The organism is Rhodococcus sp. IEGM 1409, from assembly GCF_030056735.1.
In the GTDB taxonomy this organism is placed as follows: domain Bacteria; phylum Actinomycetota; class Actinomycetes; order Mycobacteriales; family Mycobacteriaceae; genus Rhodococcus_F.
In genome coordinates, this window is record NZ_JASHKN010000003.1 from 344,441 (window position 1) to 399,103 (window position 54,663).

68 protein-coding genes and 3 pseudogenes (2 of these 71 only partly in view) are annotated in these 54,663 nt (G+C 61.0%); 17 read left to right on the top strand and 54 right to left on the bottom strand.

The features are described 5' to 3' along the window. Nucleotides 1-607: the 5' portion of a helix-turn-helix domain-containing protein gene (locus QM716_RS11520; protein ID WP_283304257.1), read on the bottom strand. It extends 173 nt beyond the left edge of the window; the window shows 607 of its 780 coding nt (coding positions 1-607); it begins with the start codon at nt 605-607; its stop codon lies beyond the left edge, outside the window. A gap of 56 nt (nt 608-663) precedes the next feature. Here QM716_RS11520 and QM716_RS11525 point away from each other — a divergent pair, with 56 nt between their 5' ends. Continuing rightward, the gene (locus tag QM716_RS11525) at nt 664-1,056 is read left to right on the top strand and encodes a VOC family protein (protein WP_283304258.1); all 393 of its coding nucleotides are present in this window, start codon (nt 664-666) and stop codon (nt 1,054-1,056) included. A gap of 439 nt (nt 1,057-1,495) precedes the next feature. Continuing rightward, nucleotides 1,496-1,645: a hypothetical protein gene (locus QM716_RS11530; protein ID WP_283304259.1), complete on the top strand. Its 150-nt coding sequence runs from the start codon at nt 1,496-1,498 to the stop codon at nt 1,643-1,645. Nucleotides 1,646-1,950: 305 nt separating this feature from the next. On the opposite strand, the gene QM716_RS11535 is transcribed toward QM716_RS11530, so the two are convergent. The 6 genes from QM716_RS11535 to QM716_RS11560 all read right to left on the bottom strand — a co-directional run bounded on the left by QM716_RS11535 (nt 1,951) and on the right by QM716_RS11560 (nt 5,750). Continuing rightward, a complete protein-coding gene (locus QM716_RS11535; protein WP_283304260.1) occupies nt 1,951-2,337 on the bottom strand; it encodes a nuclear transport factor 2 family protein in 387 nt (128 codons plus the stop codon). Between the two features lie 185 nt (nt 2,338-2,522). Then, nucleotides 2,523-3,215 carry an SDR family oxidoreductase gene (locus tag QM716_RS11540; RefSeq protein WP_283304261.1) on the bottom strand — a complete coding sequence of 231 codons (693 nt, stop codon included), beginning with the start codon at nt 3,213-3,215 and terminating at the stop codon, nt 2,523-2,525. A 12-nt stretch (nt 3,216-3,227) separates the two neighbouring features. Further along, nucleotides 3,228-3,350: an SDR family NAD(P)-dependent oxidoreductase gene (locus tag QM716_RS11545; protein ID WP_283304262.1), complete on the bottom strand. Its 123-nt coding sequence runs from the start codon at nt 3,348-3,350 to the stop codon at nt 3,228-3,230. A gap of 82 nt (nt 3,351-3,432) precedes the next feature. Beyond that, nucleotides 3,433-4,542 (bottom strand): NADH:flavin oxidoreductase/NADH oxidase, encoded by a 1,110-nt coding sequence (locus tag QM716_RS11550; protein WP_283304263.1) that lies wholly within the window; start codon nt 4,540-4,542, stop codon nt 3,433-3,435. A gap of 69 nt (nt 4,543-4,611) precedes the next feature. Then, nucleotides 4,612-5,265 carry an NAD(P)H-binding protein gene (locus QM716_RS11555; protein WP_283304264.1) on the bottom strand — a complete coding sequence of 218 codons (654 nt, stop codon included), beginning with the start codon at nt 5,263-5,265 and terminating at the stop codon, nt 4,612-4,614. Nucleotides 5,266-5,318: 53 nt separating this feature from the next. Continuing rightward, nucleotides 5,319-5,750, bottom strand: coding sequence for a VOC family protein (locus QM716_RS11560; protein WP_283304265.1), 432 nt, complete (start codon nt 5,748-5,750; stop codon nt 5,319-5,321). A 125-nt stretch (nt 5,751-5,875) separates the two neighbouring features. On the opposite strand from QM716_RS11560, the gene QM716_RS11565 reads away from it, so the two are divergent. After that, entirely contained in the window at nt 5,876-6,544 is a 669-nt protein-coding gene (locus QM716_RS11565) for a GntR family transcriptional regulator (RefSeq protein ID WP_283304266.1), read from the top strand. A gap of 188 nt (nt 6,545-6,732) precedes the next feature. Here QM716_RS11565 and QM716_RS11570 read toward each other — a convergent pair whose 3' ends face one another. Continuing rightward, nucleotides 6,733-7,353 (bottom strand): TetR/AcrR family transcriptional regulator, encoded by a 621-nt coding sequence (locus QM716_RS11570; RefSeq protein ID WP_283304267.1) that lies wholly within the window; start codon nt 7,351-7,353, stop codon nt 6,733-6,735. 97 nt (nt 7,354-7,450) lie between these two features. Between QM716_RS11570 and QM716_RS11575 the strand changes: the two genes are divergently transcribed. Beyond that, nucleotides 7,451-7,837, top strand: a complete 387-nt coding sequence (locus QM716_RS11575) for a nuclear transport factor 2 family protein (RefSeq protein WP_283304268.1) — start codon at nt 7,451-7,453, stop codon at nt 7,835-7,837. A gap of 182 nt (nt 7,838-8,019) precedes the next feature. Next, nucleotides 8,020-9,099, top strand: a complete 1,080-nt coding sequence (namA, locus tag QM716_RS11580; RefSeq protein ID WP_283304269.1) for an NADPH dehydrogenase NamA — start codon at nt 8,020-8,022, stop codon at nt 9,097-9,099. 23 nt (nt 9,100-9,122) lie between these two features. On the opposite strand, the pseudogene QM716_RS11585 reads toward namA, so the two are convergent. The 6 genes and pseudogenes from QM716_RS11585 to QM716_RS11610 form a co-directional block, all read right to left on the bottom strand. Next, nucleotides 9,123-9,313 (bottom strand): annotated as a pseudogene (locus QM716_RS11585) (IS21-like element helper ATPase IstB); the annotation flags it as partial. An 88-nt stretch (nt 9,314-9,401) separates the two neighbouring features. Continuing rightward, nucleotides 9,402-10,430, bottom strand: a complete 1,029-nt coding sequence (locus tag QM716_RS11590) for an alpha/beta hydrolase (protein WP_283304270.1) — start codon at nt 10,428-10,430, stop codon at nt 9,402-9,404. Nucleotides 10,431-10,580: 150 nt separating this feature from the next. Further along, nucleotides 10,581-10,919, bottom strand: a complete 339-nt coding sequence (locus QM716_RS11595) for a DUF3349 domain-containing protein (RefSeq protein WP_283304271.1) — start codon at nt 10,917-10,919, stop codon at nt 10,581-10,583. A gap of 11 nt (nt 10,920-10,930) precedes the next feature. Then, on the bottom strand, nt 10,931-11,257 hold the full coding sequence (locus QM716_RS11600; protein ID WP_283304272.1) for a DUF3349 domain-containing protein: 327 nt from the start codon (nt 11,255-11,257) through the stop codon (nt 10,931-10,933). Between the two features lie 47 nt (nt 11,258-11,304). Then, nucleotides 11,305-11,586 carry a hypothetical protein gene (locus QM716_RS11605; RefSeq protein WP_003941641.1) on the bottom strand — a complete coding sequence of 94 codons (282 nt, stop codon included), beginning with the start codon at nt 11,584-11,586 and terminating at the stop codon, nt 11,305-11,307. A gap of 14 nt (nt 11,587-11,600) precedes the next feature. Then, entirely contained in the window at nt 11,601-12,788 is a 1,188-nt protein-coding gene (locus QM716_RS11610) for an inorganic phosphate transporter (RefSeq protein WP_283304273.1), read from the bottom strand. A gap of 187 nt (nt 12,789-12,975) precedes the next feature. Here QM716_RS11610 and QM716_RS11615 point away from each other — a divergent pair, with 187 nt between their 5' ends. Further along, nucleotides 12,976-13,371 carry a PPOX class F420-dependent oxidoreductase gene (locus QM716_RS11615; protein WP_283304274.1) on the top strand — a complete coding sequence of 132 codons (396 nt, stop codon included), beginning with the start codon at nt 12,976-12,978 and terminating at the stop codon, nt 13,369-13,371. 96 nt (nt 13,372-13,467) lie between these two features. Then, nucleotides 13,468-13,926 (top strand): DUF5994 family protein, encoded by a 459-nt coding sequence (locus QM716_RS11620; RefSeq protein ID WP_283304275.1) that lies wholly within the window; start codon nt 13,468-13,470, stop codon nt 13,924-13,926. 747 nt (nt 13,927-14,673) lie between these two features. On the opposite strand, the gene QM716_RS11625 is transcribed toward QM716_RS11620, so the two are convergent. From QM716_RS11625 to QM716_RS11670, 10 genes are all read right to left on the bottom strand, one after another. Continuing rightward, nucleotides 14,674-15,762 (bottom strand): hypothetical protein, encoded by a 1,089-nt coding sequence (locus QM716_RS11625; protein WP_283304276.1) that lies wholly within the window; start codon nt 15,760-15,762, stop codon nt 14,674-14,676. Between the two features lie 421 nt (nt 15,763-16,183). Continuing rightward, a complete protein-coding gene (locus tag QM716_RS11630) occupies nt 16,184-17,134 on the bottom strand; it encodes a polyprenyl synthetase family protein (protein WP_283304277.1) in 951 nt (316 codons plus the stop codon). Next, on the bottom strand, nt 17,131-17,724 hold the full coding sequence (gene idi, locus QM716_RS11635; protein WP_283304278.1) for an isopentenyl-diphosphate Delta-isomerase: 594 nt from the start codon (nt 17,722-17,724) through the stop codon (nt 17,131-17,133). Before idi ends, QM716_RS11630 begins: the two co-directional genes overlap by 4 nt. Then, nucleotides 17,714-19,198 carry an MFS transporter gene (locus QM716_RS11640; protein ID WP_283304279.1) on the bottom strand — a complete coding sequence of 495 codons (1,485 nt, stop codon included), beginning with the start codon at nt 19,196-19,198 and terminating at the stop codon, nt 17,714-17,716. The genes idi and QM716_RS11640 overlap by 11 nt, the downstream gene beginning before the upstream one ends. After that, complete coding sequence (locus QM716_RS11645; protein WP_283304280.1) at nt 19,195-21,318, bottom strand: AMP-binding protein; 2,124 nt, start codon at nt 21,316-21,318, stop codon at nt 19,195-19,197. Before QM716_RS11645 ends, QM716_RS11640 begins: the two co-directional genes overlap by 4 nt. A 43-nt stretch (nt 21,319-21,361) precedes the next feature. Continuing rightward, nucleotides 21,362-21,892 (bottom strand): hypothetical protein, encoded by a 531-nt coding sequence (locus tag QM716_RS11650; protein ID WP_283304281.1) that lies wholly within the window; start codon nt 21,890-21,892, stop codon nt 21,362-21,364. After that, nucleotides 21,889-22,971 (bottom strand): beta-ketoacyl synthase N-terminal-like domain-containing protein, encoded by a 1,083-nt coding sequence (locus QM716_RS11655; RefSeq protein ID WP_283304282.1) that lies wholly within the window; start codon nt 22,969-22,971, stop codon nt 21,889-21,891. Before QM716_RS11655 ends, QM716_RS11650 begins: the two co-directional genes overlap by 4 nt. 74 nt (nt 22,972-23,045) lie before the next feature. Continuing rightward, a complete protein-coding gene (locus QM716_RS11660; protein WP_283304283.1) occupies nt 23,046-23,294 on the bottom strand; it encodes an acyl carrier protein in 249 nt (82 codons plus the stop codon). 13 nt (nt 23,295-23,307) lie between these two features. Beyond that, entirely contained in the window at nt 23,308-24,369 is a 1,062-nt protein-coding gene (locus QM716_RS11665) for a UbiA family prenyltransferase (protein WP_283304284.1), read from the bottom strand. Between the two features lie 2 nt (nt 24,370-24,371). Next, entirely contained in the window at nt 24,372-25,607 is a 1,236-nt protein-coding gene (locus tag QM716_RS11670; RefSeq protein WP_283304285.1) for a cytochrome P450, read from the bottom strand. Nucleotides 25,608-25,968: 361 nt separating this feature from the next. Here QM716_RS11670 and QM716_RS11675 point away from each other — a divergent pair, with 361 nt between their 5' ends. From QM716_RS11675 to QM716_RS11685, 4 genes are all read left to right on the top strand, one after another. Beyond that, the gene (locus tag QM716_RS11675; protein ID WP_283304286.1) at nt 25,969-26,508 is read left to right on the top strand and encodes a TetR/AcrR family transcriptional regulator; all 540 of its coding nucleotides are present in this window, start codon (nt 25,969-25,971) and stop codon (nt 26,506-26,508) included. A 273-nt stretch (nt 26,509-26,781) separates the two neighbouring features. Continuing rightward, nucleotides 26,782-27,411, top strand: a complete 630-nt coding sequence (locus QM716_RS29370) for a helix-turn-helix domain-containing protein (protein WP_502942017.1) — start codon at nt 26,782-26,784, stop codon at nt 27,409-27,411. Nucleotides 27,412-27,661: 250 nt separating this feature from the next. Next, on the top strand, nt 27,662-27,820 hold the full coding sequence (locus QM716_RS11680) for a hypothetical protein (RefSeq protein WP_283304287.1): 159 nt from the start codon (nt 27,662-27,664) through the stop codon (nt 27,818-27,820). A 61-nt stretch (nt 27,821-27,881) separates the two neighbouring features. Beyond that, on the top strand, nt 27,882-28,229 hold the full coding sequence (locus QM716_RS11685) for a hypothetical protein (protein ID WP_283304288.1): 348 nt from the start codon (nt 27,882-27,884) through the stop codon (nt 28,227-28,229). 33 nt (nt 28,230-28,262) lie between these two features. Here the strand turns inward: QM716_RS11685 and istB are convergent. After that, a pseudogene (istB, locus tag QM716_RS11690) lies at nt 28,263-29,004 on the bottom strand (IS21-like element helper ATPase IstB). Nucleotides 29,005-29,068: 64 nt separating this feature from the next. Continuing rightward, nucleotides 29,069-30,383, bottom strand: a pseudogene (istA, locus tag QM716_RS11695) (IS21 family transposase). Nucleotides 30,384-31,358: 975 nt separating this feature from the next. On the opposite strand from istA, the gene QM716_RS11700 reads away from it, so the two are divergent. Then, the gene (locus QM716_RS11700; RefSeq protein ID WP_283304289.1) at nt 31,359-31,550 is read left to right on the top strand and encodes a hypothetical protein; all 192 of its coding nucleotides are present in this window, start codon (nt 31,359-31,361) and stop codon (nt 31,548-31,550) included. A 661-nt stretch (nt 31,551-32,211) separates the two neighbouring features. Here the strand turns inward: QM716_RS11700 and QM716_RS11705 are convergent. Further along, nucleotides 32,212-32,640, bottom strand: coding sequence for a hypothetical protein (locus QM716_RS11705; RefSeq protein ID WP_283304290.1), 429 nt, complete (start codon nt 32,638-32,640; stop codon nt 32,212-32,214). A 240-nt stretch (nt 32,641-32,880) separates the two neighbouring features. Between QM716_RS11705 and lpqV the strand changes: the two genes are divergently transcribed. From lpqV to QM716_RS11730, 5 genes are all read left to right on the top strand, one after another. Continuing rightward, nucleotides 32,881-33,216: a lipoprotein LpqV gene (lpqV, locus tag QM716_RS11710; protein WP_283304469.1), complete on the top strand. Its 336-nt coding sequence runs from the start codon at nt 32,881-32,883 to the stop codon at nt 33,214-33,216. A 396-nt stretch (nt 33,217-33,612) separates the two neighbouring features. Beyond that, a complete protein-coding gene (locus tag QM716_RS11715; protein ID WP_214887882.1) occupies nt 33,613-33,789 on the top strand; it encodes a hypothetical protein in 177 nt (58 codons plus the stop codon). Between the two features lies 1 nt (nt 33,790). Further along, nucleotides 33,791-34,009 carry a helix-turn-helix transcriptional regulator gene (locus QM716_RS11720; protein WP_283304291.1) on the top strand — a complete coding sequence of 73 codons (219 nt, stop codon included), beginning with the start codon at nt 33,791-33,793 and terminating at the stop codon, nt 34,007-34,009. 295 nt (nt 34,010-34,304) lie between these two features. Further along, nucleotides 34,305-34,478, top strand: coding sequence for a hypothetical protein (locus QM716_RS11725; protein WP_283304292.1), 174 nt, complete (start codon nt 34,305-34,307; stop codon nt 34,476-34,478). After that, the gene (locus tag QM716_RS11730) at nt 34,465-34,704 is read left to right on the top strand and encodes a helix-turn-helix domain-containing protein (protein ID WP_283304293.1); all 240 of its coding nucleotides are present in this window, start codon (nt 34,465-34,467) and stop codon (nt 34,702-34,704) included. The genes QM716_RS11725 and QM716_RS11730 overlap by 14 nt, the downstream gene beginning before the upstream one ends. A gap of 52 nt (nt 34,705-34,756) precedes the next feature. Here the strand turns inward: QM716_RS11730 and QM716_RS11735 are convergent, their stop codons facing one another. The 27 genes from QM716_RS11735 to QM716_RS11865 form a co-directional block, all read right to left on the bottom strand. Further along, on the bottom strand, nt 34,757-35,629 hold the full coding sequence (locus QM716_RS11735; protein WP_283304294.1) for a hypothetical protein: 873 nt from the start codon (nt 35,627-35,629) through the stop codon (nt 34,757-34,759). A 129-nt stretch (nt 35,630-35,758) separates the two neighbouring features. Further along, nucleotides 35,759-36,109, bottom strand: coding sequence for a phage tail fiber protein (locus QM716_RS11740; RefSeq protein WP_283304295.1), 351 nt, complete (start codon nt 36,107-36,109; stop codon nt 35,759-35,761). Between the two features lies 1 nt (nt 36,110). Further along, entirely contained in the window at nt 36,111-36,428 is a 318-nt protein-coding gene (locus QM716_RS11745) for an LtfC-like domain-containing protein (protein WP_283304296.1), read from the bottom strand. Beyond that, nucleotides 36,425-36,712: a hypothetical protein gene (locus QM716_RS11750; protein WP_283304297.1), complete on the bottom strand. Its 288-nt coding sequence runs from the start codon at nt 36,710-36,712 to the stop codon at nt 36,425-36,427. Before QM716_RS11750 ends, QM716_RS11745 begins: the two co-directional genes overlap by 4 nt. Nucleotides 36,713-36,721: 9 nt before the next feature. Further along, on the bottom strand, nt 36,722-37,369 hold the full coding sequence (locus QM716_RS11755) for a hypothetical protein (RefSeq protein WP_283304298.1): 648 nt from the start codon (nt 37,367-37,369) through the stop codon (nt 36,722-36,724). Beyond that, nucleotides 37,366-37,740, bottom strand: a complete 375-nt coding sequence (locus tag QM716_RS11760) for a hypothetical protein (RefSeq protein ID WP_283304299.1) — start codon at nt 37,738-37,740, stop codon at nt 37,366-37,368. The genes QM716_RS11755 and QM716_RS11760 overlap by 4 nt, the downstream gene beginning before the upstream one ends. A gap of 4 nt (nt 37,741-37,744) precedes the next feature. Continuing rightward, on the bottom strand, nt 37,745-37,972 hold the full coding sequence (locus tag QM716_RS11765; RefSeq protein ID WP_054831581.1) for a holin: 228 nt from the start codon (nt 37,970-37,972) through the stop codon (nt 37,745-37,747). A gap of 1 nt (nt 37,973) precedes the next feature. Next, entirely contained in the window at nt 37,974-38,102 is a 129-nt protein-coding gene (locus QM716_RS11770) for a hypothetical protein (protein ID WP_283304300.1), read from the bottom strand. After that, nucleotides 38,099-38,872, bottom strand: a complete 774-nt coding sequence (locus QM716_RS11775) for a peptidoglycan-binding protein (protein ID WP_283304301.1) — start codon at nt 38,870-38,872, stop codon at nt 38,099-38,101. Before QM716_RS11775 ends, QM716_RS11770 begins: the two co-directional genes overlap by 4 nt. Beyond that, nucleotides 38,869-39,291: a phage gene 29 protein family protein gene (locus QM716_RS11780; protein ID WP_283304302.1), complete on the bottom strand. Its 423-nt coding sequence runs from the start codon at nt 39,289-39,291 to the stop codon at nt 38,869-38,871. Before QM716_RS11780 ends, QM716_RS11775 begins: the two co-directional genes overlap by 4 nt. After that, nucleotides 39,291-40,976, bottom strand: coding sequence for a Gp37-like protein (locus tag QM716_RS11785; protein WP_283304303.1), 1,686 nt, complete (start codon nt 40,974-40,976; stop codon nt 39,291-39,293). The genes QM716_RS11780 and QM716_RS11785 overlap by 1 nt, the downstream gene beginning before the upstream one ends. Further along, entirely contained in the window at nt 40,973-41,896 is a 924-nt protein-coding gene (locus tag QM716_RS11790) for a hypothetical protein (protein WP_283304304.1), read from the bottom strand. Before QM716_RS11790 ends, QM716_RS11785 begins: the two co-directional genes overlap by 4 nt. Before the next feature lie 2 nt (nt 41,897-41,898). Beyond that, nucleotides 41,899-46,266 (bottom strand): phage tail tape measure protein, encoded by a 4,368-nt coding sequence (locus QM716_RS11795; RefSeq protein WP_283304305.1) that lies wholly within the window; start codon nt 46,264-46,266, stop codon nt 41,899-41,901. Between the two features lie 2 nt (nt 46,267-46,268). After that, nucleotides 46,269-46,649: a hypothetical protein gene (locus QM716_RS11800; protein ID WP_283304306.1), complete on the bottom strand. Its 381-nt coding sequence runs from the start codon at nt 46,647-46,649 to the stop codon at nt 46,269-46,271. Nucleotides 46,650-46,669: 20 nt separating this feature from the next. After that, complete coding sequence (locus QM716_RS11805; protein WP_283304307.1) at nt 46,670-47,245, bottom strand: hypothetical protein; 576 nt, start codon at nt 47,243-47,245, stop codon at nt 46,670-46,672. Further along, entirely contained in the window at nt 47,232-47,555 is a 324-nt protein-coding gene (locus tag QM716_RS11810; protein ID WP_283304308.1) for a hypothetical protein, read from the bottom strand. Before QM716_RS11810 ends, QM716_RS11805 begins: the two co-directional genes overlap by 14 nt. A gap of 173 nt (nt 47,556-47,728) precedes the next feature. Beyond that, a complete protein-coding gene (locus QM716_RS11815) occupies nt 47,729-48,529 on the bottom strand; it encodes a hypothetical protein (RefSeq protein ID WP_283304309.1) in 801 nt (266 codons plus the stop codon). A gap of 46 nt (nt 48,530-48,575) precedes the next feature. Then, nucleotides 48,576-48,989 (bottom strand): hypothetical protein, encoded by a 414-nt coding sequence (locus QM716_RS11820; RefSeq protein WP_283304310.1) that lies wholly within the window; start codon nt 48,987-48,989, stop codon nt 48,576-48,578. After that, complete coding sequence (locus QM716_RS11825; protein ID WP_054831592.1) at nt 48,986-49,264, bottom strand: hypothetical protein; 279 nt, start codon at nt 49,262-49,264, stop codon at nt 48,986-48,988. The genes QM716_RS11820 and QM716_RS11825 overlap by 4 nt, the downstream gene beginning before the upstream one ends. Before the next feature lie 2 nt (nt 49,265-49,266). Continuing rightward, a complete protein-coding gene (locus QM716_RS11830; RefSeq protein ID WP_283304311.1) occupies nt 49,267-49,587 on the bottom strand; it encodes a hypothetical protein in 321 nt (106 codons plus the stop codon). Beyond that, the gene (locus QM716_RS11835; protein WP_283304312.1) at nt 49,584-50,087 is read right to left on the bottom strand and encodes a hypothetical protein; all 504 of its coding nucleotides are present in this window, start codon (nt 50,085-50,087) and stop codon (nt 49,584-49,586) included. The genes QM716_RS11830 and QM716_RS11835 overlap by 4 nt, the downstream gene beginning before the upstream one ends. 1 nt (nt 50,088) lies before the next feature. Further along, nucleotides 50,089-50,247 carry a hypothetical protein gene (locus tag QM716_RS11840; protein WP_214887932.1) on the bottom strand — a complete coding sequence of 53 codons (159 nt, stop codon included), beginning with the start codon at nt 50,245-50,247 and terminating at the stop codon, nt 50,089-50,091. Nucleotides 50,248-50,311: 64 nt separating this feature from the next. Next, nucleotides 50,312-51,622, bottom strand: a complete 1,311-nt coding sequence (locus QM716_RS11845) for a phage major capsid protein (protein ID WP_283304313.1) — start codon at nt 51,620-51,622, stop codon at nt 50,312-50,314. Nucleotides 51,623-51,644: 22 nt separating this feature from the next. Beyond that, nucleotides 51,645-52,328 (bottom strand): HK97 family phage prohead protease, encoded by a 684-nt coding sequence (locus tag QM716_RS11850; RefSeq protein ID WP_283304314.1) that lies wholly within the window; start codon nt 52,326-52,328, stop codon nt 51,645-51,647. Next, nucleotides 52,325-53,608, bottom strand: a complete 1,284-nt coding sequence (locus QM716_RS11855; RefSeq protein WP_283304315.1) for a phage portal protein — start codon at nt 53,606-53,608, stop codon at nt 52,325-52,327. The genes QM716_RS11850 and QM716_RS11855 overlap by 4 nt, the downstream gene beginning before the upstream one ends. Before the next feature lie 11 nt (nt 53,609-53,619). Beyond that, complete coding sequence (locus tag QM716_RS11860; RefSeq protein ID WP_054825703.1) at nt 53,620-53,826, bottom strand: hypothetical protein; 207 nt, start codon at nt 53,824-53,826, stop codon at nt 53,620-53,622. 7 nt (nt 53,827-53,833) lie between these two features. Next, nucleotides 53,834-54,663: the 3' portion of a terminase large subunit domain-containing protein gene (locus tag QM716_RS11865; protein WP_283304316.1), read on the bottom strand. Its footprint extends 685 nt past the window's final position; 830 of the gene's 1,515 nt are visible here — the last part of the coding sequence; the start codon falls outside the window, past its right edge — the gene reads right to left on this strand; it ends in the stop codon at nt 53,834-53,836.

The window sequence follows — 54,663 nt, forward strand, 5'->3', positions numbered from 1 at the left end:
GCTTGGGGGACAGCCCGACCGCGGACGTGATCGAGCGTCGAAAATGACGTTCGGAAACACCGAGGTCTGCGGCGATGTCCTGTACCGCGGTAGTGGGTGAGGAGATGAGCGCGGAGTAACCACGTTCGATTCCGTGGTCGGGTTCCAGTCCACGCCACAACTGGCCCAGTAGGCGAGCGTCGACTGCTTCGTGGCGAAGGGCGTCGGCAAGTACCCGCGCTTGTCGGGAAGTGAGGATGTCGTCGAAGGCGATTTTCGAATCCTGCACCGCATCGGCCGCTGCGCCGAGCAGGCTCCGCAGAGCGGGTGGATTGATGCGGATGCCCCACATGGTTGTACCGGCGGCGACCGAAACCAGGTCTGCAGTGGTGGCTGGTCCGACGAGCCACGACTTTCCGGCGCTGTTGACGATGAAGTCGGCGCAGAGATCGGGAAGAATTCGCTTTGCCTGCGTGGACGTGTCGGATTCGGTAGTGCTTTTCCACGTGCAACTGAAGAGGCCGGCCGAACCGGTGATCCGAGTCTCGACATAGGTGTGGCCGTTTTGTTCAAGACTCGACGTTACCGTCCGACTACCGTCAAGAGCGAGGGTGTCAGTGCCGGTCATCAGATCATCGTCACACACTCGCCGATCACTTCTCGACCCGAAACAGGAGAAATACCGTGTCCGTCTCTCCGAGACTCGATCTCGTCGGAATCGTCACCAACGATCTCGCTCGTTCCCTCGCGTTCTACCGAACCCTCGGGCTCGACATTCCGGAAACACCGGCTGATGCTCCGCACGTGGAGTTCACTTTTGACAGCGGGCTTCGGCTGGCGTGGGACGCGCTGTCCACCATTGCGAGCTTCGATCCTGACTTCGTTGTCGGGGAAGGTCGACACCCCGTCGCGTTGGCCTTCGATTTCGGGACACCCGCCGCAGTCGACCGGGCGTATCAGCGCATCACAGCCGACTTCCCCGGACACAAGGCGCCGTTCGATGCCGTGTGGGGCCAGCGCTACGCCGTTCTTCTCGATCCTGATGGCAATACCGTGGATCTCTTTGCCGCGCTCTGATTTCGAACGACGCCGGCCTCGACCGAATGTCGGTCGAGGCAGCCGTACAACGTCTTCGCCGAACTCGACGCACCGTTCGACGAGGAAACCGTCGAGCAGCTGATCGACCCCATCGCCGACTACGGCGGAGGAGTAGGACGCTCCGAACTCGGCCGCACCGAAATCGTGTTCACCCTGCCCGCAGACTCCGTCCGCCAGGCCAACACCACCGCATTGGCGATCCTCGACCATTCTCGGCGGCGACAACCGCCGCCTGAACCCAAGTAGTCGATGCCAGTTGATCGGGGGTAATGGCATGTCCTCCTCGCGTGTGGCTGCGGTACTGACCGCGGCGGTGTAGTGCTGTTCGGTGTCGTTGCCGGCGCGGCGGGGGCTGCTCATCGCGTCGCGGCCCGCGACGAGCAGGGCGGTCAGCGCGTGGCCGCATACGGGATCGTCGGTGACTGTCATGGAGACATCGCGAATTCGGGGGGTGCGGAAGCGGATCGACATGGAAGACGCCGCCGACGGCACCGATTTCCACACGCGCATCAAGCAGGACGGTCAGTGGAAGGTCATCGCCAAGGGTTTCCATCAGTACGGCATCTGACGACCACATTCTCGGTCGGGCAGCACACACAACATCCGCGCTGCCCGACCGATGCCGACGGAGTGTGAACCTCTGATGCACTCCCGGTTACGCTCGCTCTCGGCAGTTTTCGCCCAGGCTGGGGTCCATCACTTTTGAGGAAACCGAGTTCTTCCACAAACTATCAATCATTGTGCGCTCACGATATTTTCGCCGGGGTAGCACCGTGCGGGGTGAGACGTCACGGACCAGCCCGATCACATCGCGTGGCCGGGCGTACTCGAGATACTGAAGACGAGGGATCATGAGCACGCCCGACGAGATTGTCAGCCTTCGTACTGGTGATAGACCTTGGCGATGATTTTCCACTGACCGTCTTGCTTGAGGAGAGTGTGGAAATCGGTGTAGTCGGCGCCGATCGCGTCGTTTTCCATATCGACCTTCACTACGGCCGTGGTGGGTGTGATCCCGATGATGTCGACTCGGGTGGCGATTTCCGGAGCGGTGCCGTTGTCGTTGACGAAGTCGTAGAGGTTGGAGATCGGGCCTGCCATGGGCACTCCGTCGGTGAATCCGTACATCACGGCATCGTCGCTGAAGGCTTGTGCCAGTTCGTCTGCCTTGCCGGTCCGAAGGCCGTCGATGTAGGCCTGAACCGTGGCGATGACGGCGTCGTACTCGGCGGTCGGAATGATCTTGATGTTCGTTGTCATGGGTTCTCCTGATGTGTTGGGCGATCTGTTATGTCGGCGTTCGTGCCGACGAGCGCTGAGGGGTGTGGGGTGTGGGGTTTTGCGTCGTCTTCATCGATGTTGCTGGCCAGGATGCCGTTCAGGCACTCCTCGGACAGGCTGGATGTCAGGCCGGTAATTCGAGCGCGGAGTCAAAAAGAAGAAGGTCAACTAGGCCTCGGCAATCTGGAGGTGTGGTGGCGGGCCCGCTGAAGGCCATTCGCCACACATGCCCTGATCAGAGCCCAATTCCTACCAGTTCTGGCGGGTGGGGGAGATGACCAGGTCGTTGACTGTGACGTCGGCGGGTTGATCGAGTGCGTAGACGAGGGCGTCGGAGATGGACTCGGGGCTATAGCCATGGCGTTGAGCTCCTGTGCGGCTTGCCGTCCGGCAGGGTCGGTCACCTGGTCGGCCCAGCCGGTGTCGATGACGCCGGGGCTGATCGTGGATGCCTTGATGCCCGCGTGGACGCTGAGTTCTTTGCGCATGGATTCGGTCATGGCCTGCACGAAGAACTTCGTCGCGCTGTAGACACCGGCACCGGCACCGACCTGGTGCCCGGCAACCGAGTCCATGTTCAAGATGTGGCCGGACTTCTGGCGGAGCATGACGGGCAGGACGGCGTGGACGCCGGTGAGATAGCCGCGGATATTCACGTCTAACATCCGGTTCCAATCGTCGAGCGCGAGGTCCTTCCGGTACGAGAACAGCATCAGGCCCGCGTTGTTGACGAGGACGTCGATACGCCCGTAGGCGTCGACGGTGAAGTCAGCCAGCGATTGCATGTCTGCGGCATCGGTGACGTCGGCGAGCCTGGCGACGGCGGTGCCGCCGGCGTTCTCGATGTCGGCGACCAACTGGTCCAGGTCTTACTGTCCGCGGGCGGCGGCGACAACTTTGGCGCCGCGCGCGGCGAGGGCCTTCGCGCTGACAGCGCCGATACCGGACGATGCGCCGGTGATGACGACGACCTTGTCCAGAAGATGGTTCATTGGGGGATCTCCTCGCGTGCTGGTTGAGTGCGTCTTCCCTGGCGAGGGCTGCGTGGCAAAAGTTGCCTGGAGAGGCGCGAGGTCAGTGCTTGCGGCGCTTGACGACGTAGGCGTACTGGTCGGGCCAGCGAGGCTCGGCGTCGAGTTCGAGCGCGGCATGCTGAGCCCAATAGGGGTTGCGGAGCAATTCACGGCCGAGGAAAACCGCGTCGGATTGTTCAGCGGCGATGATCTCCTCTGCCTGCCGCGGCTCGGTGATGATGCCGACGGACGCCGTGGGGATGTCGGTGGACTGGCGAACTTGGGCAGCGAAAGGCACCTGATAGCTCGGTCCGGGGGCGATCTTGGCGTCGCGGACCATGCCTCCGGTGGACACGTCGAGCAGGTCTACACCGCGGGCCTGGAGTTCCTTGGCGAGGCGGACGGTGTCATCCCCCGTCCATCCTTCGCGCTCGTCCTCGGAATTTTCCGTCAGCCAGTCGGTGGCCGAGGTGCGGAAGAAGACCGGCAAGTCCTCGGGCCACACGGCACGGACGGCTTCAACGACCTCGAGTGCGAAGCGGATCCGGTTCTCGAAGCTGCCGCCATAGGCGTCGGTGCGGTGGTTGGACACCGGGGAGAGGAAGGAGTTGATCAGGTATCCGTGGGCGCCGTGCACCTCGGCGATCTGGAATCCGGCGTCCAGTGCGCGCCGGGCGGCGTCGGCGAAGTCCTCTACGAGTTGCCCGATCTCGTCCACGGTCAGCTCGCGCGGGACAGCGAGTCCGTCGTACGCAATTGGGCTGGGCGCCACGGGTTGCCAGCCGCCGTCAGTCTCGGGCACGTATCGATCGGACAGCCAGGGCTTGTCCGCGGACGCCTTGCGCCCGGCGTGCGCGAGCTGGATGGCCGGGACGGCACCATGCCCCTTGATGGCTTCGGTGATGCGGGTGAACGCCTCTTGCTGGCGGTCGTTCCACAGGCCCAGGTCCCAGGGGCTGATACGCCCGTCGGGCCGGACGCCGGTGGCTTCCGCCATGACCAGGCCGGCGCCGCCGGCGGCGCGGGAGGCCAGGTGGGCGAAGTGGAAGTCGGTCGGCGCGCCGGTATTCGGGCCGTCGGCGTCGGCGGAGTACATGCACATGGGGGACATCCAGACCCGATTGGGTATTTCAAGGGATCGAAGGGTGAGGGGGGTGAACAACTTGCTCACGATATTTCTCTCTCGGTTGGGGAAGGGCGAGCCGCAGGAAAGCCGGACGTTGGGGTAGCTGGGAAGCGTTCAGCGGGCTGTGAGGGTAGCCGCGGCGTCGCCGACGGGGGTGTCGCCGGAGGTGAGCTCTAGGATCACGCGGTTCAGGGTGGGCTCGTGGAGGGCGGCGTCGATGAACGCGGCGACGTCGTCGCGGTGCACGTCCCCGTACTCGACGGCGGGGCCCGCCGTGACCCGACCGCTGCCGGGGGTGTCCAGGAGGGTTCCGGGACGGACGATCAGCCAGTCGAGGTCGGTGCGCGTCAGGTACACGTCGGCGGTCTTCTTGACTTTGACGTAGTGCTCGAAACCCTCGCTGCTCTCTCCTCCGCGAAGTGCGTCGGGGAAGACCGAGACGAGGATGAACCGAGACACCCCTGCGGCGGCAGCGGCATCGGCGGCCTTCTCCAGGCCCTTGCCGTCGATGAGCGTTGTCTTGTCCATGCCGGTGCCGTGCGCGCCGGCAGTGAAGACCACGGCGTCGTGGCCCCGCATCTTCTGGGCCAAGTCGTCGACCGAGTCGGCGATGAGATCACCGATCACCGGTGTTCCGCCGGCCTTCCTCACAGTCTCGCCCTGAGCGGGCCCGCGATGCATGCCGGTCACCGAGTCGCCGCGGGCGGTGAGGAGTTGGGTGAGGCGGCGGCCGACTCCTCCGGCCGCACCGATCTGGAATACCTTCATGAGTTTGTCCTTGTCTGTCGAGTGGTGAGAGGGAGCGCTGTAGCGTCCGCCGGTCAGGAAGTGAACACCTGGGAGTCGTCGGCAAATGCCTTGAACTCCAGTGCGTTGCCGGCCGGATCGAGGAGGAACATCGTCCACTGCTCGCCCTTCTGGCCCGCGAAGCGCACGTAAGGCTCGATGACGAATTCGGTATCCGCCGCGCGCAGTCGCTCGGCAAGCTGCTGGAAAGTCGGGATTGTGAGGATCAGCCCGAAATGTGGCACCGGGACGTCGTGACCGTCTACCGCGTTGCGTATGCGCGGGGCGCGTTCCGGTGCCAGATGCGCGACAAACTGGTGGCCGTGCAAGTTCCAGTCCACCCAGGTCTCCGCGCTGCGCCCCTCGTCCAGGCCTAGTACGTCGCCGTAGAAACGGCGCGCTGCGGCGAGGTCGTCGACGGGCATGGCCAGGTGGAAGCGAGGGATAGGGGAATCGAGAACAGTCACGGCATCGCCTTTCTGTGTATGTGTGGCGGACCCAGAAGGCCCAGTGACTCATTGTCCCAATGTTAACATTGGGACAATGGTGAAATGTTAACATTAGGACGTTCAAAGAGGAAGGCACGCCAGACATGAGTGATCAAGGCAAAGTGTCCCCGGCTCGCCGTCGCGGACTGTCGGATGAGGTCGCCGACCGGATTCGGGAGGCCGTCTTCAATGGGGCCTACGCGCCCGGTGCCCAACTGCGCGAGGTGGAGCTGTCCGCTGCGATGGACGTCAGTCGTGGCCCGGTGCGTGAAGCACTGCGGGTACTCGAGCGCGAGGGCCTGGTCCACTGCGAGTGGCATCGGGGAACGACAGTGACGGCACTCTCTCCCGAAGATGTCGCCGAACTAGACAGCCTGCGTGGGGCACTCGAAGATCTGGCTGTCCGCCGAGTGATTGCGCGCGCCTCGGACGAAGATCTTGCTTCCCTCGCCAAGGCAGCCGAGATGATGAAGTACGTCACCGACGCTTACGAGATGGTGCGGCTGGATATTGCTTTCCATGACGCCGTTTTCGCGGCCGCCGGCCATCAGCGTCTCGCGGATGCGTGGGATGGCATACGGTGCCAGGTTCATCTGTTCTTGCTCACTCGGATCAATTTCAGTACCGAGGGTTACCTCGGTTGCATTCCGCGTGAGCACGAGGAGCTCGTCACTGCGCTGCGCTCCCGTGACACCGACGCCGCGCTCCACCTCTTCGCTGTGCATCGTCGCCACGCCGTCGACGTAGTGGCCGGAAACACTAGCGTCAACTGACGTCGCCCAGAGCAAAATCGCCTGCCCAGTGAGTGCGATGGCCGATCGGCGCCGAAGATCGTCTGCGTGCTGAACGAGTTATCGGGCTTGTGAAATCTCCGTGCCCAAGCAAGGTCGGTCAGCCTCAAATGGAGGAGCGTTGTGGGCCGGCCTGCGGGCAGTCTTCCCGCGCCCGCCCTGTCGTTGCCCTATTCGGTTTCTGGGATCATCGGCATCCCCGCGGCGACCAGTCGCCGCAACATGTCCGGTGGGACTCCGTCGTGCGCCCGGATTGCGAGACCGTCGACGACCACACTGACGGTGTGTGCGAGTGCGAGCGTGTCGGTGCCGGCGGGGATCTGCCCGTCTCGAATGCCGAAGTCGAGTTTGGCTTGGATGCGGCGTACCCCGTTCTCGCCGATAGCCGTAAGCGCGCGTGCGACGTCGGTGTCGCGGTCTTCCAAGCTGACAGAGGAGAGGGTGACCAGGCATCCGAGATGGGTCCCTGGTTCGGAGACCACGTCCACGGTGTCATTGAAGAATCGGCGGAATGCATCATGGACTTGCGGTTCCCGCTCGAAGGCGTCCCATACGGGTTGCCAGAAGGTGCGCTCGTAGTAGTCGACGACGTCGAGGAACAGCTGTGCTTTGCTGCCGAACGCCGCGTACAGGCTCGGGGGGTTGATCCCGATGCCTGCGCACAGTTGGCTCACCGATGTCGCCTCGTAGCCGTGCTTCCAGAACATGTCCATTGCGGTCTCAATGGCCTGTTGTTGGTCGAAGCCGCGGCGTCGCCCGCGCGTGGTGTCTCGCGGCATCGCGTTCGACATGGGCAGCCTCCCGGCGAGTTGACGTTTCACTGTAGTGGTCACTAAAGTACCATCTGTAGTGACCACTACAGAAAACCGTTGAACTCAAGGAGTGCAGATGCCCGAGAAGACCTACGTCGAGGAATACAACGCGGTGCTGGAAACGCTGGCCAAGTACATCGAGGGCTGCGCGAAGGCCGACAGCTCGATCATGCGGCCAGCCTTCCACGCTGACGCGGTCATGTTCACCACCGCTGACTCCGCGGTGACCCGTGTACCCGCGCACAATGCGCTGTTCGATGGGATCGACAACGACTTCAAGCCATCGAACCCGAACTCGGCGGTCGTGACCGTGGACCTCGTGGGTGATGTCGCCAGCGCGCGGATCGACACCGACGACCTCGACGGGTTCAGCTTCACTGACTTTTTCCACCTGCTCAAGGCGGGCGGCGAGTGGAAGATCGTGGCGAAGACCTTCTACACGCACTCCACTCCCGCGAGCTGATGCACGCCGGTACCGGGACCGTCGCTTTCGGCGCCGCCCCGGTGTCCTCCCGACGTGGACCCCGCTCGACTCGTCCACCCGAAAGCAGTACTGATAACCACAACATGACCGTGCTGTCGGGATCTGTGATTCGACGCACGCTCGATCCACTAGCTTGTCGCTAGCAGTCTCTAGGAGCCTTCTTGTCTGCAATATTGTTGGAGCCCTACTCGATTCGTGGAGTGTCATTTCGGAATCGCATCGTGATGTCGCCGATGTGTATGCACTCCGCGACCGCGGCGGGCGTCGCTACCGACTTCCATGTCATGCACTACGGCGCTCGTGCGCTTGGCGGCGCCGGCCTGGTAATGACCGAGACGGCAGCAGTTCTCCGGAACGGCCCGATCGGCCCCGGTGACCTAGGGATCTGGGATGACATGCATATTCCGGCGCTCCGGCGCATTGTCGACGCCGTCCACCTGGTCGGCGGCCGGATCGGTGTGCAGATCGGCCACGCCGGTCGTCAGTTGGGTCTCCCCGAGTTGACTGCGGTTGCCCCGTCGCCGCTGGCCTGGGGCCCAGATTCCCGGACCCCCCTAGAGCTCACTCAGGACGGTATTGCTGAGGTCGTCGGCGCGTTCGCCGCTGGCGCCCGGCGCGCGAAAGAGGCGGGGTTCGACGTAGTTGAGGTGCATGCTGCCCACGGTTTCCTTCTCAACCAGTTCCTTTCCTCGCTGTCGAACAAGCGTACCGACGAGTACGGCGGAGACCATGCCGGCCGGTACCGTATCGTCCGCGAAGTCCTCAACGCAGTCCGCTCCGAATGGAACGGACCCTTGTTCGTGCGGATCTCCTCGACCGACTACGTGGGGGGCGGCAACACCCCGGAGGACTTCATCGTCTTCGGCGGGTGGATGAAGGAGCAGGGCGTCGACCTCGTCGATGCGTCTTCCGGCGGCAGCGCGCCGGTCAAGGTTTCGCCATTCCCCGGCTATCAGGTCCCCGCAGCAGAGCTCATCCGCCGGAAGGTCGGCATACTCACCGGCGCCGTTGGACTTATCGAGACCGGCCGGCAGGCGGAAGAGATCCTCCGAAACGGCCGCGCCGACCTGGTCTTCGTCGGGCGCGAGATGCTCAAGGATCCGTTCTGGGCCCGCACCGCCGCGGACGAGCTACGGCATCCGATCCAACCACCGGCGCAGTACACCCGGTACGGGTCCGCGTGGCAGCGCGCCTTGCCGCCGGTGCCGGCCTCCCCGTTGGTCGACACCGTCGCCGCCTAGGCGCGGCACTCGCCTCATTTCGCACGGCCGAACGGCAGATTCGAAGTCAGAATCAGTGAGGCATGCTCGTAACGAGCCGTAGTCCCGCCAACTCTGCAGGTAGCTTTCCTCCGGCGTGCGCGGCCTTGAGTCTGGCCATCCAATCGACGGCGGTAGCGAATGCAACCCGATGTCCGGACTGAGCCGCTTTGATCCCCAGCCCGATCGCCAGATGCGCCGCGGTGTCGACGGACACCAAATCTATTGAGTGACCGCCGATCCAGCGGACAACTGCGGTTGTCGGTGATCCAATAGTTGTCAGTTCACCAAGCGTTGAGGGTGTCGAGGATCTGGCCTCGGGCCTTCCACAGTTCCGCGCCCCAGTACGGCCACGAATGAGTGCCGTTGGCCGGGAAGCTGTACGTTGCCGGAATCCCCAGGGAGTTCATGCGCAGCTGGAATGCCCGCGAGTTCATGAGGGCAAGGGCTTCGAGGCCGATAGCACTACCGGTATTCACGAAGTCGACGGGCCGACGCGGTTGATCGAACTGCCCGGGTAGTCCGCTCGCGGCGGCGATGTACAGCGAGAGCCCATTCAGTTCGGGTGCAAACACGAACGGGTCGTTGCGGAGCCAAGCGGGGTTCCATGGCGGTCCCCACATTGCATCGACATTGAAGGACCCGGCGCTGACCATGGCCACGCGGATCGCTTCACGCATGCCTGGAGCTGAGATGTTGAGGTATCCCGAGAGCGATCCGGCGAACTTGAACTGATCGCGGTGATAGGCGGCGAGCGTCAGTGCCGCGCTGCCACCCATGGACAATCCGAGCACACCGTTGTTGGTTCGGGAGACGCCGCGCGATTCCAGATAGGCGGGAAGTTCCTGGGTGAGGAAGGTTTCCCATTTGTACGTGACCGGCTGGCGATTCAAATTGCTGTTCGCGTACCAGTCGGAGTAGAAGCTGGACTGCCCGCCGACCGGCATGACCAGGGTGACGTTGTCGCCGCGATACTGCTCGAGAGCGTTGGTTTCGAAACTCCACGCGTTTCGGTCGTCGCGTGCTCGTAAACCGTCGAGAAGATAGAGCGCCGCGTTGCCGCCGCGCGAAGCCCATTGGATCTGAACCTTGATCGGACCCATCGAGGAGTCGACGAATACGTCCTCGTTACCACCGGCCGGGGCGGTGCGCGCAGGTGCTGCGGTTGCTACTGAACCGCTGATCAGACCTGCCGTCAGGGGGAGCGCGAGTGCTGTCGCTGCGAGGGTGAGGATCCGACGCTTGATTCGTTTCGAAATGCGCTTCTTCGAAGAATCTCGCTGGCTTGCAAGATTTGTGTGTACCTCGTGCATAAATCACTCCCGCCCCAAAGGTGCTTGCACACCGAAATTCGACCGAGCCCCCCGAGGCTCGGAATTTCTGATGACACTAAGTGGTCTGTATTGGCGCCGACGGCTCCGTTATCGGTTCGTTATCAAACTGGTCCGATTTACGAAGTGCCGTCAGGTGTCGTCGACCGGAGGTTGAGCGTCGATTTTCCAACCTCCACGAATCAAATGTTCACGTACCCGAGCGACATCCGATTCGTGCGGCATGTCGTCGGTGACTTTGGTGATGAGGACGCCGATGTCGATCGGATCGACCGGAATCGGAAAGTCGATCGGATCGACCGGAACCGGAAACTCGGCCACGAGATCGTCGGCAAGAACGGCGATCTCTGCGTCGGACAGCTGTCGCCGGAGCAGGGCCATCAAAGGGACGTAGTCCTGCTCCGGCACACCGTTCGGATATCCGGCACGCAGCCAGCCGAGTATCGAAGCCAGAAGTGGTGGAAGGCTCAACGAATCGAGCTTCAGCCGTTGTCGAGATCAGCGAGTGGCCACCCGGCGGCAGCCAGGACCGAGGCAACGCGCGCGATGTCCTCGTCCGAGGGCGTCTGGCTCGTCAGATCTGCGATCTGAGCGCTGATCTCGTCGCTAGAGATTACCTGGTCGCTGTTGACATCGCTCAGTTCTGCGAGCGCAGCGCCGATGGCGATTTCTCGAATTTGCGCGTCCGAGAGCTTGCGTCGTAGCAATGCGACCAGCGGAATGCGATCCTTGGGCGGTATGCCTTCGGGGTAGCCGGCGCGAAGCCATTCCAGTATGGACTGGGGTAGGGATGGAGTCGGTGCAGTCACGGTGATGTCTTTCCGCTCGTGAGGGCGCAGGGGAGCCGCGCCGGGGATCAGAAGATCTCGATGCCGAAGGTGTGGCTGAGGAAGCCCTGCATGATGAAGAGGATTCCGGTGACGATCGCGATGAGCACTACCGCGAAGCACACCACTGCGCCTGCCACGGCCAACGGACTTCGTGCCGCGACGGCAGTGCTCCCGCCCCCGCTGCCACGTTGGCCGGCATCGAGGGACTTCAGGCCGATTGCGAAGATCGCCGGGAGCCCGGCGCCCAGTAAGAGGCCGACCAGTACGACCTGCCAGAGCGAGTCGACGGTGTTTTTCAAGATATCCATGTCGATTCCCGCTTTCAGGCTTTGACGTCGGTGGTGGCGCGGGCGTCCGGACCGGGGACCTCTGCGGGTACCAGGCCGCCGTCCCATTCGGCGTTGACGTTGCTCGGATCGATGGGCTCCTTGCGGGAGCGAAGGTACATCCAGCCGGCCAAGGCGATGAGCAGAGCGAAGACGATCAGGACACCGGGCAGGCCGCCGACGATGTTGGCCAGGCCCCAGCACAGAGCGCCGACGATCGCAGCGGATGGGAGAGTGATCAACCAGGCGACCGCCATACGTCCGGCGACGCCCCAACGGACCTCGGCGCCCTTGCGTCCCAGACCGGTTCCCATGATGGAACCCGTCGCCACATGGGTGGTCGAGAGCGGAAGGCCGAGGTGGCTGGAAGTGAGAATGATTGCAGCAGAGGATGCTTCGGCCGCCATGCCCTGCGGTGCGGCGATCTCGACAAGGCCTTTGCCGAGTGTGCGGATGACTCGCCAACCGCCGAGGTAGGTTCCGGCAGCGATCGCGAGCGCGCACGTGAGCTTGACCCAGAACGGCATGTCCGCGTCGGCGGAGATTGTTCCGTGGGCGACCAGGGCGAGGAAGATGACGCCCATGGTCTTCTGAGCGTCGTTGGTGCCGTGGGCGAGGGAAACGAGTGAAGCCGAACCGATCTGGCCGAGTCGGAAACCCTTGTCCTTGGTTTCCTCACCGACGTTGGAGGTGATGCGGTAGATGAGCCAGGTTCCGGCTGCTGCAACCACGCCGGCGACGACGGGAGCGAGAACTGCGGGGATGACAACCTTGCTGAGGACGCCGCTCCAGGCGACACCGCTCATTCCGAGGGACGCGATGGCGGCGCCGATCAGGCCACCGAACAGCGCGTGTGAGGAACTCGAGGGGATGCCGAGCAACCACGTTGCCAGGTTCCAGATGATGCCGCCGACAAGGCCGGCGAAGACGATGGTGAGCAGCGCTTGGCCACCCACATTTCCGAGGTTCACCACGCCCTTGGCCACGGTGGCAGCAACCTCTACCGAGAGGAAAGCTCCGACCAGGTTCAAGGAAGCAGATAGGGCGACTGCCACCTTGGGCTTGAGGGCGCCGGTTGCAATCGACGTGGCCATAGCGTTGCCAGTGTCATGAAAACCGTTGGTGAAGTCGAACCCCAGAGCGGTTACGACGACGACGAGGAGAACGATGAGTTCCGCATTCACGAGAAGTCATGTTCCAACACCGGCAGGCCACAAATCGACCTGAGACGGGGTCGTTCCGCGACATTTCCACCACTCGGCACCTGGTGTTCATCTTCGTCCGGATAATTGGCCGTTTTGAAACTCCTGGGGTAGCGAAAATTCATTCGCGTGCATGGTCGCGGAGTTTGTGGAGGCATACGCTCGTCTCATGTCCCTTGGCGAAGAGAAGACGATCTCGGTCACCACCTTCCGTAAGAGTGGTGACGGCGTGGCCACGCCGACGTGGGTCGTGCCGCTGCCTGACGGATGCATCGGCTTCTGGACTTCCTCGCAATCGGGTAAGGCCAAGCGGCTACGGACCAACCCACGGGTCACCGTCGTGCCGTGCAACAACCGCGGAAAGGTTGCCGACGGATCGTCGCCGGTTGCAGGGACCGCTCAATTGGTGAGTGGTGGAGCTGAATTCGACGAGATACAACGAAAAGTCAAGGCGAAATACGGTGTGATGGTGCCTATTTCAAGATTCTTCAATACCCTTGGTCATATCGGTAAGGGGCCGTTCCCGTACGGCGATACCGGCGTGATCATTTCCGTCGATGCGTAGACGGCCTTGTGCATCGGCGTAGCCTGAAGGGATGGAACCCACGACCGGGCGCCTCTGCCTGACGGTTCCACGAATCCTCCGTTAAGGAGTCTCGTCATGGCGCACATCAGCACTCTCGACTATGCAACGGAAGCGCCGCAGCGCCATGTCGGGCAACCTTTCCCGTCGCCGACGCGGACTCCGCGATTCCTGCTTCGTGGGCAAGGTGCCGTCAAGGCATCGGTGGACGGCGCGTGGTTCCCGTGGACCACGAACGTCACGGCGGAGCTTCACGATCTGATATCCGCACTTTCGTTGCGGCTGGGGCCGATCGCGAGGGTTGCGTTCGACTGGAACACGATCAGTAGTGCGCAGCGACGTATCGACGAGGTCGACGGACTGGAAGTGCGGGGTCCGTACCCTGGCCAGCCTCACGATTTGATGTATCTCGACGACATCTACGGTCGTCAACTCGTTTTGATGATGATTCCGCCGTACACGGATCCGGACCGTGCGTACGAGATCATGCGGCGGTTGGTGGATCCTGTCCGCAGCGAAACCTATCGGGTGCAGTGAGATCTTTCTGACGGGCGGGTCGAATCTTCGATTCCTGAACATGCGTCCAATTTGTCTGGTTTGATGGTTCTCGTAACCACAATCTCAGGCGCATTCCTTCCGATCAGCGCTTGGGCGCGGCAGCTTGACTCCCTGCTGTGTCGTCGGTCCGGCATGTCCACCACCCTCTCACCGTGCGTGAGCGCCAGTCTCCAAAGAAGTGCGAGACGACCAATCTGTATTGGCGCAGTGGAGCAAAACATAGCCTTGGCGATAATTGTCGCCGGAATTAATTGGAGGAAAGGCCGTTGGGGCGTCTCAGTGCGCTTTTGGACGTCAAGATCTAGTCGAAGTGCTAAGATATCGCGATCGAGCTCAGTTGGGCTTCAAAATCGACTGAGTGGCGCAGTAATGCGTGTGTGCTGTCGTGGTTCGATTCGATCTTTCGAGATTACTGGCTGCCTGGTCTTGCAAACGAGGCCCCGGTCCGAAACGGGCCGACCTACATGCCGTCTAGCGGATCGGTTCCCGTGACCTGAGAAGAACCAAGTAGGTCAGCGCGGACTTGAAACTCCTTGATCTGAGGCTCAAGGGACTTGCCGATTTCGTACCAGGCGACACTCCAACAAGACCTAAGGGATAGCGCGCGCTGCGATGATTCGTTTCATCGGAGTATCAAATGAGACAGACCGGTCGATGTAGATCAGGGATATTCGAGGCGTGCGGCGCACATTACCGCTACCACGTAGCCATTGTCCGTGAACGCGCTCACCCTTCAGGCTTGGTATCGTATCGGCTGTGGTCCGATGATTCAATCGGAACTCTCTCAATTTGGTTTTCGATCGATCGATCTCGGTTGGACGCATAGAGCTGTCTGAGGTGCTTTATAGCAAAGATTCCTGAGATTATAAATACACTTGCTGTATACCATCCGTCCGTAATGAAGTTTGTCAAAACATCTGTCTTTGCGACTACAAGCTGGCGCGCCCACTCAGATTGTACGTCAGTGTATTCGAGTCCTTCGATAAGCTGAGTCAACACAGATTTCGGCGACGCCACCGAATTGGTGACCAGGGTCGCGATGCTGAGCAGTGCAGGGACAGCAAGAGTGCCAAGAATCGGAACATTCGTGGAACTGACAATATCGAATAGGACTATAAAAAGGCCGGCGACGTATCCGATCACCGCACCCAAGATCGACAGATTGACGAATGCTGCAACTGTGGCTTGGCTGCTCGGGACAGCCGATGTCGCAATGAAGTGTAGGTAGTAAAATGACAGGCAGCCCACAAAAAGACCGCCTGCAGTCCCTGCGCCGGCGCACTCTCCAAGGCGTTTCAGGCTGGCGAATACGCGGGGCCGTCCGGTTGCGAGCGCAAGCGCCGCCCATGTTGAAGTGGCAGGGACGCTGATCGCGAAAACAATCGATATGCCAAATATGGTTAATACGCTGCCAGCGTTCATGCCATCGAGTTCAGGTGTAACGATGGTCTGGATTCCTGCCGCGACCGCCAGGATGGCCGTGCCTAACCCGGTCATCGGGAGAAGGACCTTTCGTTGCCATCGACCGGTCAACCAGTCCCCAATGAGAAATTGAAGAATGTTTGAAATGGAATGACGTATCTCGTCGGTGAGTGTTTCTGTTGCTGGCAATATGCTGCGCCCAAGCAAGTTCAGTGCCAAGTTTTTCAAGGGGCTGCGTGTTGGTTGGTTTTGTATTAGTTCGGATCTTGTAAGCAAATGCAAGATGAGGCTGGCGCAAAGTATTGCAATTGCAACAATTGCTGCGAAATTACTTCCCGTACGCGAGAGTTCGATGCGCGCGACCAACGATAAGAAGCTGACGAAGAAGACCACGGCGATCCCGAGTCCGGCTAGAGCATCTCGTAGACTAGCGAACCGCTGCCCCATTTGATGCAGATCGCTGCGTTCCGGAACTTAAAGAAGGAGTAGAGAAGCGCAGACAGCAGTAGAATGGCTGTAAGTATCGTTCCCATCTATGGCGCACTTTGGTTTCGGGAAACACTTTCAGAAAGATCAGCCATGAAAGAAAACCTGTCGTGTTATCGGTGATCGGATGACCGGCATCGGTAACCTCACTGCTTGAGATTTTGCCAAAGTAGGAGAAATTGCTGTTGAGGCTAAGGCGGATATATTTGTTGGCAAGCCATTTACGATCGAGTAATCGGATTTTCTGAATGATCGGAAGATGTTAATTCTCCGGTTGGTTAGTTCCGTATTCTCTTCATTGCGTCAACAAAATTTATACCCGCAGCGGCTAGAGGCGGGTTGCTGTTTGAAGGGTTTCTTCCAGGTCTCGCAAGGATTCACGCGGATACAGATTGAGACGTAATGTTTCAAATCCAGAATTGAGGAGTTCTTTGATGGCCCGCTTGTTTGCGGGTGGGGTCTCGAAAAAGGTGGTGAATTCCGGGTTCAATCCCGCCGTAGTTCGTTTGTTGTTTGCGATGTCCAAGCCGTGGTCTTTGCCCGTAACTTCCGATGCTTGCTGATCTCGGAGGTCGTCCGCGAGTTGGAACGCGAGGCCGAAGTGTTCAGAGGCGTCCTCTACCTTGCTCAGATCCGCGTCACGGTCAATGACCAAGAGTCCCAGCGCAAGTGGGAGGAAGACCGAATATCGTCCAGACTTGAGGTTCGCGATGGATTGCAGCGTGGCGGGGTCTGTCTCGCCTGTTGCTGTGGCGTAGACATCGCCGAATTGCCCGATGATCATCTCTCGTCGCATCCTCGACCACAATTGGTCGATTTTGCCGGTTTCGCGACGGACGAGGTCATCGGCGGTGGACAGGCATAGGTCGCCGGCAAGTACAGCCAGCGCGTCGCTGTGGCGGCGAAGGTTTACTTTCGAGGCGCCCTGAGCGACAAGCTCGGCCTCGACGAAACGCGATGCGGTCGAAATCCCTCGTCGCAGGTCGGCGTCGTCCATTACGTCGTCCTGCAGCAAACCGAAGAGATGCAACAATTCAATCGCGGCTGCCAATTGAACTCCGCGTTGATAGTCCCACTCATCTCGAATTCCGGTTAAGCGCATTCCTTCGAGAACGAGCATTGCGCGGAAACGCTTCCCTCCCGCACGGACGAGGCGTAGCGCGAGGTTAGATGGATCTACGGTTGCCTGAGGGTATACAGAGGACTTGCTTTCCGGCGACAGCGCCAAGCACATCGAGTCTTCGACCTTCGCCAAGAATGATTGGGTATCGACAATCATTGCCTATCTCCTTGCGTTGGTTGCCATTCCGATGAGAATCTGGATTCTAGAAACACCTCGCTGGTGAGGAGGGTATCCAGCACAGTCGAAAACCAAGCTGACACGTTCCGACCGGCGCATGCCTCCTGCAACTGTTGCGGGGTGACCAGTTCGGTCGCTGCGACTTCATCAGGGTTGGGTGCAACTGTGCTTCCGATGGTGCCGAAGAGCACATGGTTGAGTTCCCACTCAGTGAGGTCGGACGCAGAGTCATCGAATCGGTACTCGACGGTGCCTGCCTCAGTGAGATCGATGACCTGCACGTTCAGTTCCTGCTGCAATCGAAGTGCGGCATCTCCCAGAACGGAAGACTTCGAAAGTGGATGTCCGCAACATGAATTCGACCAAACGAGAGGCCAATGGTATTTCGTTGCAGCCCGTTGCTGCAGCAGGAGACGGCCGTCAAGACTGAACATGAAGACTGAGAACGCACGATGCCGGACGCCTCCATCCTTGTGGGCGTGAAGTTTGTCCAGGATTCCCAGGTCCGAGCTGGCGTCGTCGACTAGGCGAACGTGACGGCGAATGTCCAAATCAGGCTCAAGCTTCATAGCGGAACAACCTCTCCTTTGCCGATACGAGCCATACGACAAGTGCGACGATTACAACGGCAGCCGAGAGCGTCACTACGAGATCCCATGCTTCGACGAACGCTGTGGCGAGGGTGAGGCTGTTCGAAGGATCGGCTTCGGCGTTTGACTGCATTTGATCGATGTCGACGCCCAACGACGAGTTGAGGCGATGCAGGAAAACAGATCCGAGGAATGCGACTCCGCAAGCTACGCCGAGTTCTTGGAGTGTATTTCCTGTTCCTGAAGCCATGCCCGTGGTTTCTTCGGGGACCAATGCTGCGGTGCCTTCGGCCCGCAGGGGGCTGAATATCCCCAACCCGACGCCGGCGACGACAAATCCTGCGATGAGAATCGTCCACGTGCTGTCGGGGGCGAGAAGTCGCAGTAGAGCTAACCCAGCCGCGAGCATGACGAGTGACAGCGTGACTGCATTCTTGCGACCGAGCGCGGTTTGCAGTGGCATCGCCAGGATGGATCCGACGAGAAGCGCACCAGTGAGCACCATCAGTCTGAGCCCGGTTGCGATCGGATCGAGGCCGTTGACGATTTCGAAGTACAAGACAGAGATCAGGATGAGTGGAAAGACGGCAAGGTACACAAGCAGTGTCACTATGTTGATGCCGACGAATGTGGGGTTGCGAAAGAGGCCCAGGTCGAGCAGTCGCATTGTGGGCTGTCGTTGCATCACGACGAACGCTGCGAAGACCGAAAGTGTGACGACGATCCCAGTAAGGATCGATGGGTGTGTAAGTCCCATGTCATAGGCATGCGTGAGAACGAATACGAGGGAGAACATCGATATACCCAGTACCGTCGCGGACAGTAGTCTTCGCGCAACCTGCTGTTGTGGGTCTCCGCTCGACTTGCATGGAATCAGCACGGCAGCAACGAGTATCATCGCAGGCACATTGATCCAGAAGATCCATTGCCAACTCCAACTCAGCAATACGCCACCAATGATCGGCCCAGCGGCAAGTGCGATACCAGAAGCGCCGCCGAAGATGCCGAACCCGATCGTTCGTTTGTCCTGGGCAAAGTTTTGAACGATCAGAACTGGAATTGAGGCGAGTAGGGCAGCGGCGCCTATGCCCTGGCATCCGCGGGAAACGATCAAAGGCAGCACGCTGGTCGAGAGTGCTGCGAAGGTTGATGCCACCGCGAATATTGCTGCGCCAGTGATCATCACGGTCCGAGGACCGAATCGGTCGGCGCATACTCCGAAGAAGAGCAGCACGCCGGCCATCGAGGTGGCGTAGGAGTCGAGTATCCATTGCAGATCGGTGAAGGTGGCGCCGAGGTCATTTTGCAGCGGTTCAAACGCCACATTGATGACGGTCAGATCAAGAATGAGAAAGAACGTCGCGACCAGGATTGCAACTCCTGCTGCTACCGGTCGTGGACCCGGATCAGTCTTTGACAATTCGGGGGTTCTGGAAGCTGGTTGCGTTGTCATGATGCGTTCTCCTTCATGGCAGGAGTAGGTGCGTGAGCGATGAGGGCCGCAGCTTTTGCAGGGTCTGTGATCGGGAGGTAATGGCCACCGCGACTGACGATCTGTTGGCGGTGACACATCGTGACCGGGGCCACGGTTGAAATCGGATCGTCTTCCATGGTGATTTCTAGATGAGTCTGCATGTTGGTCAGAGGCTTTCGCAGTTCGGTCATCAAGGAAGAAGCGAGTGTCAGGTCGTTCGTAACGCGGCGGCGCGCCCGGTTCAGAGCAGCGGGAGATGCGATGAGTCGGGACATCAGCATGTGCTCGGTATGTTGTATCAATTGTTCTTGATGGACGGAGGTAAGCGTGACTGGGGGCGGCGCACAGGCGATAACGATTCGATCGGCAAAGTGATCGGGATACTTGTCCTGAGCTAGACCGAGCAATGCAACTCCGAGGCTGTGGCCGAGCAAGATATCTCCGGCCTGTGTTTCCGACAGCACGTACTCGGTGATCGTTCGTGCGACTCTGTCCAGGTCGGACAGTTGCTGTAAGTCGTATTCGATCACTGCGACCCTCATGTCCAGATGGTCCGCGAGACCGACATATGGTTCCGCGCTTGTGCCCGCGCAGGGCAGGACCACCAGAGTCGAGTCGAATCGTGAAGAGAGGTCGCGCCACCGCAGACGAGAACCGACGCGGCGCTCCAACAAGCGATGGCAAGCACCACGATCGATCTTGCCGGTACTGGTGAGAGGAATTCGAGGCACAGAGACACAAATATCTGGAACCAGGTGTGAATCGAGCGCAGTAGACAAGGCACTGCGGGTTGCTTTGCTCAGATTTGTGACCGGTTCGTTGGCGTTGTTGTCTGCGACTCCCATTACGAGACGAGGTGCCGATACTCCATCGAGAGTGATCTCTGCGACTACAGTTTCGATGGAAAGCACTTCTCTTGCAGCGTTTTCGACCTCAACAGGGGAGAAGAGTATCCCGCCACGATTCAGTAAGTCGTCAGCGCGGCCCAGTATGGCGAACCCTCGCCCCGATGGCTGGACTGCGTCGCCACTGATAAACGTGTTCTGTTGGAGGCGTGCATGGTCGGATTCTGGGGCGACGAGGTACCGAGAAGAAGCCATCGGCCCCAAGATGGTGAGTAGGGGACGGTCGGATCCACCTGGGTCGGTCGCGGTAGTGAGAGTTGTGGTGGGCAGGGCAGTAAACCCCGCATCGGTCGAGCGTCGCGTCGCAACTATGTGTAGAACTTCGGTCGCGCCGTATCCGTCGATGACTTGACCACCGATGTGGGCTTCGAGTTCTTGCCGCAGATTGTCGGGCAGAGGTTCACCTGCAGAAACTGCGGTTGACAGTCCAGCGAGGTCATGGCTGGCGACTGTGTGTCGAGATCGCCGTGCAATGGCTGCCCAAATTCGCGGTGACAGTGCAGCAATGCCAACCTTGTGTGCGACGAGTGTCGATATCAACTCATCGGTCGCTGTTGGCTGATTCCAAAGCACTGCCGTCGTGCCGGTGAGCAATGGAATCAGGACCGAGTTTCCAAATCCGTACCCGAAGCTCAGGTCTGCAGCGGTCAGAATACGGCTATTCGGTGTTGCGCCGTACAGTGCGGGGATGGTCTCGGCAAATGCACGGAGGCCGCTCTCGTAGTGGCCAACTACTTTCGGCTTCCCTGTACTCCCGGACGTTAATTGCCCGAACTTCAGACGGCGGTCTCGATCGAGCGGCGAAATCTGACCGTCTCCGATGTAACGGATGTCGGGATTGCCGTCCGTGAGTTGAAGCGTTGCGGCCGCGCCAATCGATTCCGCGAGCGTCGACAGCTTTCCCTCCGCCATGGGCCGGCCGACTATGGGCACCGCACCGCACCTCCACAGCCCGCATAGTGCTTCGATCCACGCCATGGTGGTGTGCGCGGCGCATAAGACGAGATCACCGTTCTTGATGCCGGTGGAGGAAAGGGTGAGCTGCCACTGATCGACTCTCGCGACGAACTCGCCAGCTGAGATTTCACGTCCACACTCGTCGACGTACAGGATCGCCGAGTTGGATGTCGGGACTGTGGGCAATGACCATAGCCATAGAGCGAGATCAATTGTTCGGGAGCTGGATTCAGTCATTCTTGGCTTCTCTGATTGGAGTTTCCCATCGACGACATATTGCTCATTCAGACACCGCAAGTACTGAGACAGCGGCGACGACCTGGCTTTCTGTTGAATAGCTGTAGCCAGACAGCATGATGTCGGTGGTCGAACTTCGTAAGTACTGGTGTGCGAACCACACATGGTGGTCGTGGAACGGTCCGAAGATCGACAGACAAGGACCTGTCATCGCATGTTCGGTCGCCAAGTAAGCCAGAATGCCATTGGCCCCGCTCACAGGACCGGACGCGGCGATCGATCGTTTGCGCGAGGCGCCAAGTCTGCTAATTACATTGAGATAGTGATCGGAACCCGATGTCGAGGATGCCCACACAGCTCCTACTCGGAGCCCAGACGTGTTGACAACACTGAGCGCGGTTCTGACTGCAAGTGCTGCGACCGATTGCTCAGTGCGATCAGATAATTCGCACACAGACCCAAAGTCCCCGTGCGGCTCAACTTCAATGTTCACACAGTCACTGTCCGGGTCGGTCACTGCAGTGACGTATCCGATGACAGCAATCGGGACTTGCGCGATTGTGGTGACGTTCATGGTGCTCCTATTACGACCGCTGCCACAGACCCGCCGAAACCGAATGAGGTTGACAGCACATAGTTATTGTCAGCGAGCGGTACAGCAGAGCAGGGAACTTGCACGTGGGCAAGCTTCTCAATACCGCTCTCCAGGGTGGAGATGGTCTTATTGGGAGGGGCAACACCCTCTCGAAGCGAGGTGACTGCGACGACGGTTTCGATCACCCCTGCCGCGCCCTGACCATGTCCTGTTGTTCCTTTGATCGATACCACTGGTACGCGATCGTGCCGCGCGGAGAATATTCGGTCGTACGCGCTAGCTTCGAGTGCGTCATTGGCGCGAGTTCCTGTGCCGTGGGCGCAGATCCACCCAATATCATCGACCGTGATAGAAGCGGACGCGAGTGCATCTGTGATTGCGATGGAAAGCCCCGTCGCGGTAGGCGAAGGGGCGACGAGGTTCCATCCGTCGCACGCTTCTCCATACCCGGCAATGCTGGCGAGTGGTTCGTTCGCAAATTCTGGGGGTTCAACGACGACAACGCCGAACCCTTCACCGGGCATCATTCCTCGCCGGTCGGCGTCGAATGGGCGAACCATGTCATCATCGCTCAAACCACCGAGGGCTAGGAACAGGGTCAGCACTTCATAAGAAAGAACCTCCGCACCAAGGCATATGACCATATCCGCCCGCCCAGATGAGATGAGGGACTGCGCGAGTCCGATGACGGTAGTTCCTGCAGCACAGCCAGATCCGATTCCGATCACGTCGACATGTCCGCCGAGGAACGCCGCTACTGCTGCGATATCAGAGTCAAGGGCGGTCCGCACTCCCTCAGCTGCCGAAGTCCGGTCGCTGCGGTCATGGTCCGGGCGAGAGCCCATGACCGTGGACAGGAGAACTACAGGCCGATGGCGTTCCACATCTTCGTCTGCAGCGATGATCCTGTTACGGATCGGACCCAATGCCTCCTGCAGTAGGGACTCGAACAGATACTGATCGCCCTGTGCTTCGCGGGCGAGTACATAAGCGCGATAGTCGCTGTCGTGTCCGATCCCGGGAATGCGGCCCGCCTCGATAGGATCGCCGAAAAGCATTCGCTTCCAAAGCGTGTCGCGACTGTCGCAACCCGAGGTTCGACATTCTGCATAGGTAATCTTCGACGCCAAACTCAACACTGCGAGCCTGCCGCGGCCTTGGATTGGATCAATTGCTGCAACTGCAGCAGCGTGAGGACTTCATCCGCCTCACTGTCGGATATAGAGATCTCGTACTTGTCCTCGAAGTATCCGTAGACTGCGATCAGATCGAGTGAGGAGAGCCCGAGATGGTCGTGTATGTGGTCCTCATCGGCAAGATCACTGGCTTGCAGACCCGTGGTTTTCGCTACGATCGCTCGGAGCTCATCGTCAATCGTCATGGTGATCCTTTCATCAGGCGAGGGAATCGACGGCGTCGTTGGTTGGGGAGTGACGAGGCCACAGAAGCGCCGACATATGAGACGCAGACTTGCGTGACAGGTGCTTATTCCAGTGCGCCAGAAGCGATATCAGGACCCACGCGATAACGCAGGCTCCTGCGACGAGAGCAAACCGCCAGGACTGGTTCACTGCAATGCCGATGCTCACCACGGACGCCATTGTGACTAGGTAAACGTGCTCGCGGACTGCGATTGCGTCGGCAGGAGTACGAGCGCGCCGTACACCGAGAATGACGGTGACCTCGCCTGCGGCTATGACGGAATATGCGAGAAATGCGGATAGTCCGACCTGCGTGACAGTAATTGCCGCGACCGTGAACTGCACTAGTGCCGTGATGAGAACGGTCCGCCCAGCGCCGTTCTCCACAGCAGTTAGCCAGACCGACCGATAGCCGATCAAGGTGTCACCGCGGCGATCTGTGAGGTCTTTTGCTCCAGCGATTATGACTGAGACCGTCGCCAGCAACACCGCGACTGCGCCCGCTACCCGCCACTGTTCCGAGGAAAGCGTTCCGTTGCCGGCAGCGAGGCCAGTCACCCACGGCATGACGAGTGTTGCAGTCAATAGTGCGATAGTGGCACCCGGATATCGTTTGGTCATCCTGCCGAACGAATAACCGATACCAATAGTGATATTGACGACCAGAACGACAGCTAGGGCCGTCTTCGACGGTGCGTCGCTAGGGTTCAGTGTCACCATTGCAGTGGAAAGGAGCATGACCGCGAACCACGCTACGAATGTTGCTCGACGCAGACCACGGGTCCCGAAACTCAACGCCCATCGTGTACGCAGCGGTTGATTGATTCGATCAGCGGGAAGATCTACCAGTCGGTTGAGCCATTCTACGGAGACGCAGAACGTAATCCAGTAGATAATCCACAACAGAAGATGTGGTGGCGCTTCGTGCGCGACAAAGTAGCTGCCGGAAAGGAACCCGGCAATATACAGGGCAGAGAATCGGGGCGATCCGGTTCTGACGAACTGGGAAGCGCGACTCGCCAGCGGTGCGGACATTGCTATCGGCTTATCGCTACGGAAAGTGTCTCTGGACCGCGTAACCCCATGCCAGGCTTGTAATTGATTGGCTCTGCAACTTCGAGGGAGCGGTACCGTTGCGAGAGTTCGCGTAGAAAGTGCTGAAGCATCGAGTTTGCCAGTGCCGAGCCGAGGCAGTGATGGATTCCACGCCCGTAAGAAAGTGAAGACACATCACGGCGCGTGACTGAGAATGTGTCTCCGCGCTCGACTGCTTCTCGATTTCCGGAGGCAAGAAGGACCATGACGGCGTCACCCTTAGTGATATTTGCGCCACTTACCTCGCAGTCCTCCAATGCGATTCGCCCAGCTTCGTGCGCCGGAGGCTCAAAACGGAGCACCTCTGCCACTGCATTCTCAATGAACTGTGGGTTGGCGCGTACCTGTTCGAACTGGTCCGCGTGACGGGAGAATGCGATCAGCATGTTGCCGATCGTGTTGGAGGTCGTTTCTTGTCCGGCAACCGTGATCAGGAGACACGTCGCTGCGATCTCGTCAACGCTGAGCTGGTCACCGCCGTGACTGACTTCGGACAGCCGCCGGACAAGGCCCTCAGGCGCTTTGCCGGATGTTGCGAGAGTTCGGAAGTAGTCGATTGATTCTTCGATCGCGGCAGAGCGGCGATCGGCGACTTCTTTTGGAATCGCGAAGTTGATATCAAGTACGCCGGCCACGAGATTTGACCATTCGGAGAATCGCCCGCGATCTTCGTCCGGAATACCCAATATTGATGAAAGTACCTCTACAGGAAACGGTTCCGCAACCTCGGAAACGGCGTCCTTGCAGTGTTCGAGATGTCGAACCGCTGATGAGGCCGCGGATAGGACGATGTCGTCCATGGAAGTTGTCGTACTACGGGTGAAGGCATCGGAGACGAGGCCCCGCAGCCGCGTGTGTTCGGGTGGATCTGTGAGCATGAAAGGGCGGGCGTCGCCGTCGATGCCGAGACCAAGGAATGGTGGCATGTCTTCGCCCATCATCGACACCAGATGGTCGAAGAAGGTGGAGTTGGCGAAATCCTTGCCGAATGATCTGCTTCGAAGCACCTTGTCGCACGACGCATAGTCAGCAACGATCCAGGCGCCAAGCGCTGACCGATGTATTGGAAGCTCGGCGCGCAATCTTGCATAGACCGGGTACGGGTCTGCCTTGAAGGTTGGATCGAAAGGATTGACAGCGAGAGCGAGATCGCCCGTATCGTCGACTGTGTGTGTCATGTTTCCCCCTGGGTGGATCAATGTGTGCCGTCGCGCTGCCGCGCGAGCCCGCGATGACGAAAAGCGAAGGAACTCAATCGGTTACAAGCCGGTAGATCACGTAAAAACCGAACCAGGCGATTGCAGCGCAAGCAGCGACAAGGAGGATGTCGAAGAAGATGACCATGAAGCGAGCCCCCATCCGTTTAATTCATGGAGAACAAATCTCAGAATGAATCTGGTTGTGTGCCTGTGGATATAACCACATCGCAACACGAGTTGCAATAAATCCATTGCTTACCCCTGATCGACGAAGCAAGCTAGGACCAAAGTCCCGAGAGTGAGGAGAACGAACCCGTTGGTTAAACGCAGAGGAACGCACGTGACCACGGCGGTGCTCGATGCGGCCGCCAAGCTGATCGCCGAGGATGGCTACGACTCGGTTACGGTTGCTCGTATCAGCAAGCTCGCCGATGTCCATCCGACCTCGATCTACCGTCGCTGGCAAACGCTCAACAACATCCTTGCCGAGGCCGTCTACAACATTGTCGAGGACGATGCCCCGATCCCCGATACGGGCGATGCTCGAACAGATCTCATACAGTTCTGTCAGACATTGAGAGACTTTATGGGGACTGCGGTTGGACAATCTCTGGCCCGCCAAGCCATCGAACCGGTCGACAGTGACGATATGGCCGAACGGAGGCGGGAGTTTTGGCAGAAACGATTCACTGCGGCCGGTACGATCATCCACCGCGGAATAGAGAATGGTCAGATCAGGAGAGATATTGATCCAGGGCAGGTTCTCGGGTTAGTGACGGCGCCACTTCACCTTGAGGTTCTTCTGGATGAAGCTCAGGAGCCCGTCAATATTGAGGCGAATGTGGGTATCATTTGGAGGGCGATCGCGTCGAGTGAATGATTCTGTTGACGGTGAGCTTGGTCCAGTTGGAACATATGGACTGATGGGGTTTCTGACCGTGGCAGTGAATCGATGAGCCGGATGCTGACGCGGCCGTGTGGCGTTCAATCGGGGAATGCCACACTGCCGCTCTCCGGGGCGACTCAGATAGGGCAGCTTTCTGCCTATCGATTGGTCTGTTCGTCAGTGCCCGGAATTCTCTAAACACTTGTCGCCCACTCCGCCGGGAACGAAAATTTCTTCAGGCTTAGGGCACAGCCCAGTTCGATAACATTGCTGGTCAGGATAGTTTTCTCCCGGATACGCTCGAACGGTGACTTCTATACAAGACTTCATGATGCTCGCACGCATATCGGCTTCAGTCAGCGAGAGGTTGCAGCGATATCGGGCGTCTCCGAATCAACCATCCGCCGCGCGGAGTTGGGCGAATCGAATGTCTCGATCGTTGTGTTCAATCAGTTGATGTATGCGGTCGGTGTCAAACATGCTGGCTTTTGCGACTACTCCGCGATGGTGGCGGCACATTTTGTTCTGGGGGACACAGCAGTACGGCTCAGTGATGCTGCCAGCGAGTGGATTACGCGTTGGCGGAAGATAGGAACCGCAGCGGACGATGTCTCAGGGTTCAGGACGATCCTTCGAACAGCCGGATATGCGGCAAGGATTTTGGATCGACCGCGGAGAGAGACGTATCGCGGTCCTTTGCGTCCAAGCCAGATCTTCTCCAGACTCCGCGAGTTGCAACAGTCTGACAACCTGAATTGGGCGGTCACCGGTGCGGACGGCTTGCCGATGATCTACGTATCGGATCCTCCGCTGGCGTTGGAACGACTCAATGACGTTGGGGGCGGTAGTAATCGACGATCACGCTTCTGGGAGGGTGTGACGTTACTGGATGGGTGAATGCCAGTGTGCGTGGACGTATATCAGCAGTGGGGACAAGGTGCGGTCTATGGACGAGATACAGACGGTGATCGACATGTACTCAGCCGGTCAGATAGACGCAGCAGATAGGCGTGCGAACACCATTCATGCGAGATCGTTCGCCCACTGGGAAGGACGCGGGTCAGGACTGGTTCGTCGTGCCCGCGAGACAGGAGAACAAGCGTGAGTCGCAAGCGTCATGCAGAAATCGTCGACTGGGATAAACCTGATGGCAACATCGGGCAGTGGCTGGTCAGAGGAGAAACGTGCGTACCTCGCTGCGATCATCGAGGGTGAGGGCGGTGGCCTGGTGGATTTTCGAGATCAGGTTCCTCCGTCAGGCTCGGTGATTCATTCCCGGCAGATCGAACTGCAGGAGTGGACCTAGGACTCGGCAGATATTGTTGCGCAGCTTCGGATCCCGAAGGAGCGGCCATGCCCTGAACGGCATGATCCTGTCTGATTTCGCCAATCACCCACTCACATACCTCTGGACAGTTCATCGATCGGATCGTTGCGACAACGTCTTCGTTCGAGATGCGACCTCTCGCGGTTCGGAGTTCTGGTCGGGCCACCCATTCGTCGGCGTAGTCGATCACGGCGTGCGTCATGTCTGCGACAGTTTCCGCAAGAGTTTGTTTACCCGACAAAAGGCCGAGATCTGGTGCGATGACCACACGCGCGCCGTTTTCATCGAGGAAGACCTCAAAGCCGGTGAACTGATAGCCGGCGGCAAGTGTAGTGAGAAATGTTCTCTGTCAATGGCCAAGATGAAGTCCACGCTGGTGGCCAAGTAGAAGTCTCCACCCCGTGTTGATGTTTTCGGTTGGTCAGGGGCGGTCCTTTCGGTGTTGTGCGTCTTTCATGCGGTAGGACTCGCCGTCGGTGACGACGACGGTGGCGTGATGGAGCGACCGGTCGAGGATCATCGCCGCGGTGGTGTGCTTGGGCAGACATCGACCCCACTGCTCGAACGGCCAGTGCGAGGCAATCGCCAAGGATCGGCGCTCGTAGGCGCCGGCAACGAGCCGGAAGAGCAGTTGTGTTCCGGTGTCGTCGAGCGGCGCGAATCCCATCTCGTCGACGATGATGAGATCGACGCGCAGTAGCGATTCGATGATCTTGCCGACGGTATTGTCGGCCAGACCGCGATACAATTTTTCGATGAGATCGGCGGCAGTGAAGCAGCGGACCTTGTACCCGGCGTGGATCGCTGCGACGCCGAGTCCGATCAGGGTGTGCGACTTCCCTGTTCCGGCGGGCCCGATGATCGCCAAGTTCGATTGCGTCCGAACCCATTCGAGACTCGACGGTAGTCGAAGACTTTTGGCTGAATCGACGACGCAGCGAGATTGAACGATTCCAGCGTCTTCGTCACCGGAAACGCCGCCGCTTTGAGTCGGTTGACGATGTTCGAGGCATCGCGGGCCGGGAGCTCGGATTCGATCAACGTCCGCAGGACCTCCGCCGGTGTCCACCGTTGGGTCTTGGCGGTGAGCAGCACTTCGGGTGCGGTCCTGCGGATCGTGGCGAGTTTGAGCCGCCGCAGCCCGCGTCGAGACCAACCGCCAGATCGGGAACCTGTTGCGGTCCAACGGTAGTAGGTCTGCTCGCTTGTCCTCGATTTTGGTGTCGGTCATGGCGGCACCTGCTGATCACCGGATGACGGGTGGATCGTGTAGGCATCCAGGAATCGGGTCGGAGCGGTCGGCAGATCCAGAATCAGCGCATCACCGGCAGGTCGGGGTTGGGTGTCCCGGCTCCTGCTGCGAGGATCGAGCGGACATCGGCTGCTTTGAACCGCCGAAAGGCCACCGCGTTTCGATGCACTGACCAACGCCTCCTGGCCGTGGGCTGCGCCGAGCGCGAGGAGGATCTCGAGCTCGGACGAAAGTTGGGTGTTGCCGATCGCTGCGGCGCCGACGAGGAACTGCTCCGCGCTCGTTCCGAGTTCGCAGAACTGTTGCTCGACAGTCGTTCTCGGACGTGGTCCTCGGTTCGGGGCAGGTCGGGCGCCGGCGTAGTGTTTATCGAGTACCGATGCTGTTCCCGGTTGCGCGAGAGTATGTTCGTCGGGGATGGCGCAGGTTTCCGAGTGCACCCGTGCGTTGACTTCTGCGCACCAGGTCTTCGCGGCCGCGTTCGCGGCATGGACATCGACGGTGGTGTCGCCGACCGCTGCTTCGGTGAGCAGCGGTACAGCGAGATCGCGTTGGGCGTAGCCGACGAGGTTTTCCACGACGCCTTTCGGCTGTGGGTCGTTGGCGTGGCAGAAGACCGGTGCGAACCCGTAGTGCGTGGCGAACCGGACGTAATTCGGGGTCGGGATGACGACGTTCGCCACGACACCACCATGAGGCAGCCCCTTCGGTCGGCGAGAACTTTCGCGGGTACCCCGCCAACCGCGGCGAGCACCTCGTCGATCAAAGCCATTGTGGTGGTGGCTTTCTCGTCGGTCGCGAACGCTACGAACTGCCACCTCGAGTAGGCCATGACCGCGCAGAACAAGTGCAGTCCACCGATGGTGGCCCAGTCGATGACCAGGTAATCACCCGGCGCCCACACTGCTCGGCGGCGGCGGCGGCGGCTGCGGCGGCTGCGGCTGCGGTGGTGCTCGGCCCGCCACTTCTCCTTCTCCTCGGCGACCAAACGCCGGAAGTTGCGGTCCGACCCGTCGTAGCCGGCGGTGCGGGCGATCGGCAGGATGCGTTTTGCGGAGATCCTGCCTTTCGATTTCTCGACGCGTTCGGTGACCAGCTTTGCCACGGCGTCGTAGTTGTGTTCACGTTCGGCGCGAGCAGCGGGGTGTGACCTGCTTGCTCGGCTTCGAATCGTTCGACGGTGCGTTTGACGGACTTGTGGGTGGTGCCGCACAGCTCGGCGGCTGCTCGGTGCGACCCGACTTGTTGGTAGGTGGAAATGATGTCCTTACGGTCCCTCGCAGACTTCAATGGAACTCCCCGGGTGGTGCGGCGTGTGGTTGGCACTTTCACCGTCACCGCTCGGGCCATAAGTTCCTGATCGACACGACGAACACGGGGCGGGGACTTCTATTTGGCCACCAGTGGGAACCCCGACCTGGCCACCAGTGGGAACCCCGACCTGGCCACCAGTGGATACTTTTTCATGGCCACGGACATGTTCTCGACGGGTCCGGTTCGTGTTGATCCATTCGACGATCTCCTCGTCGGTCAGTGCATCTACCTGGGCCGCCAGTGCCGCGCTCCGCGCCGGACGCTCCGAGGTGGGGTCGTCGGAGTGGTTCCACCAGTATGCATACTGCCGCAGCTGTCGAACCAACTTGGCTGTAGCTTTGTCGGAGTCGGAGTCAGTGGCCGAAATCCCAAGCCCGGAACGTAGACCGCGTAGAAATCGTTGACGAAGATCATCCTGAAGTCTGCATCGAAGTCAGCCACCGGTTCACTCGTCGTGCTGAAACCCCTTGTCGCTCAAGTATCTTACTCTGAGAGTAGAGCGACCGTACGACAGCTATTTCAGATGTGAAGATCCCATGCATAGAGTGCCGTTGGGGCAGATTTCGTCGCAGTCGACTGATGAAGCTTTGGTCTGTGAGTGGACAGCGGTGAGTGAACTGGCCATGGACGGAGGTTACATTGTTCGTCGCCGGATCGCGGTCAGGTTGTCGACTAACTTAGTGGTCATCTGTGATACACCACTTCGCGTTTCGCACTCCGACGACGAAGTTGCTCGGCGTGTGAGTGATTGCCTCCATCGGGAATATCCCGAACAGACGCATCTGACCAAAATGCAGTACGAGAGCAAGATGGCGTCAATCGATACCATGCGACTTAAGTCAGATCGCCAGGCACGCAGTTTCCATGCATCGCAGAGGCATCGGCTCTTCGTGTTGCTGACGTCGATTCATCCGTGGGGCTGTGCACCCGAAGCAGCAGTGGCCGGACAAAATGTTAAAGACCAGGGGGAGTGATGCGTCGATTCCGGTGCCGCAGACACTCGCGCTCATGCTCTCCTCGTCGGTACAGCAGTGGCCGCATGAGCAGATGGTGACGTACAGGTCAGGAATAGCCGCGGCGTCGGGGTTGATCGAGCGGGCCTTGCGGACGGTGAAGGTGGCGGGAGGTGGACCTACCGGATGAGTTCAGCTTTCACGATTTGCGGCACTTTCTCGCCTCGCTGCTCATCGCGTCGGGAGCTGATATCAAGACAGTTCAGGCTCGGGATGCGGCACGCGAGTGCGAAGACGACGCTCGACACCTACGGGCACATGTGTGGTGGACACATTCGATCGGACCGAAACAAGTGCACCCGCCCCGCAGACGCGGGACGGGTGCACTCGGTACTTGCAGGTCTGACTTACGTCAGGATGCGGATCACACGTCGTAGTAGAGCTCGGATTGCCACCTGGTTGTTTGCGATGGTTGGCATTTATCGGTGCGACGAATCTACCTGCGAATATTCCGTTGACTGCGTTGGCCTTGATGGGAGTCTTTCGAATCTACTGCGTACCCTCTGCGTACCGAGAGGCTCCGATTTTCGTTTCGTCACAAACGGTGTGTCGACGCGTCGGCGTGTCGGCATGAAGCCCCGGCCCTCACGAACAAGGGACGTTCAAGGTGAACGTCCCACACTGGTGGACATGATGTCCACCAGTTCCTGAGGGGTACTCCCTTACCAGCAACCCTGGACCTGGTGTCGGTTCAACTGACATCAGGTCCGTGAGTGCCTTCCTGGCGGGAAGTCTGTCACTCTCCGCCTAGAGGGCGGGGAGTCGGCACGTGTAGTCAAAATGACCACACGTCAGCTATTGAGATCGTTGATCTTCTTGACCTTGTCGGCCAACTCTGCCTCCAGTCGTGCCCGTTCACCGGCTGCGGACAACTCCCTGTCCCTCGCTTCTTTGCGAGCAGGGAGGACTTTGTAGACGTACGCCTCATTCGTGCGGTCGACGATATTGCGAATTTCCTGCACGGAAAGATCAAAGTAATCCGCAGCAACTGTGTAGTGGATGGACGCGACATCCCCACTGATGCCAATCCCTGCCTGCTCAAAAGAGAGGTTGCTAGAATGTGCATTCACGATTGCCTGAAATTCGGCGCGCCACTCCGCATCCACGCTCCCAGAAAGTGGAACTATGACATCTACTTCCCGCTGCAGGGTTGATTTCACGGTGGCACTCACCTCGCCGAGTGTGTGAGGCTCAAAGGCTGAAGGCATTGAGTCAGTCATGGCGATTCCTTTCTCGAATATTGGGAGGTAGGTGAAATGCTACCTAGCCAAACCGTCTGGTATCTATTGCTGATGAAACGATTCCTGCTCGCTCTCACGATCCCGACCGCGCTCATCCTCGCGGGGTGCTCGAGCAGTCCAGCGGAGACGGATATCAGGCCGTCGGTTACGTCGACGTTCAACGCGCTGGATGGTCTCGCGCTCCCAACGGAGACAAGCGTGCCGAAGACGACGACTAAGGTGACAGCCACGCCGAAGTCGACTACAACGCAACCTGCTAGCCGAGGAATCTACGGCGTGACACCGGACGGGCTGACTACCTCTGTGAATGCGCCGATTCTCATGTCGGCCGCCGAGATGCATCAAGGCTGCGTCGAAATGCAGGCTTGGGCAGCATCCATGGAAATCACCGATCCTGAAACAATCCTCGCGATCAGCCAACTGACGGAGGAAGATTCGACTGAGGGATTTACGGTGGAGCCTGACGAAGAGGGTGAAGGCTGGGCGACAGCTACACCGTCCGAGCAAGCCGCACTAGTGAAGATGGCGAACAACGCGATCTCCGGCGATTGCTGACCTGACTGACGATGCCCCCACTGTTTGAGATGGGGGCTTTTTCATTGTCGGGCAACATTTCTCAAACTTATTGACGTTGCACCCATATATGTGTATAGTTCTATTTGTAAGGCGATGAGCCCTACAAAACAATTCAAGAGAGTGGGAGGTTGAGATGCCCGATAAGTCGGATATCTACTTCGTCGTCAGCTTGGTTGTGGCCTTGCTGCTCGGATGGAGGGAGGTAGAGCATCGGTTCCGAGAGTGGAGGGAGAAGCGCCAAAAGCGCAAACCTCGACACCGACGGAAGTGACCAAGTAGAGCCGGGGGTGTGCCTAGCACCCCCGGTCCTACCGGACCATCCTCCCCCTCTCTCGGATTGACTGCAACGAGACAAGAAAGTGAGACACTGAAACCATGAAGCGTTACCTGAACAGGCGAACGGGCGCGCTGGCGCTCTTCACGGTCACCACGGTCGCTCTGCTGTCCGATAACTTCACTCCGACGCGTGCGGCGATCTGGGGTGTCGCATGGGCAGCGGTGGCGACACTGATCATCACCAGCGAGGTCCGGCACGCACGGGCTGATCACTGAGATGATTCGGTACCTCAGCAAGGGTGAGATAGCCGATCGTCTCGGTTTGTCGCTCGAGACCGTCAAGTCGTACGACCGGCGCGGGTATCTGCCGCCGGCGGATGCGCAGACCGGGCGGAACTTCGGGTGGCTTCCGGAGACGATCGACGCGTGGGCGGAGTCTCGCCCTGGTCGGGGTGCGCGCACGGATCTCGTAGATCAGGGCGAATCGGCCACGTAAGTTCGCCGCAGAATTTCTCTCAACTTTACCCGTCCAACGTGTTGCACTATACCCGTCGGGCGGGTAAAGTTGTTCTTGTCAGGCCGAGAGGCAAGGCAACAACTCAAGAGAGGAGGTTCGATGAGAACCGATGTGGTCGCTCTCATCATCGCAGGTGCGAGTCTCGTGCTCCAGGCAATCCAGACCTGGCAGGAACGCAACAAGGACGATGACTAAGTGAGAGGGGAACCTGCCCGGTGATAACGGGCAGGTTCCCACCACATCATCTCACCGATCCACCCGAGAAAGGAACAAGATGAACAGCTACATTGCCGATCGCGGGGTACAGGCCACTGCAGCGTCCGGCGTGATCCTCGGCGTTCTCACCGTTACTGCCTACAGCACGCCCATGCTCGCCATGTGGGCCATCTGGGCCGGTATCGGCGCATGGTCGATCAACAACGCCAGGCGGCGGCATGGAACCGCATAAGCCGGTCCTGTACTTGTCGCGAGCGCAACTCGCGGAGCGAATCGGGCTCTCGTCCGATTCGCTCTCGCGGTACAAACTGCCCACCCCGGACGTCGTAATCGGCCCGGTCAACGACGACGGAACGATCCCGCGTGGATCGACTCGCGGATGGACACCCGAGACAGTCGACGAGTGGAACGCCAACCGGCCCGGCCGCGGCGCTCGAACCGATCTCGACAAGTCCTGAAACGACAACAAGCCCCCGACCTCGAAAGGTCGGGGACTTTGTCGTGCGTTCGTCAGGAGATTCGCAGGTAGGTTCCAGCAGCCAGAATGGTGTTGCCGAAGCCTGAGCCCGATGCCCAGAGGGTTATCTGATCACCGGGTATTACGGCGACGGACGTGGGCGGAACAGTCAAGCTCATACCCGTTCCACTCGATGGTCCCGTTCCGGTGATAGTTGCGCCAGGTATCAGGACTCCGTTCTTCCGGATCTCGACTACGTAGCTGGTCGCAAACCAGCGGTCCTGCCAAGCGACTGCGGCCGTCACGGTTGCGGTCTTCGCGCCGTTGACTACAAGTGCATCCGAGCTGACCACGCTGCCTGGATATGCGGGATCCTGGGTCCATCCGGTCACCTGTAGGCGGGTGTTCGAGGCGGGCGTGGATAGCGGACCCGATTTGAGCATGCCCATAGGCGTGAACACGATGATGGTCCCCTCGGAGAGGATGTCCACCGTGGTGTTCGTGTTGATCGTCGGCGACGGCTTCACGGTGGCAGTCGATGCGATGTCGACAATCGTCTCGCCTGCCGCTGTCGGCGACGGGATGACGACAGCAGTGGACGCGATGTCGACAACGGTCTCGGTGTTGATCGTCGGCGACGGCTTGACCGAGCTGGTCGATGCGATGTCCACCACCGTGTTTGTGGTGACGGTGGGCGACGGCTTCACTGTGGTTCCGGGGATGATGTCGACGATCGTTTCGGAGCTCACGACGTCGACGATCTGGATCGTCTGCGAGACAACTTCGACCACACTCTGTGTGTCGACCGTGACGGAGACGCCGACTGTCGCTGTCGAGATGACGTCGACGACGGTCTCGGCGAGATGCCACGGCACACCGATCACAACGCCCGTCGAGATGATGTCGACAACCGTCTCGGTGGACACGCGCACGACTAGCTTCGGTGCCGGAGGGAAAGGGGCCGTGGCCTCGTCGATGCCAGGGAACCGGACTGCTCTGATGTCCGGTCCTGGAAACCGGGCTACCCCGACGTCCGGGGCCGGGAACCTCATGGCTTAGGCCGGGAGTGCGTACGGGATGGTCACCTTGTGGTTGACCTTGGCTTCGCCGGACGGGCTGATGATGATGTCCGGATTGTCGATCACCTCGACAAGCGTGGAGCCGTTCCACCGTGTCATGTAGGTGTACGTGTTGGCGGCGACCGGGAAGGTCATTTGCGACCACGCGACGACGCCGAGAGCTGCGGTGCCGGGTGTTGCGGTCTGGCGTGCGTACGAGCCGCCTGTCGCTTCGTTTGCGGTTCCCGCGGGGCCGGGGCTGCCAGTGTGGAGCCCGAAGGTGGAGCCGAGTGCTGCAGCGGATGTCGCGATCGCGTTGGCGGTTGCGGCGGGGCATACGAGTGCCATGTCAGAATCCTTCGTCTAGGGGGCGTTGAGCGGATCCTGTGATCCACTCGTAGTCGTCGGTGGTTTCGGTGTCGCCGTTGGGGTATCGGACCCAGATGGTGAAGGTGTCGCCGCTGTCGATGGCGGTGAGTTCGGCTGATTCGATGCGCCAGGCCACCCTGTTTCCGACGATCGAGGTGGCGGGCCATGTCGGGCCGTCGTCCCAGATGATCTCGATGACCGTGTCGGCGGGGATCGGTCCTTCGTCTCGGATGCGCGAGAAGATCAGGTCGCCGTTGGTGATGCTCATGATGTCGCGCAGTGGTTCCCAGCCGATCATGTGCTTGCCTCCCCGATGTCGATCGCGTCGTTCATCGCGTGCGCCTCCGTCTCGATTGCGGCCCAACCGGCGACGATCTCGTCGCGGTACGCCTGTTCTCGTGCTGCGCTGGACTTGAGGGCAAGTGCCATGGCGTCGACATCGCCGTCGAAGATCCCACTCTCGGCGATCGTGAGACACGCGAGATAGTGCCACTCGACGTCCGTGCGCACCTCGATCGGCGGCCAGCCGCGGAAGTAGTCGATCGGAGGATATTCCGGGTCGTCGACCAGAGTTGCGGTCACAGTTGCCTCCTAGTTCTCTTCGGTACTGATCTTGTTGACAGACAGCCCGTTCCATTCACTGCCACCGAAGACGCCGCGACCGAAGGCTGCATTGACCCACAGTTCGACGTAATAGCCCGCGGACGGAACCGTGAACGGCATGTGCACAGAACGCGTGTTCTGCTCCCCCGTGTCGAATATGGACGTCCGTTTGAAGTGCTCGGAACCGTTGGGGGCATACACCTTCAACGTCATGCTGATCTTCTTCACTCCAGCGTTCAGAAAATCAAAGGTCGCTTGACCGTCAGCAACCCACAGACCCTTCGATCCGAGGATGAAGGCGCCATTGGTCATGGTTGTGCCAACCACAGGCCCGATCTGATTCGACATCGGATACTTCACAGAACCAAGCGAGAGCGAGATACCGCCATTCGCATAGGCGTGGGCGTAGCCGATGACGCCCTCGAGCTTCTGGGTCCGGGACTGCAGCCCCGCCAACTCGGACTGCGTCCCGGCTACGCCACCACCGAACAGTTTGATCTTCTTCGTCGATTCGGTGACGCCACCGAGGACGTCGGCTTCGTACTCTTCGCGGGTTTTGTTGGCCCACGCCGCGATCCCGCCGAGCCCGTCGAGCATTCCTGTCGGATACGGCCGGCTCGGATCAGGTGACGTCATCGCTGAATCTCGCTTTCCAGGTCCGGGGGAATCGTCGGCGGAGTCCCGTCCGGCACGTGAATGCCGATCCAGCGCAATAACTCCTGAATGAACCGGATCGCCGAATCCAACAGTTTCGTCTTGTGTTCGTTCTCCGACTCGAGAACCTCGATCCGCGCTTCGAGTTTCCCGACTCGCTCCGACAGTGGCACGAGAAGATCCGTAGCGGTCTGCGCGATGATCTGCGCCGCCTCGACACCGATCTTCCCCGACTCGGAATCGATCTTCCCGATATCGGCCTTACCTTTCCGCCGGCCGATCAGCCACGCAACGATCACAAGCAGGACCGCACCGACGCCGAGCGTGTCGAACCACTCCTGCAGCCATGCCACGCGCTCAGTCGATCAGGCTGGCGGAGTCGGGATTGCCCTTGCTTCCCGACGCGATCGACGTCAGCACCGATACAACGGTGGCGAGGGCGGCGACGGAACCGACGTTCGCCCAGTCGACTTCGAGGACGCCCAGTGCGCCTGCTCCCAGCACGCCGAGAGCTGACTGCGCAGCGGTCTTCACGGCGCGCTCAGCGGAATCGGCCCAAAACTTGGATGTGGTGAAAATGCTCATGTCAGTAGTTCCTTCGTTCGAGTTGATCACGGTGGGTAATGAGGGCGTGGCCGGTGGCCCAGCGCCACCCGGCCCACGCGAGTAGGCAGGTGGCGCAGAGGACTACGGCGGCGATGGCGAGGATGGTCATCGGACGCCCAGCGCTCGCCAGGTGTCCGGTCCGACTACGCCGTCTGCGGCGAGGTTGGAGCGTCGTTGCACCTCGCGCACAACCGATTCGGTGGCGGGACCGAAGTCGCCGTCCACGGCGAGCTTGGAGTAGCTCGCGAACATGCGATTGAGCAACGCCTGGAGGTAAGTCACGTCACCGCCGGTGGAGCCGCGGCGCAGCGTCGGGCGAGTGACAGGCTTCGGGATCACCGGCGGGGTCGTCGTGCCGGCCAGAAGCCCGAGGTATCCGCCTTCGAGGCGCTGCGCGAACGCGATGAGCTTCGCCGATGCACCGTCACCGGATGCTGTACCTCCGTTGAGCTGGTAGTGCATCTCGTCGGCGCGGGACCAGTCGGCGCCCCAGAAGATGTTGCCTTCGAACAGGTTCAACCCTTCGCGGATCTTCTGCTTGCGCCCGGCGGGCATCGTGCGCGAGCCCCATGGGTACTGCACGGCGTTGAAGTCGAGCGCGGTACCGGAGAGATGGTTCGAGTTCGCGACGTCGTTTACGGCGGACCAGCCCCAGTCGTCGCCGACGCCGGACTTGAACAGGTCGAGGCGTTCGACGTTGCGGTGGTACCAGATCGCCCAGGCGCGCAGGACGACCTCGGACGGTCCGGATCGGACGATCATCGCGGCGAGGAACTGATTGTCGGCGCCGGGAATCAGAATGCGTTCGCAGGCGTCGCGGTTGCACATGCGCCACCCGTTCTCGGAGCGGGTGTTGCCGTAGGCGGTGCGGAAGGTCATGTCTCCTCCTGGAGTATCGGCGGATGTGGGTTCGCGGAGTCCTCGGCTTCAACGGCTTCGAGGGCGTTCGTGAGTTCGTTGCGCAGTTCTTTCGGCATCTGGCGCACAAGGTCTTTCGCTTCGGTCCGGGGTGGGTCGGGTTCGTCGACCGGCACCCACTTGCCCAGGCCCGTCATCCAATGCTCCTCGGTTTGAGGAAGTCTCAGTTTGGATATCGGTTCGGCCTGATGTCCGCACTCGTCACACTTGAGGCGTGCGCCGAGGTCGTGCAGTCTTTTGGACATCAGCCGGTAGTACTCGAGTGGGACCATCGCTAGCGCACCTTTGAGACCAGGCATCGAGACGAACATCCACCAGAACATCTCTTCCGGGTCGTCGAGGTCGCAGCTCTCGCGTAGAGGTATCTCGTCCTTCTTCATCACATGACCCCCATGTCCTTGAGTTCGGATTTACTGTTCGCGATCTCGGCCATCAGGCGCAGGATCGGATCTTGTTGCAGCTTTTCGCCGCCGAGCGTGATGGCGATGTCCGGTGATCGGTCCACTCCCCAGGACAGAACCGTTTTCGACACTCGTTCGACGTGCATGCGTTGGGTGAGGTCGCCGGGAATGCGGGTCGCTACCCGGTCGCCACGTCCGAAGTGCCCGATGCCGGGCGCGCCGATGACATACGGTGCGGCATTGATGATTTCCAGTGCCCCGGAGAAGATCGCCCGAGTTTCGAACGCACCCTGCCGAAGGACCGCGAGCGAATCGAGGGTGTACGCCTTGCCGCCCGAGGCGATGAAGTACTCGAATTCACGGAAGTCACCCGAGGTTTGGGCGCGGCGCAACATTTTGACCGCAATCCAGGCGAGCACCGTGTCTTCGTAGAACGGGGCCAAGATTCGGTCAATGGATCCGCCGATGCTCCCGACCTGCAACAGATTTCCGACGACATCGAACATTCCCTGAATCAGCGCGCCCATGGTCTCGTTCACGCCGGGCATCGAGTGGCCACCGGTGACGAGCTGTATCGGGCCGGGCAATTGCTGGTCGAAGTTCGAGCGCAGAATTCCCGGACTGTCCGGCGGGTAGTACACGTACGGCACGCGGGGATCGGTCAGGCGCTTGCCGGGGATCCGGTAGTCGCCAACTGTCGGCATGCCGGTCGTCGCCTGATCGATGTTCTCGACGAAGTCGTCGGTGTACGAGCGGATGGTGCGCGTGAGTCCGTCGAACCATGTGCCGCCGTTCGCGGTACCGGCGAACACACCGGACTTGTCTTCGACCCACACCACGAGCGCGCCGTGTCGCAGCTTCGCACCCGGCCACGGCAACGGGTCGCCGGTGAACCAGCGGCGCCACTGCAGCGACAGTTCACCGTCGGCGAGCATCGCGGTCGCGGCCTCGTGCCAGTACTTGAAGCGCGAGGTGAGTTTGCCCCACGGCACACCCGATGCCACGCCGTCCATGAAGCTGCCCGGCTTGACGACGACTGTCCAGGTGGACATGTCGAAGCCTTCCCACCATGCCGACGGCTTGAGGGGATCATCCGGGAAGGTGAGGATCGGATTGTTCTCACGGCACAGGTTGATGTGCAGTGCCCCGAGAACCACCCACGGAATCGGCCCCGCGAGTCCGAACACTCTGATCGGCTGGAATGCGGCCGGCATAACCGGCGTAGACCACAACAGTTTGGTCTTGAGCTGCTGAAAATCCGACAGGAACGTCGCCGTCAGTTGCGAATACCCGAGTTCGTCGGTCGCGACTCCAACCCTCTTCATCAGCCCGGACCAGCGGGTTCCCATGTAATCGACCGAGACGACGACGTTGATCTTCTCGCCGCGCTCCACCCGGCCGTACATGTCGTTGAGCCACTGCGCTTGCGGCATCGAGAAGTCGAGTTTCAGGGTGCCGACACCGGCGTCGAGTTCGATGTCTTCCCATTCGGCCTCGTCTTCGCACTCGATGACGTGGACGAGGTCGCAGTTGTCGCCGGTCCACAACCGAACCAGCGCCGGAGTGCGCCGCATCATCTCGAGCTCACGATGAACGCGATCGGTTTCCAGCATGATCGCGGCGCACTGCTCCACCAGGGACAGATCGAAATCGACTGCCGTCACAGCAATTCACCCCCGAACGGTTTCGGCCACAGCCGCGGTTGATGCAGCTCCGCCCGAGCGCCACCGGCCGGTGCTCCCGTGTAGCTGATCGGAAGCAGAGTGCGCGGAGTGAAGGGCGGGATCTTGTGCATGAAGAACTCTCGGCCGCCGTTCTCGCCGAGAAGGTTCGTTCCTGACCAGGATTCGAGCATCAGGCGCATCGGGTCGTAGTTGATCCGGGCGCCCGCATGAACGGAATCGATCGGCAGCAGTGGCACGATCCGATTCGCATACTTGCCGCCCGGAACGCGCTTGCCCTTCTTGCCCGTCCAGGACACATCCGGGATGTTCCACTGCGCCCGAGTGAGCACCCACGTTTGAATCATGGTGATGGGCGTCGGATTCGAGACCGCGATGAAATCGGACGCCGAGGTTGTGGTCGCCTCGAAATGCGTGACGGCCTTGCGACCCTCCCAGAACGGCTGAGCGGAGCGCACTTTGTAGATCGGATTCAGATACTGCTCATCTTCGAGCGTCGGATCGAATTCCGGATCCAGGTCAGTGGTGTCGTAGCGCTGGATGAACAGTCGCCGGATGTCGCGCTTGGATTTCACGACGATCCGGGCGAGCTGCTCGTCCTCGTCCCACTCGTCCGGGGCGTCGGTGATCATCTGATCCAGCAGTCCGTCGAGTTGCTCGATGTCCATGGGGCCTTCATCTCCGAAGAGATGAAGGCCCATGGTGATGTCGCGCCACGGGTAGGTGCGGGACTTGAACCGGCCACCACGTTCTCTCGCCGCCCGTGTCCACTCACTACTGATCGGCGGGTTGAGGATCCCCTGGAGTTGGCCAGCTTTGATCATCACGCCCTGCTTGCCGGCGTTGCGGCCACTGACGTCGAGTCGGTGGCCGTTCGCGCCGATGATGGCAATGTCGAGCACAGTCAGCCTCCGAATCGCATGAGGGCGAGCCGTTGCTGGCTGGCCTGATCGCGCTGCCAGGAATCCTGATCAGCGAGCGTCACTTGCTGGTTGTTGTTGATCTGCACCCGCGGCCCGCTGCCGACGCCTGCACCGGCAGAAACCAGTTCGTCGACCTTGTCGATGTTCGCCTCGGCGACCTTCCAGTGAGCGTCCTTGAGAACGAATTCCGGATCGTTGAGTCCGTTGAACCCGAGGGTTCCCGGTTCCCAGACCCCGCCGGTGTCGAACAGCGATGTGCCTTCGACCAACTCGCGGGCGCGGCCCATTGCCTGGCCGTACTTGGCGGGGAATGCGCTACGCTGCACGGCCTGGGCGACCGCGCCTGGATCCATCAGTTCCCAGCCGAGCGGGAACTTCTCGTAGAACATCTTCGCGCTCTCGAACGGATTCATCCGTTGTTCGAGCGTGCCCCACTCCGGGAAGTCCTGCTGCTGAAACAACCCGGTGGAGCTGCCATTGGAGCCGACAGCGTCGTGCGGGAGATTCAGTGATGCAGCAAGTCCTGAATTGGCGAACATCTTGAGCGGGTCGCCGACCTCCACGAGTGCGGTCGCTTCACCGATCGCGGCTGCATGCTCGCCGAGTCCCATTTCCTTGGCTGCGCGGGCGATCTCGTACGCGTACAGATCGTGACCGGTGCGTTGGACCGTGTCGACGGGCGGCACGGTGCCCGCTGCGATCGCGTCATCCGCCTCTTTCTTCGACATCGTTTCCGTTGTCGACGTCGAAGAGGACTTCGCACTGTCGGTGATCGTGTACCGGTCGGCGAGGTCGAGCCATTCACCGACACCGGCGATCTCGATCGCAGAGTCCGCCCAGATCCCGGCGACATCCGTGAACATCGTCTTGATCCGATCCCGCGCCGAGAACACCTTCTGCGCTTCAGGGGCACTGGTGGTCTCGGTTGTGGTCGACGTCGTCCCCGCGACACCCGATGTCGATGTCGCCGTGTCGGGACTTGTCGGCGCAACCTCTGGCTCAGGTGCGACATCGCCAATGGAGGCCGATGTTCGCGTGTGTACGTGATCCTGATGTCCGGAATAGTCCGACGCGAAGTAGCTTCCGCTCACATCCTCGCTGCGCCCGGCCCAACCGATCTTCTGGCCAGTGTTCGGGTTCTGCCAAATGATCTGCTCGAGCCCGTCGGACTTCGGTGCGATCGACAGCAGCCATTCGGCGTAGGTCTGCATCGCAGTGACCGGCCCGGACCAGTCGATTCCTCGGTTGAGGTGATCAGGATTGGGGGCATAGCCCGCCTCTCCTCGATCGCTCTCCTGATGGCCGGGATATGTGCTCGGCTGCAGGCCGTTTGTCGACGCCAGGCTGGTTACCCACTCGGGGAATCCGGCAGACCCATAGCTGATGCTGGACCCAGCAGGGAGGCCGTACGGCTCACCTATGCCGCCGCCACCTGAAGTTGCCACTGGCGCTGTCGGTGCGGCCGGTGCGGCCGGTTCGGCCGGTGCGGCCGGTGAGCCCGAGGTGCCGGATGCGCTGGTGTTCTGGACACCGTTGCCGGCCGCGTTCTGTACTGGGGGAGTCCAGTTCGTTCCGCCGAACACCTCGGGATTGACCGGTGCCGGTGTCTGCGGTGTCGTGGGGACCATGCTCCAGTCCCGGTAGACGTCGACAGGCTTGCGCTGATTCGCACCAGCTTGAATTCCGCCGAGAACACCGCCACCCGCATACTTCGGCAGGTCCGGGAACATCGTGTGCAACTCGGACGCCGTCGGTGTCCAGCCGGCATTGAGCGCACCAACAAGCTCGGAGCCACCGTTGGCCATGGCCTCTGCGTTGACCACGCCCTCGTCGGTCGAGACAAGAGCGGTGGGCATGCCCCACTTGTCCATAGCGAGGATCGAGTCGGACGTCGGCGTACCCGGCCCCCAGAGCGTTCCATCCTTGCGACGGCCAGCAATACCACCCGAAGCGAGCAGTGGAATGTCCGGCGTATCGAGACCGAATCCACCGATCTTCCCGATGCCCGGAATGTGGGTATCGATCTGAGGAATGCGAAGAGAAAGGTTGTTCCACTTCTGAATAACCCAGTTGATCATCGCTTTGAACGCATCACTGATGCCGTCCCACATACCTGACGCTGCATCCCTGATTCGGCCCGGTAGTCCGGTGACGAATCCGATCATCTCGTCCCATTTGCCGACGACCCAATCCTTGGCGCCGCCAGCGGCATCGGTGACAGAAGTCCACATCCCGGATGCGATCGCTGCGATGCGGCCGGGAATGCCGGTGACGAAGTCGACCAGCTCGTTCCACTTTCCGACGATCCAGTCCTTAACCTGCGTGACCTTGTCGCCGATCGAGCCGAACGCCTGCTTGAGAAGTTCCCATCCTTCCTGCAGTTTGCCCCACACCCAGTCCCAGGTGGCGGTTATTCCGCCCCACACTGCGTCCCAGATCGTTTGGAACCACGTTGTTTTCGTCGCGATGAGGACGACTGCGGCGACGAGTAGGCCGATGCCGATCACGATCAGCATCAGTGGGTTCGCGGACATGATGACGTTGAACGCCAACTGAATTCCGGACCAGATCTTCGTGGTCGCAGAAGACAGTTTGGATGCGACGTCGAAGTCCTTGACCGCAGTGACGCCCTTCTTGACGCTGTCAGCCATGCCGACCGCGGTGTCCTTAGCGGAAACGAAACCGTCCTTGAGGCCGACAGCGCCCTCTTTGACGGAATCGAATGTGCCCTTGGCGGTTTCGAATCCGGCGACCGCGCCTCCGAGACCAGTCATTCCGGCCACAGCAGCCAGCGCTGAGCCCTCGTTCTCTCCGAGCGCGCCCGTGAACTCACTCAGGATCGGGATGACATTGTCACCGAGCATGTTCGTGACGTTCTGCTCGAGACCGCGCTTGAAGGTTTCGAGGGCAGATCCGGCATTGTCATTGAGGACTGAGATCGAACCGTCGAGAGCACCCTCGAAATTTCCGATGGCATCGTCAGTACCCGCGAGGGCACCAAGGAATCCGGGGATCTGATCGACCGACAGGTCTTCCAGCGGGGAGCCGAAGAGCTGCAGCGACGTGTTCGCCCGGTCGAGCGGATCCTTGATGTTCATCAGCCCGGCGGCGGTCTTCTGTAGCGCGTCTTGCGCTGCAGGCCCGCCAGTAGCGATAGACCTGGACATCTCCTCGGCGTTCAGGCCGATCTTCTTGTACGCCTCTTGCGAGGATTCGGACATGTCGGAGCCGAGGAGGGTGAACTCCTTGAGCGCGTCACCCGTCTTGTCGAGGGCAATCGCACCACCCTGTGACGCACTCACCAGCATGTTCATGGCGTCTTTGCCATCGAACCCGAGGGCACGGAAGTTGGTACCGTACTCATTCAGGATCTCAGGTAGCTCGCCCCGCATCTCGACAGAGACCTCTTGCATGCCTCGCGTGAGAAGGTCGAATGCTTCGTCGGCGCTACCGGCGAGACCGTTCGTCATCAGCTGACTGGCAGCCTGCACCGACCCGGACACATCCTGGTCGAAGATGTCCGCGAAACCAGACGCCTTGGACGAGAGCTGCTCCAGCCGTGCGCCGCCCATCGTGTCGAGAGATCCGAACGAACCACCGACAGCGGACACCGCTTCCCGGATGTCGTCCATCGATCCGCCGACACCGGATGCGTAGAGATCGCCCGCGACCGCACCGTAGCGCTTGGCTTCCTCGGCGCTCTCACCGAACGATGCCGCGAGCTTGGAGCCTAGCTTGCCCTGCTCCATCGACTTGCCGACCAAGTCGGTGGCAGCGCCGACACCGGCGACACCGGCCGCGAGCCCGGCGAGTTTCTTTGTGCCCGAGTCGAGTCCGGAGAACATCGACTTGAAACCGCCACCCGCCTTCTCAGCGGACTGAGCGACGTCGTCGTTGGAATCAGCGAGATCATCGTTGGCGTTCGCCGCAGCCTCGGCAGCATCAGCGGCACGCTTACGTGCCTGCGTGAGTTGCGTTTCCGCTGCCTCGGCCGCACCCGCCTGCTTGTTGTTGTCGCGTCTCGCCTTCTCTACCGCTGCCTCAGCGGTGGCGATCTGCGATGCCTTCGCCTTGCCGGAGTCACGCAATTCCTGCAGCTTGAGTTCGGCGATGCGGACCTTGTTTGAGGAGTCCGCGGCCTTGTCCCGCTCAGCCGAGAGTTTCTTTGTCGCGGAAACCACTTCGGCTTCGGACTTCTTGACGCCCTCGGCCATCGCCGATCCGAGGCTCGCGCCTGCTGCGGTGCCGGCCTGGCGGATCGGTCCCGAGACCTGCCGTGTGATCTCGTTCGCGATGCCGGGAATGGTCGGCAGAATTTGCAGTGACGCCCAGCCGACAGATCTGGCCATGCTCAGGTACCTTCTTCCAGTCTGCGTGCCCGCTCAGCCAATCGCTGCTGGCCGCGCCTGATCCGCTCGTCGTCGAGCTTCGAGTTCGATTTCTTCGCAGCAGGTTTCGGGCGGTTCGGGTAGTCGTGCCACCGCGCCCCACGCTTCTTGCCGCGGTTCGCCTGCAGTGCCCACAGGTCTGCGAGCAGGTGGTCTTCGATCGACCACGGCATGCGTCCACCGTTGTCGGAGATCGCGAGCGCTGAGGTGTGCGGAAGTCGGCGGATGTAGACCCACAGCAGACGCAAGGTCAGCTGTGAGTCGCCACCACCGGGACGCCAGAGGTCTCGCAGATCGGTTTGGTAGAACCGTTTGAGGTCGGCCTCGATGTCGTCGCCCCGCAACTGCAGGACAGCGAGGAGGCCTAGGAGTTTCCCTCGTTGACCATGCCCGCTTCCTCGGCGAACATCGTCATGATTTCCGACGCTGCTTTCATCGGCGGCTTACCTTCCGCCTGCGAGCGAGCGCAGAACCAGAAGAACTGCTTGTCGCCGAGCAGGCCCTTGACCATGTGGAGCGGGTTCTTGCCGATGGCGCCGAGGTTCCAGTCCCAGTTGTCGATCAGGGCGGAGCGGTCGACTCGGATTTCCTCGCCCCACAAGGTGAGGACGATGGTCGCGTCGGTGGCTTCGCCTTGACGTGCCGCGGTCGCCTTCTGGTGGTCCTGCGGCTTGGGCGCGTTGTCCGGGATCTTGCTGGCGGAGCGGCGCTGTTTGCGGTTGCCCTTCTTGGACTTGGTGTGCGCGACGGCTTCCGACGCGTATTCGACATCCTCGCCGACCAACTTGACTTGCGGCGCGACGACGTCGGGGAGGTCTTCGACATCGCTCGGCTGATCTACCTTCGCGAGGAGGCGGCGAGCGGCCTCGATCTCAGCGGCGGTGGGCTCGTCGGCGTCCGGAGTGTTCTCGAAGTCGTCGAAGTCTTCATTTGAGGGCATGTGCAGCTCCTTGGTTGTCGCGCCAGATGTGTGGTGCGATGGCCGCCGTGATTCGGTCGGCGGCGAGGTCTGTGAGTCCGGCCTTGATCAGGTCGGCGTAGGTTTGTGCGATGAGCGCGATGGGATCAGACGGCGGTAGTTCGTCCTCGTCGTCTTCGTCCGGTAGCTGCTCGGCGATCTGAATGGTCTTGGCGACCTTGGCTCGATCGCGGGGACGGAGGCGCTCACCCGGTTTGATCACGTCGAGTGCGATTGCCGCGGCATTGATTTCGGCGTCACTCGGGGTACGGAGGCGCGGCGGAGTAATCACGTGCGCTGCCGGTCTCGGGCGAGTTCGAGTGCGCCGACCGTCATCACGAGTGCGAAGAACCATGTCGGCGGAATGCGTGAGGTGTCCATGCGAACTCCTTTGTGCAGAAAGGGTTTGTGCAGCAGGTGGAGCCGATCGCCCGCCGGGCTGCACACCGGCGGGCGATCGGGGTATCAGGCGGAGACGACGGTGACGACGCCTGCCGGGGTGAGCGATGCGGGCGGAGCCGTGAGGGTGCCGCCGTTCGCGAGGACCACCGTGTACGGGCCGCCGGCAGAACCGGTTACCGTCGCCGAGGTCACCGTCGACAGCAGCTCGAGCGCAGCCTTCACAGCGGCATTGGCCGCGTTGTAGGCGATGCCCACCACGGTCTGGTTGTCCACGCGCAACGGGAAGGTGCCCGCCGTGGTGCCCGCAGGCACGGTGACGGTGAACGTCTTCGGGCCCGCGTTCACCTCGTCGATCTTGCGCAGCACCCGGCCCTCGGCGTCGGCGAACAGGTCCGCGGTGATCGGGAAGGTCCGCACACCGGACTCCGACTTCGTCCACGCACCGGAGGTGAGCAGCGCCGGGCGGGTCGTCACTTCGATCTCTTCGACGTCATCCTCACGGGTGACGAGCAGCAGGTGCGCGTGAAATCCCTTGGGCAGCGAGATGTAACCCTCGTGCTTGCCGTAGGCGATGCGCTTGGTGACAGTGTTCTGCTCCAGCGCATTGAGCGAGAGCTCGAGCGTGCCCTTGCTCGTCTTGCCCTTGAAGCGCGGGTTTCCCCAGCCGTCGTGGAAGGTCTTTTCGAGACCGGGCGTGTAGGTGACGCCTTCGGTGCCGAGCAGACCGAAGTCGAGCCACATCGCGCCAGGTGCCTGACCGGGGGCGGGGATGGCAGCTTCGAGAGTGCCGGTGTACTCGGGATCGAGGAGGTAACCCTCGCCCTCGTCGAAGACCGACGCGTTGTCGGGATTGATAACAGCCATGACAAATGACCCCTTTCAAGGGCTCAGTTCCTCCGAAGGGAGGCGGTTAGATGGGGGTGGTGCGGATGCGAACCGGGACAGTGAAACCGGCGATGCGGCCACCGTTGTCCGGGTCGATGTCGTCGAGAATTGACGAGCCGGCCATCACGTTGGTGATGCCTGGAATCCGATGTGCGAGAAGCAGTCCTTGACACAGGGCTGCGAGTTCGCGTGATCGGGTGCGGCCGTTGGACCACACGGTGACACCGATCTGCGGGATGGTGAAGACCGGCCACTCCATCGGGCCGCCGTCATCTCGGACGACGATGAACGGTGCGGCGGCGGCGCCGTCGACCTCGGGAACCCACTTCGAATCGAGTGAGAGCGCCACCCGCACGCCAGGCTCGCGAGTGGCCAGGATTCCGGCGAGGAATTCCTTGACCGGCTTGACGGCGTCGGATGCCTTGCGCGCCGGTTTCATCGGCCCCTCACTGTCAGCCCGACCATTCCGGCAGCCTTGGTGAGCGTGCCGTATTTCAGTTGTCGGGCAACACCGCTGATCTCCTTGATCGCGACCGAGGAGACGGGGCGGTCGGTGGTGTACGGGTCCGCTTCGATCAGGATGCCGTCACCGGCCACCTGCCTGGCTGCAGCCGCGATCTCGACGGCAGCGGCGTCGGTGAGTGCTCGCACTTCGGGGGAGTTGAGGATCTCGTTGATGCCGTCGTGGTCGATCTGAAAATCGATGCCGGACATCGTCACCCCCTTCCGAGGTAGGCGAGCACTTCCATGCCGCGCCGTCCCGTCCCGTAGGCCGAGCGCCAGTCGAGGATTCGCACCTTGCAGACGAGCCCGCGGATCTCGAGTTCGTCGTCGTCGGTCAGGTCCGGCGCCGGCAGGAAGTAGACGGTGTGTTCGATCGTCTCGCCCTGACGCTCTTGCGACTGGTTGCGTTTGGAAGCGCCGGGTGCAACAGCTTTGGCGCGCAACGGAACCTTGGTCACCGCCCCGGGGATCGGATCGTTGTTGTCGTCCAGCCCGCCGGGTGTGCGGCGGATACGGATCACTGTTTCGCTCACGCTTGCCGCTCCAACCTGTACCGGTCGAGCACGCGCAGTTCGTGATCGAAGAGCGCCGTCGAACCTTCGGAGGCGGAGAAGCTGAACGGGCCGATCGTTTCCGCTTGCCCACCGAGTTCCGAATTGACCGCTCGCGCTGCCGCTTCGAGAACGACGCCGAGCAGATCCGCCGGTGCTTCGAAACCGTGATGCATGCGTACCTGGATCGAGCGCCACCGGTTCGGCCACCGCCCTCGCAGCGCACCCATGTGTGACCATTCGACGTCGCCGACCACCTCGCCGTGCACGCGGACCTCGTCGAGGGAGACCAGGCGCAGGGTCGGCAGCATCAGCACTGTGCCGCCGTTGCCGTCGAGGGTGACGGTTTCCTCGAGCACCGGTGCGACGTGCCAGCCGCAGTAGGAGCGGATCGCGGCGGAGGCGACGTTGAGTCGCCACTCTTCGAGTCCGGTCCCGGCCATCAGGGCGGTGAACTGTTCGGGGCTGATCAGCGGATCCATGTCAGACCGCCTTGGTGCGGGAGCGGGTGCGCGCCTTGTTGGCCGGCGCGGGTGCCGCTTTGGTCTTCGGCGTCAGACCACGAGCTTTCGCGTCTTCTGCGGTGAGTTGCAATGTGGTGGTTCGGCCGTTGACGTCCACTTCGTAGATGTCGAGTTCCATCTCGTCCTCCTTCCCGGTCGGCCCGCCACCCCGGCCGGCGGTCAGACCGGCCAGGGTGTGCGAGTTAAGCGTGGGTCGCGACCTTCACGAACGCGGACGGGCGAGTGACAGCGAAGGCCACGCGCTCCTCGGCGAGGATGGCGATCATGTTGCGGATGAAGAAGTCCGCGTGCGAGTCGGTGACCGTGACCGTGGTCTGCTCGCGGTCCCACAGCACTGCCTTGCTGTAGTCGCCGAGGGTCGCGGTACCGGAAGGCTGCGACTCGGATTCGACGACCGGGACACCCCACAGGGTGCGGTTGCCGAAGGCGAACGGGCCGCCGTAGTAGTAGCGGTTCTCGCCGTCCTTGGCGAGGTCGATCAGCTCGGCGTCCTCCGGGGACACGACGATCGCGGTCGGGGCGACGCGGCCGATGGTGCGGACCTTGGTGATCGCCTTGCGCACCGAGGTGAACAGGTCGTCGACGAACGCCTGCGTCTGGATGCCCGAGGTGGCGTTGATGCCGGTGAGGTCTTCGCCGGCACCGGTGCCGTTGAGGATCTGCTGCTCTTCCTTCTCCGTGATGTCGGCGCGGAGTTCGTCGTTGATCAACCCTTCGAGGGCTGCGACGTCGGCGAGTGCGCGCTTGGTGGCGGGCACCCACTCGGCGATGGTCTTGACGACCGCGGTCTTGCGCTCGAATGCCCAACTGCCCTCGGGCTTGTAGCCGCCTCCGGCATTGGGGATCAGGGCGCCGCCACCGGATGCCGGTGCGGTCGGTGCCGCCGAGGACGTAGCCTCGGGAACCACTGCCGCGGCGTTGGTGTGCGCGGTCTGCGCCACGTACTCCACCGTGTCGGAGCCGGTGCGGCGAACGCTGACCAGGTTACGGATGGTCAGTTCCTTGCGGCCGAGCATCTCGACGATGCCGGTCTGCTCGGGCGTGACGAACGCGCCGCCCGAGGTAGGCGATGCGCCGACGAACAGGCCCTTGATGCCGATCGGGTCGGTCTGAAAGCGCGAGCGCTCGGGGACCTGGCCGGCGCCCTTGTACGGGGCCATCGCGGACTTGAACTGCGCGGAGCCCACGACCTGCAGGCCGAGGGACTGTGCCTTCGCCTTGGTGGTGTCATCGGAGGTGGGTTCCTCGACGGGCTCGGTGCCGACCTGCTTGGCGAGCGTCTCTGCCGCCGAGATGACCTCGACGTCGTGACGGGCGGCCTCGAGGTTCTTGACGAGTTCCTCGGCCTGGGTCTTGTACTTGTCGAACTCGGCCTGCTCGTCTTCGGTGAGGTCGCGAGCTTCCTCGTCGGCCTTGGTGGCGATGAGCTTCATGCTCTTGACGGCCGCTTCGGCCTCGCCCTTGAGCCGGGCAATACGAATGCTGGATGCCATGATGGCGTACCCCTTTCAAGGGCTAGTGAAGTGAAAGCTCCGCGCTGAGAGCGTCTGCCGCAGCGAGGTTTCGGCGATGGGCCGCCGGGGACTTCTCCGACGATTCGGCCGGGGGGAGCGTGTCGAGCACTTGCCCGATCGCCTCATAGGCGCCGCGCAGCGAGGACTCGTTCTTGGACGAGAGAGCGCGACCGGCCTTGACCATGAGGACGTCGGTTTCCTGGTTGGCGCCGAGCGGCACCACCGAGACTTCGTGCAGCTTGAGGGTCTTCAGTTCGAAGACCTCGTCTTCGCCGTCGCCGTCCGCCTTCGGGCGCTGGGACCGTGCACCATCGACGACGTCGAAGGCGAAGGACATCTGCGAGATCCGCCGCTCCTTGAGGAGCTTGTACGTGTACGGACCCTTCGGAGAGTCGAGATCGATCTGCGCTTTGACGAGCAGTCCGACGTCGTCCTCCTCCGCTGAGAGTAGGTGTCCGATGTTGAAGTCCGGATCACCCATGTTGTGCCCGAACAGAAGTGGGATCGGATCGCCCTTCTCGGCCCACCGTTCCAGGTCGGCCTTGAACGCGCCCGGCATGACGATCTCGCCATAGCTGTCGACATTTCCGAACACGCTGGCGTAGGCGGTGAAGACACCGCTCTCGCCGGTGTCTTCGTCCGGTGGTTCGGCTTTGATCTGTGCTGCAGTGCTTTTGGTTCTCACTGCGTTTCCTCCTCGGTTTCTTCGTCGGCCGGGGGCTCGGTGCCGTTGGAGACGCCGGGCTCGGTCGGGGTGATGTCACTCGGGGAGGCTTGGCCGCCGATGATGACGTTCAGGGGGGTGATCAGCTCGTCGCCGCCAGGGACCGGTGGGCGGTTGTCGAGAGCGCGGGCTTCGTTGCGGGTGATGTACGGGCCACCGACCGAAGACTGAATGCCCGCGGCACGTTCCTCGAAGGAGCCGGACAACTTCTCCTGCAGGTTGAACTCGACGTACACGTTGTCGTCCGCGAGGTCGGGGACGAGTTGCAGTTCGATCTCTTCCTTGATCATCTGCAGCCACGGCCCGAGAGTGTCCTGATACAGCATCTTGTGCTGCTCTTGGATATTCGAGAACGTCGCCGAGCCCATGATGCCGAGCATCGATGGCGGGATGAAGTACGCGGTTGCGACTTCCTCACGGGTGAGCTTGCGGGCCTCGATGTACTGCAACTGTTCGGCAGTCTGTGACGCGCTGACGAACTTCATGCCGTCCTCGAGGATCGGCGTGCCACCGGACTGCGGGCCGCTGCCGGTGTACTGAGCTCGCCACCCTTCACGGAAACGCTCACGCGCCGTGTCGGACCAGTCGGCGACACCGGCCGTGCGCGCCGGCCGTTCGAGGTAGCCACTCACGCGGGCGCCGTTCTTGAGGACCTGCTCACGCATCCGGCCCGCCTCGTACTCCTCCGACAAGGTCTGACGGAGCGCTTCGAGTGGGGACTCACCGGCAATGCTGGTGTTGGAGTACCCGCGGAAGAACACGATCTGATCGGGCTTGACGTCGATCTTCCCGGCCGAACCCTTCACCTCGAAGTACTCCGGCGTCAGCCAACTCTCACCCTTGGGAGTGACGAAGTCCGGCGGAATCCGGACGAGTCCTTCGACGCCGTCCTTGGTGGTGATCTTCTGCCAGAACGCCATGTCGTAGATCGCGAGATCGTGAATCAGTGCGTCCATCAGTCGGTATCGCGTGGTGTACGGACTCGGCTTCGAGAGCAGCCGTGCGAGTGGATGATCGGTGATTCGTTGCCGGTCCGCATCGCCCTTGCGTGCGAAGACATGCAGGCCGAGGTGGGCGATGTTGCGGGCCAGGAACGACACCGATGTTCGGACCGCGGGCTGTGTCCGCCACAACTGGTAGTACGCGAGCGAGAGTGAATCGGTGAGCTGAATGCGTCCAGGCGGTGGAAGCTCCAGCCGCGAGATGCTTTTCAGTTTCCCATCGGAGGTCACGAACGCCATGCCGGCACCTCCTACAGGGCTTGGATGAAGTCGATGTTCGCCTTGTCGATGGCGATCTCACCGTCAGCGGACATGGCCTCGCGGCCGTCCTCGTGGATGAATGCGGACTTGACTGTGACGAGCGGGCCCCGTGTGGAGACGATGACGCCGCTGATCGATGTTCCCGAGAGCAGGTTGACGACCACTCTCGGTTTGGCGTGCAAATGCTTGTAGTGCATGGGTCTCCTAGACGGTGAACAGGCCGGTTGTCTCGTAGGCGGATTCGACGATCTCCTCGACCTTCTGGCCGAGCAGCCAGTACGCCGAGGCTTCGGCGATGACCGGGCTGGCATCGCCGGGTGAGTTCTTGCGATCGAAGAACCAGGCGTCACCGGCCGGGCGAGCGCGGACTGTCCGGGCGGACTCGTCTGCGACCTGCTGGCCGCGGTGACGGACCTTGCGTTGTTTGATCGCGTCGAAGAACGCACCCGAGGACTTCGAGAGTTCGGCGCCGCCGATGGGCACGACCGTCATGCCTGCGTCGGTCAGTTCATCGGTCAGGCTCGACACCGGTGCGCCGCGTTCCTGCAGGGCAACTTGGCCGTTGAACCATCCATCCTCGATCGCCTTGCGTTCCTTGAGCCACGGTGTGACCCAACTCGTGCCCACGCGGGAGGCCACGATCTCGAGATGCACGAGGCCGTCCTCACGCTCAGCCGCAATGGCGATGTGTGCGCGCTTGCGATCCCACGACACATCGGCAGCGACAGCGACCCGAGTACCGTCAGCACGCCGAGACGACTTGTCCAACAGCGCGAGCCAGTCGTCCTCGTCGATGATTCCGGATTGGATCTGCTCGACTTCCTGGCAGAGGTTCTCCGTGCGGAAACCGTTGTCCGTTTTCGTTTCTCGGTCCGCTTGCAGCGCGGTCGGCGTCAGGGTGTAGCCGAGCGCCGGATTGGCCTGCGCTCGCGCATCCCAGTCGTCGAGGTCGCACCCATCAGGAGCGGAGTACTCGAACAGCCCGAGAGTGACCTCGTCGGTTCGATGTGTTTCGATCGCGGCCTTGGCGCGGC

What these genes read in the sequence shown, in the direction of transcription:
- QM716_RS11535 (WP_283304260.1), bottom strand. Translation starts at nt 2,337, where the DNA reads ATGACAACGAACATCAAGATCATTCCGACCGCCGAGTACGACGCCGTC.
- QM716_RS11545 (WP_283304262.1), bottom strand. Translation starts at nt 3,350, where the DNA reads ATGAACCATCTTCTGGACAAGGTCGTCGTCATCACCGGCGCATCGTCC.
- QM716_RS11555 (WP_283304264.1), bottom strand. Translation starts at nt 5,265, where the DNA reads ATGAAGGTATTCCAGATCGGTGCGGCCGGAGGAGTCGGCCGCCGCCTC.
- QM716_RS11565 (WP_283304266.1), top strand. Translation starts at nt 5,876, where the DNA reads ATGAGTGATCAAGGCAAAGTGTCCCCGGCTCGCCGTCGCGGACTGTCG.
- QM716_RS11570 (WP_283304267.1), bottom strand. Translation starts at nt 7,353, where the DNA reads ATGTCGAACGCGATGCCGCGAGACACCACGCGCGGGCGACGCCGCGGC.
- QM716_RS11575 (WP_283304268.1), top strand. Translation starts at nt 7,451, where the DNA reads ATGCCCGAGAAGACCTACGTCGAGGAATACAACGCGGTGCTGGAAACG.
- QM716_RS11590 (WP_283304270.1), bottom strand. Translation starts at nt 10,430, where the DNA reads ATGCACGAGGTACACACAAATCTTGCAAGCCAGCGAGATTCTTCGAAG.
- QM716_RS11605 (WP_003941641.1), bottom strand. Translation starts at nt 11,586, where the DNA reads ATGGATATCTTGAAAAACACCGTCGACTCGCTCTGGCAGGTCGTACTG.
- QM716_RS11615 (WP_283304274.1), top strand. Translation starts at nt 12,976, where the DNA reads ATGTCCCTTGGCGAAGAGAAGACGATCTCGGTCACCACCTTCCGTAAG.
- QM716_RS11620 (WP_283304275.1), top strand. Translation starts at nt 13,468, where the DNA reads ATGGCGCACATCAGCACTCTCGACTATGCAACGGAAGCGCCGCAGCGC.
- QM716_RS11630 (WP_283304277.1), bottom strand. Translation starts at nt 17,134, where the DNA reads ATGATTGTCGATACCCAATCATTCTTGGCGAAGGTCGAAGACTCGATG.
- idi (WP_283304278.1), bottom strand. Translation starts at nt 17,724, where the DNA reads ATGAAGCTTGAGCCTGATTTGGACATTCGCCGTCACGTTCGCCTAGTC.
- QM716_RS11640 (WP_283304279.1), bottom strand. Translation starts at nt 19,198, where the DNA reads ATGACAACGCAACCAGCTTCCAGAACCCCCGAATTGTCAAAGACTGAT.
- QM716_RS11645 (WP_283304280.1), bottom strand. Translation starts at nt 21,318, where the DNA reads ATGACTGAATCCAGCTCCCGAACAATTGATCTCGCTCTATGGCTATGG.
- QM716_RS11650 (WP_283304281.1), bottom strand. Translation starts at nt 21,892, where the DNA reads ATGAACGTCACCACAATCGCGCAAGTCCCGATTGCTGTCATCGGATAC.
- QM716_RS11655 (WP_283304282.1), bottom strand. Translation starts at nt 22,971, where the DNA reads ATGCTTTTCGGCGATCCTATCGAGGCGGGCCGCATTCCCGGGATCGGA.
- QM716_RS11660 (WP_283304283.1), bottom strand. Translation starts at nt 23,294, where the DNA reads ATGACGATTGACGATGAGCTCCGAGCGATCGTAGCGAAAACCACGGGT.
- QM716_RS11665 (WP_283304284.1), bottom strand. Translation starts at nt 24,369, where the DNA reads ATGTCCGCACCGCTGGCGAGTCGCGCTTCCCAGTTCGTCAGAACCGGA.
- QM716_RS11670 (WP_283304285.1), bottom strand. Translation starts at nt 25,607, where the DNA reads ATGACACACACAGTCGACGATACGGGCGATCTCGCTCTCGCTGTCAAT.
- QM716_RS11680 (WP_283304287.1), top strand. Translation starts at nt 27,662, where the DNA reads ATGGCAACATCGGGCAGTGGCTGGTCAGAGGAGAAACGTGCGTACCTC.
- QM716_RS11685 (WP_283304288.1), top strand. Translation starts at nt 27,882, where the DNA reads ATGATCCTGTCTGATTTCGCCAATCACCCACTCACATACCTCTGGACA.
- QM716_RS11700 (WP_283304289.1), top strand. Translation starts at nt 31,359, where the DNA reads ATGTTAAAGACCAGGGGGAGTGATGCGTCGATTCCGGTGCCGCAGACA.
- QM716_RS11705 (WP_283304290.1), bottom strand. Translation starts at nt 32,640, where the DNA reads ATGACTGACTCAATGCCTTCAGCCTTTGAGCCTCACACACTCGGCGAG.
- QM716_RS11715 (WP_214887882.1), top strand. Translation starts at nt 33,613, where the DNA reads ATGAAGCGTTACCTGAACAGGCGAACGGGCGCGCTGGCGCTCTTCACG.
- QM716_RS11720 (WP_283304291.1), top strand. Translation starts at nt 33,791, where the DNA reads ATGATTCGGTACCTCAGCAAGGGTGAGATAGCCGATCGTCTCGGTTTG.
- QM716_RS11725 (WP_283304292.1), top strand. Translation starts at nt 34,305, where the DNA reads ATGAACAGCTACATTGCCGATCGCGGGGTACAGGCCACTGCAGCGTCC.
- QM716_RS11730 (WP_283304293.1), top strand. Translation starts at nt 34,465, where the DNA reads ATGGAACCGCATAAGCCGGTCCTGTACTTGTCGCGAGCGCAACTCGCG.
- QM716_RS11740 (WP_283304295.1), bottom strand. Translation starts at nt 36,109, where the DNA reads ATGGCACTCGTATGCCCCGCCGCAACCGCCAACGCGATCGCGACATCC.
- QM716_RS11745 (WP_283304296.1), bottom strand. Translation starts at nt 36,428, where the DNA reads ATGATCGGCTGGGAACCACTGCGCGACATCATGAGCATCACCAACGGC.
- QM716_RS11755 (WP_283304298.1), bottom strand. Translation starts at nt 37,369, where the DNA reads ATGACGTCACCTGATCCGAGCCGGCCGTATCCGACAGGAATGCTCGAC.
- QM716_RS11765 (WP_054831581.1), bottom strand. Translation starts at nt 37,972, where the DNA reads ATGAGCATTTTCACCACATCCAAGTTTTGGGCCGATTCCGCTGAGCGC.
- QM716_RS11770 (WP_283304300.1), bottom strand. Translation starts at nt 38,102, where the DNA reads ATGACCATCCTCGCCATCGCCGCCGTAGTCCTCTGCGCCACCTGCCTA.
- QM716_RS11775 (WP_283304301.1), bottom strand. Translation starts at nt 38,872, where the DNA reads ATGACCTTCCGCACCGCCTACGGCAACACCCGCTCCGAGAACGGGTGG.
- QM716_RS11780 (WP_283304302.1), bottom strand. Translation starts at nt 39,291, where the DNA reads ATGAAGAAGGACGAGATACCTCTACGCGAGAGCTGCGACCTCGACGAC.
- QM716_RS11795 (WP_283304305.1), bottom strand. Translation starts at nt 46,266, where the DNA reads ATGGCCAGATCTGTCGGCTGGGCGTCACTGCAAATTCTGCCGACCATT.
- QM716_RS11805 (WP_283304307.1), bottom strand. Translation starts at nt 47,245, where the DNA reads ATGCCCTCAAATGAAGACTTCGACGACTTCGAGAACACTCCGGACGCC.
- QM716_RS11815 (WP_283304309.1), bottom strand. Translation starts at nt 48,529, where the DNA reads ATGGCTGTTATCAATCCCGACAACGCGTCGGTCTTCGACGAGGGCGAG.
- QM716_RS11820 (WP_283304310.1), bottom strand. Translation starts at nt 48,989, where the DNA reads ATGAAACCGGCGCGCAAGGCATCCGACGCCGTCAAGCCGGTCAAGGAA.
- QM716_RS11825 (WP_054831592.1), bottom strand. Translation starts at nt 49,264, where the DNA reads ATGTCCGGCATCGATTTTCAGATCGACCACGACGGCATCAACGAGATC.
- QM716_RS11835 (WP_283304312.1), bottom strand. Translation starts at nt 50,087, where the DNA reads ATGGATCCGCTGATCAGCCCCGAACAGTTCACCGCCCTGATGGCCGGG.
- QM716_RS11840 (WP_214887932.1), bottom strand. Translation starts at nt 50,247, where the DNA reads ATGGAACTCGACATCTACGAAGTGGACGTCAACGGCCGAACCACCACA.
- QM716_RS11845 (WP_283304313.1), bottom strand. Translation starts at nt 51,622, where the DNA reads ATGGCATCCAGCATTCGTATTGCCCGGCTCAAGGGCGAGGCCGAAGCG.
- QM716_RS11855 (WP_283304315.1), bottom strand. Translation starts at nt 53,608, where the DNA reads ATGGCGTTCGTGACCTCCGATGGGAAACTGAAAAGCATCTCGCGGCTG.
- QM716_RS11860 (WP_054825703.1), bottom strand. Translation starts at nt 53,826, where the DNA reads ATGCACTACAAGCATTTGCACGCCAAACCGAGAGTGGTCGTCAACCTG.